Annotated in this window: 56 protein-coding genes (2 of these 56 cut by a window edge); 19 read left to right on the forward strand and 37 right to left on the reverse strand. The window is 74.6% G+C overall.

Annotation, left to right across the window (positions count from 1 at the left end):
* The 4 genes from IG63_RS23755 to IG63_RS0100795 all read right to left on the reverse strand — a co-directional run.
* Window positions 1-18 carry the beginning of a CPBP family intramembrane glutamic endopeptidase gene (locus IG63_RS23755; RefSeq protein WP_051706001.1) on the reverse strand. It extends 1,137 nt beyond the left edge of the window, so the window shows 18 of its 1,155 coding nt (coding positions 1-18); it begins with the start codon at window positions 16-18; its stop codon lies off the left edge, out of view.
* Window positions 15-1,514, reverse strand: a complete 1,500-nt coding sequence (gene gltX, locus IG63_RS0100785; RefSeq protein ID WP_036194115.1) for a glutamate--tRNA ligase — start codon at window positions 1,512-1,514, stop codon at window positions 15-17. The genes IG63_RS23755 and gltX overlap by 4 nt, the downstream gene beginning before the upstream one ends.
* Window positions 1,507-2,307: a fumarylacetoacetate hydrolase family protein gene (locus IG63_RS0100790; RefSeq protein ID WP_030482476.1), complete on the reverse strand. Its 801-nt coding sequence runs from the start codon at window positions 2,305-2,307 to the stop codon at window positions 1,507-1,509. The genes gltX and IG63_RS0100790 overlap by 8 nt, the downstream gene beginning before the upstream one ends.
* Window positions 2,308-2,389: 82 nt before the next feature.
* Window positions 2,390-3,100 (reverse strand): lysophospholipid acyltransferase family protein, encoded by a 711-nt coding sequence (locus tag IG63_RS0100795; RefSeq protein WP_030482477.1) that lies wholly within the window; start codon window positions 3,098-3,100, stop codon window positions 2,390-2,392.
* A 94-nt stretch (window positions 3,101-3,194) separates the two neighbouring features.
* On the opposite strand from IG63_RS0100795, the gene IG63_RS0100800 reads away from it, so the two are divergent.
* Both IG63_RS0100800 and IG63_RS0100805 read left to right on the forward strand, forming a co-directional pair.
* The gene (locus IG63_RS0100800; RefSeq protein ID WP_211249157.1) at window positions 3,195-3,596 is read left to right on the forward strand and encodes an MmcQ/YjbR family DNA-binding protein; all 402 of its coding nucleotides are present in this window, start codon (window positions 3,195-3,197) and stop codon (window positions 3,594-3,596) included.
* Between the two features lie 11 nt (window positions 3,597-3,607).
* Window positions 3,608-4,480 carry a glycosyltransferase family protein gene (locus IG63_RS0100805; RefSeq protein ID WP_030482479.1) on the forward strand — a complete coding sequence of 291 codons (873 nt, stop codon included), beginning with the start codon at window positions 3,608-3,610 and terminating at the stop codon, window positions 4,478-4,480.
* On the opposite strand, the gene IG63_RS0100810 is transcribed toward IG63_RS0100805, so the two are convergent.
* Entirely contained in the window at window positions 4,443-4,856 is a 414-nt protein-coding gene (locus IG63_RS0100810; protein WP_051706002.1) for a pyridoxamine 5'-phosphate oxidase family protein, read from the reverse strand. The two genes, IG63_RS0100805 and IG63_RS0100810, sit on opposite strands and share 38 nt — an antisense overlap.
* 45 nt (window positions 4,857-4,901) lie before the next feature.
* Window positions 4,902-5,321, reverse strand: coding sequence for a hypothetical protein (locus IG63_RS0100815; protein WP_157209962.1), 420 nt, complete (start codon window positions 5,319-5,321; stop codon window positions 4,902-4,904).
* A 110-nt stretch (window positions 5,322-5,431) separates the two neighbouring features.
* On the opposite strand from IG63_RS0100815, the gene IG63_RS0100820 reads away from it, so the two are divergent.
* Complete coding sequence (locus IG63_RS0100820) at window positions 5,432-6,640, forward strand: YibE/F family protein (RefSeq protein WP_084596453.1); 1,209 nt, start codon at window positions 5,432-5,434, stop codon at window positions 6,638-6,640.
* On the opposite strand, the gene IG63_RS0100825 is transcribed toward IG63_RS0100820, so the two are convergent.
* From IG63_RS0100825 to IG63_RS22470, 10 genes are all read right to left on the reverse strand, one after another.
* Entirely contained in the window at window positions 6,607-6,876 is a 270-nt protein-coding gene (locus IG63_RS0100825) for a DUF2087 domain-containing protein (protein WP_030482483.1), read from the reverse strand. The two genes, IG63_RS0100820 and IG63_RS0100825, sit on opposite strands and share 34 nt — an antisense overlap.
* Window positions 6,877-6,900: 24 nt before the next feature.
* Entirely contained in the window at window positions 6,901-8,292 is a 1,392-nt protein-coding gene (locus IG63_RS0100830; protein ID WP_030482484.1) for an amidase, read from the reverse strand.
* Window positions 8,289-9,668: a TrpB-like pyridoxal phosphate-dependent enzyme gene (locus IG63_RS0100835; RefSeq protein ID WP_030482485.1), complete on the reverse strand. Its 1,380-nt coding sequence runs from the start codon at window positions 9,666-9,668 to the stop codon at window positions 8,289-8,291. The genes IG63_RS0100830 and IG63_RS0100835 overlap by 4 nt, the downstream gene beginning before the upstream one ends.
* A gap of 51 nt (window positions 9,669-9,719) precedes the next feature.
* Window positions 9,720-11,300 (reverse strand): citramalate synthase, encoded by a 1,581-nt coding sequence (cimA, locus tag IG63_RS0100840; RefSeq protein WP_030482486.1) that lies wholly within the window; start codon window positions 11,298-11,300, stop codon window positions 9,720-9,722.
* 176 nt (window positions 11,301-11,476) lie between these two features.
* Complete coding sequence (locus IG63_RS23155; RefSeq protein WP_211249158.1) at window positions 11,477-12,340, reverse strand: matrixin family metalloprotease; 864 nt, start codon at window positions 12,338-12,340, stop codon at window positions 11,477-11,479.
* A 156-nt stretch (window positions 12,341-12,496) separates the two neighbouring features.
* On the reverse strand, window positions 12,497-14,218 hold the full coding sequence (locus IG63_RS21200) for a serine/threonine-protein kinase (protein WP_051706004.1): 1,722 nt from the start codon (window positions 14,216-14,218) through the stop codon (window positions 12,497-12,499).
* 19 nt (window positions 14,219-14,237) lie between these two features.
* Window positions 14,238-14,648, reverse strand: a complete 411-nt coding sequence (locus IG63_RS0100855) for an MmcQ/YjbR family DNA-binding protein (RefSeq protein WP_030482489.1) — start codon at window positions 14,646-14,648, stop codon at window positions 14,238-14,240.
* A gap of 12 nt (window positions 14,649-14,660) precedes the next feature.
* Window positions 14,661-15,749: a branched-chain amino acid aminotransferase gene (locus tag IG63_RS0100860; protein ID WP_030482490.1), complete on the reverse strand. Its 1,089-nt coding sequence runs from the start codon at window positions 15,747-15,749 to the stop codon at window positions 14,661-14,663.
* Between the two features lie 151 nt (window positions 15,750-15,900).
* Window positions 15,901-16,995, reverse strand: coding sequence for a 3-isopropylmalate dehydrogenase (locus IG63_RS0100865; RefSeq protein ID WP_051706005.1), 1,095 nt, complete (start codon window positions 16,993-16,995; stop codon window positions 15,901-15,903).
* Window positions 16,996-17,005: 10 nt separating this feature from the next.
* Window positions 17,006-17,143 carry a hypothetical protein gene (locus tag IG63_RS22470; RefSeq protein ID WP_157209963.1) on the reverse strand — a complete coding sequence of 46 codons (138 nt, stop codon included), beginning with the start codon at window positions 17,141-17,143 and terminating at the stop codon, window positions 17,006-17,008.
* Between the two features lie 357 nt (window positions 17,144-17,500).
* Between IG63_RS22470 and IG63_RS0100875 the strand changes: the two genes are divergently transcribed.
* Window positions 17,501-18,067 carry an O-methyltransferase gene (locus IG63_RS0100875; RefSeq protein ID WP_030482492.1) on the forward strand — a complete coding sequence of 189 codons (567 nt, stop codon included), beginning with the start codon at window positions 17,501-17,503 and terminating at the stop codon, window positions 18,065-18,067.
* A 14-nt stretch (window positions 18,068-18,081) separates the two neighbouring features.
* Here the strand turns inward: IG63_RS0100875 and yczE are convergent, their stop codons facing one another.
* Complete coding sequence (yczE, locus tag IG63_RS0100880; protein WP_245604217.1) at window positions 18,082-18,759, reverse strand: membrane protein YczE; 678 nt, start codon at window positions 18,757-18,759, stop codon at window positions 18,082-18,084.
* Window positions 18,760-18,821: 62 nt separating this feature from the next.
* Between yczE and yczR the strand changes: the two genes are divergently transcribed.
* Both yczR and IG63_RS0100890 read left to right on the forward strand, forming a co-directional pair.
* Window positions 18,822-20,246, forward strand: coding sequence for a MocR-like transcription factor YczR (yczR, locus tag IG63_RS0100885; RefSeq protein WP_030482494.1), 1,425 nt, complete (start codon window positions 18,822-18,824; stop codon window positions 20,244-20,246).
* 66 nt (window positions 20,247-20,312) lie between these two features.
* Window positions 20,313-21,986, forward strand: coding sequence for an alkaline phosphatase D family protein (locus tag IG63_RS0100890; RefSeq protein WP_030482495.1), 1,674 nt, complete (start codon window positions 20,313-20,315; stop codon window positions 21,984-21,986).
* Window position 21,987: 1 nt separating this feature from the next.
* On the opposite strand, the gene IG63_RS0100895 is transcribed toward IG63_RS0100890, so the two are convergent.
* The 3 genes from IG63_RS0100895 to IG63_RS0100905 all read right to left on the reverse strand — a co-directional run bounded on the left by IG63_RS0100895 (window position 21,988) and on the right by IG63_RS0100905 (window position 25,093).
* On the reverse strand, window positions 21,988-22,509 hold the full coding sequence (locus IG63_RS0100895; protein ID WP_030482496.1) for a hypothetical protein: 522 nt from the start codon (window positions 22,507-22,509) through the stop codon (window positions 21,988-21,990).
* A 183-nt stretch (window positions 22,510-22,692) separates the two neighbouring features.
* Window positions 22,693-24,303 carry a phosphoglycerate dehydrogenase gene (serA, locus tag IG63_RS0100900; protein ID WP_030482497.1) on the reverse strand — a complete coding sequence of 537 codons (1,611 nt, stop codon included), beginning with the start codon at window positions 24,301-24,303 and terminating at the stop codon, window positions 22,693-22,695.
* Window positions 24,304-24,388: 85 nt separating this feature from the next.
* On the reverse strand, window positions 24,389-25,093 hold the full coding sequence (locus IG63_RS0100905) for a DsbA family oxidoreductase (protein ID WP_030482498.1): 705 nt from the start codon (window positions 25,091-25,093) through the stop codon (window positions 24,389-24,391).
* 60 nt (window positions 25,094-25,153) lie between these two features.
* On the opposite strand from IG63_RS0100905, the gene IG63_RS0100910 reads away from it, so the two are divergent.
* The 3 genes from IG63_RS0100910 (at window position 25,154) to IG63_RS0100920 (ending at window position 27,472) form a co-directional block, all read left to right on the forward strand.
* Window positions 25,154-25,666: a GNAT family N-acetyltransferase gene (locus tag IG63_RS0100910; RefSeq protein WP_030482499.1), complete on the forward strand. Its 513-nt coding sequence runs from the start codon at window positions 25,154-25,156 to the stop codon at window positions 25,664-25,666.
* A gap of 94 nt (window positions 25,667-25,760) precedes the next feature.
* Window positions 25,761-26,660 (forward strand): ABC transporter ATP-binding protein, encoded by a 900-nt coding sequence (locus IG63_RS0100915; RefSeq protein ID WP_030482500.1) that lies wholly within the window; start codon window positions 25,761-25,763, stop codon window positions 26,658-26,660.
* The gene (locus tag IG63_RS0100920) at window positions 26,657-27,472 is read left to right on the forward strand and encodes an ABC transporter permease subunit (protein WP_030482501.1); all 816 of its coding nucleotides are present in this window, start codon (window positions 26,657-26,659) and stop codon (window positions 27,470-27,472) included. Before IG63_RS0100915 ends, IG63_RS0100920 begins: the two co-directional genes overlap by 4 nt.
* Before the next feature lie 6 nt (window positions 27,473-27,478).
* Here the strand turns inward: IG63_RS0100920 and IG63_RS0100925 are convergent, their stop codons facing one another.
* From IG63_RS0100925 to IG63_RS0100990, 14 genes are all read right to left on the reverse strand, one after another.
* Window positions 27,479-27,850 (reverse strand): DNA polymerase ligase N-terminal domain-containing protein, encoded by a 372-nt coding sequence (locus IG63_RS0100925; protein ID WP_030482502.1) that lies wholly within the window; start codon window positions 27,848-27,850, stop codon window positions 27,479-27,481.
* Window positions 27,851-27,857: 7 nt separating this feature from the next.
* A complete protein-coding gene (locus IG63_RS0100930) occupies window positions 27,858-28,394 on the reverse strand; it encodes a rhomboid family intramembrane serine protease (protein WP_030482503.1) in 537 nt (178 codons plus the stop codon).
* 126 nt (window positions 28,395-28,520) lie between these two features.
* Window positions 28,521-29,549, reverse strand: coding sequence for a ketol-acid reductoisomerase (gene ilvC, locus IG63_RS0100935; protein WP_030482504.1), 1,029 nt, complete (start codon window positions 29,547-29,549; stop codon window positions 28,521-28,523).
* Between the two features lie 78 nt (window positions 29,550-29,627).
* Window positions 29,628-30,155, reverse strand: coding sequence for an acetolactate synthase small subunit (gene ilvN / locus IG63_RS0100940; RefSeq protein ID WP_030482505.1), 528 nt, complete (start codon window positions 30,153-30,155; stop codon window positions 29,628-29,630).
* Window positions 30,155-31,978: an acetolactate synthase large subunit gene (locus IG63_RS0100945; protein ID WP_084596455.1), complete on the reverse strand. Its 1,824-nt coding sequence runs from the start codon at window positions 31,976-31,978 to the stop codon at window positions 30,155-30,157. The genes ilvN and IG63_RS0100945 overlap by 1 nt, the downstream gene beginning before the upstream one ends.
* A 234-nt stretch (window positions 31,979-32,212) precedes the next feature.
* On the reverse strand, window positions 32,213-32,875 hold the full coding sequence (locus tag IG63_RS0100950; protein ID WP_030482507.1) for a VOC family protein: 663 nt from the start codon (window positions 32,873-32,875) through the stop codon (window positions 32,213-32,215).
* Window positions 32,872-33,648, reverse strand: a complete 777-nt coding sequence (locus tag IG63_RS0100955; RefSeq protein ID WP_051706006.1) for a GNAT family N-acetyltransferase — start codon at window positions 33,646-33,648, stop codon at window positions 32,872-32,874. The genes IG63_RS0100950 and IG63_RS0100955 overlap by 4 nt, the downstream gene beginning before the upstream one ends.
* On the reverse strand, window positions 33,645-34,817 hold the full coding sequence (locus IG63_RS0100960) for an MFS transporter (protein WP_030482509.1): 1,173 nt from the start codon (window positions 34,815-34,817) through the stop codon (window positions 33,645-33,647). The genes IG63_RS0100955 and IG63_RS0100960 overlap by 4 nt, the downstream gene beginning before the upstream one ends.
* On the reverse strand, window positions 34,814-35,224 hold the full coding sequence (locus IG63_RS0100965) for a VOC family protein (protein ID WP_030482510.1): 411 nt from the start codon (window positions 35,222-35,224) through the stop codon (window positions 34,814-34,816). The genes IG63_RS0100960 and IG63_RS0100965 overlap by 4 nt, the downstream gene beginning before the upstream one ends.
* Before the next feature lie 105 nt (window positions 35,225-35,329).
* The gene (locus IG63_RS0100970) at window positions 35,330-37,153 is read right to left on the reverse strand and encodes a hypothetical protein (protein WP_030482511.1); all 1,824 of its coding nucleotides are present in this window, start codon (window positions 37,151-37,153) and stop codon (window positions 35,330-35,332) included.
* Window positions 37,154-37,191: 38 nt separating this feature from the next.
* On the reverse strand, window positions 37,192-37,428 hold the full coding sequence (locus IG63_RS0100975; RefSeq protein WP_030482512.1) for a hypothetical protein: 237 nt from the start codon (window positions 37,426-37,428) through the stop codon (window positions 37,192-37,194).
* A 58-nt stretch (window positions 37,429-37,486) separates the two neighbouring features.
* The gene (locus tag IG63_RS0100980; RefSeq protein ID WP_030482513.1) at window positions 37,487-38,332 is read right to left on the reverse strand and encodes a sigma-70 family RNA polymerase sigma factor; all 846 of its coding nucleotides are present in this window, start codon (window positions 38,330-38,332) and stop codon (window positions 37,487-37,489) included.
* Window positions 38,333-38,523: 191 nt separating this feature from the next.
* Window positions 38,524-40,233, reverse strand: a complete 1,710-nt coding sequence (gene ilvD, locus IG63_RS0100985; RefSeq protein WP_030482514.1) for a dihydroxy-acid dehydratase — start codon at window positions 40,231-40,233, stop codon at window positions 38,524-38,526.
* Window positions 40,230-41,324: a protein kinase family protein gene (locus tag IG63_RS0100990; RefSeq protein WP_030482515.1), complete on the reverse strand. Its 1,095-nt coding sequence runs from the start codon at window positions 41,322-41,324 to the stop codon at window positions 40,230-40,232. The genes ilvD and IG63_RS0100990 overlap by 4 nt, the downstream gene beginning before the upstream one ends.
* Before the next feature lie 37 nt (window positions 41,325-41,361).
* On the opposite strand from IG63_RS0100990, the gene IG63_RS0100995 reads away from it, so the two are divergent.
* From IG63_RS0100995 to IG63_RS0101030, 8 genes are all read left to right on the forward strand, one after another.
* Entirely contained in the window at window positions 41,362-41,916 is a 555-nt protein-coding gene (locus IG63_RS0100995; RefSeq protein WP_030482516.1) for a nucleoside/nucleotide kinase family protein, read from the forward strand.
* Window positions 41,917-42,014: 98 nt separating this feature from the next.
* On the forward strand, window positions 42,015-43,220 hold the full coding sequence (locus tag IG63_RS0101000; RefSeq protein WP_157209964.1) for a glycosyltransferase family protein: 1,206 nt from the start codon (window positions 42,015-42,017) through the stop codon (window positions 43,218-43,220).
* Window positions 43,207-44,478 carry a glycosyltransferase gene (locus IG63_RS0101005; protein WP_051706008.1) on the forward strand — a complete coding sequence of 424 codons (1,272 nt, stop codon included), beginning with the start codon at window positions 43,207-43,209 and terminating at the stop codon, window positions 44,476-44,478. Before IG63_RS0101000 ends, IG63_RS0101005 begins: the two co-directional genes overlap by 14 nt.
* On the forward strand, window positions 44,475-45,641 hold the full coding sequence (locus tag IG63_RS0101010; protein ID WP_030482519.1) for a glycosyltransferase family 4 protein: 1,167 nt from the start codon (window positions 44,475-44,477) through the stop codon (window positions 45,639-45,641). The genes IG63_RS0101005 and IG63_RS0101010 overlap by 4 nt, the downstream gene beginning before the upstream one ends.
* Window positions 45,628-47,427: an ABC transporter ATP-binding protein gene (locus tag IG63_RS0101015; RefSeq protein WP_036194119.1), complete on the forward strand. Its 1,800-nt coding sequence runs from the start codon at window positions 45,628-45,630 to the stop codon at window positions 47,425-47,427. Before IG63_RS0101010 ends, IG63_RS0101015 begins: the two co-directional genes overlap by 14 nt.
* Complete coding sequence (locus IG63_RS0101020; RefSeq protein WP_030482521.1) at window positions 47,417-48,670, forward strand: phosphotransferase enzyme family protein; 1,254 nt, start codon at window positions 47,417-47,419, stop codon at window positions 48,668-48,670. Before IG63_RS0101015 ends, IG63_RS0101020 begins: the two co-directional genes overlap by 11 nt.
* Window positions 48,667-49,758, forward strand: coding sequence for a phosphotransferase family protein (locus IG63_RS0101025; RefSeq protein ID WP_030482522.1), 1,092 nt, complete (start codon window positions 48,667-48,669; stop codon window positions 49,756-49,758). The genes IG63_RS0101020 and IG63_RS0101025 overlap by 4 nt, the downstream gene beginning before the upstream one ends.
* A complete protein-coding gene (locus IG63_RS0101030; RefSeq protein ID WP_030482523.1) occupies window positions 49,755-51,089 on the forward strand; it encodes a UDP-glucose dehydrogenase family protein in 1,335 nt (444 codons plus the stop codon). The genes IG63_RS0101025 and IG63_RS0101030 overlap by 4 nt, the downstream gene beginning before the upstream one ends.
* Before the next feature lie 13 nt (window positions 51,090-51,102).
* Here IG63_RS0101030 and IG63_RS0101035 read toward each other — a convergent pair whose 3' ends face one another.
* Window positions 51,103-52,188, reverse strand: a complete 1,086-nt coding sequence (locus IG63_RS0101035) for a WD40/YVTN/BNR-like repeat-containing protein (RefSeq protein WP_211249159.1) — start codon at window positions 52,186-52,188, stop codon at window positions 51,103-51,105.
* A 158-nt stretch (window positions 52,189-52,346) separates the two neighbouring features.
* Here IG63_RS0101035 and IG63_RS0101040 point away from each other — a divergent pair, with 158 nt between their 5' ends.
* Window positions 52,347-52,580 carry a hypothetical protein gene (locus IG63_RS0101040; RefSeq protein WP_030482525.1) on the forward strand — a complete coding sequence of 78 codons (234 nt, stop codon included), beginning with the start codon at window positions 52,347-52,349 and terminating at the stop codon, window positions 52,578-52,580.
* A gap of 36 nt (window positions 52,581-52,616) precedes the next feature.
* Window positions 52,617-53,519: an alpha/beta fold hydrolase gene (locus tag IG63_RS0101045; RefSeq protein ID WP_030482526.1), complete on the forward strand. Its 903-nt coding sequence runs from the start codon at window positions 52,617-52,619 to the stop codon at window positions 53,517-53,519.
* A 40-nt stretch (window positions 53,520-53,559) separates the two neighbouring features.
* On the opposite strand, the gene IG63_RS0101050 is transcribed toward IG63_RS0101045, so the two are convergent.
* Together IG63_RS0101050 and IG63_RS0101055 are read right to left on the reverse strand one after the other, a co-directional pair.
* Window positions 53,560-54,702: a PQQ-dependent sugar dehydrogenase gene (locus IG63_RS0101050; RefSeq protein WP_030482527.1), complete on the reverse strand. Its 1,143-nt coding sequence runs from the start codon at window positions 54,700-54,702 to the stop codon at window positions 53,560-53,562.
* Window positions 54,703-54,726: 24 nt separating this feature from the next.
* Window positions 54,727-55,261, reverse strand: partial view of an ECF transporter S component gene (locus IG63_RS0101055; RefSeq protein WP_245604219.1) — the 3' portion only. Its footprint extends 317 nt past the window's final position; the window shows 535 of its 852 coding nt (coding positions 318-852); its start codon lies off the right edge, out of view; its stop codon occupies window positions 54,727-54,729.

Below are 55,261 nucleotides of genomic sequence, written 5' to 3' on the forward strand. Positions count from 1 at the left end.
GTACGGCGGCTGGCTCACGGGGTCACCGCGGGACGCGGGGCGCCGTCGAGGCGGCGCAGCGACTCCTCCCGACCGAGCAGCTCGAGGGACTCAAAAAGCGGTGGCGAGACCTGGCGGCCGGTGACGGCCACCCGCACCGGGCCGAAGGCGAGCCGCGGCTTGAGCCCGCGCTCCTCCACGAGCGCGGTGCGCAGCGCCTCCTCGATCGAGGCGGTGGTCCAGGTGTCGAGCGCGGCCAGCGCCTCGCGCGCGGCGTCGACGACCTCGCGCCCCTCACCGCCGAGCTGCTTGGCGACCGCGGCCTCGTCGTAGTCCACCTCGTCGGCGAAGAGGAAGCCGAGCATCGGCGCGGCCTCGGTGAGCTTGTTCATCCGCTCGTGCACCAGCGGCATGGCGGCGGCGAGCAGCTCGGCCTGCTGCGGGGTCACGGGGTCGTCGAGCACCCCCGCGGCCTGGAGGTACGGCGTCGCCCGGGCGGTCATCTCCTCCAGCGTGAGCATCCGCATGTGAGAGGCGTTGATGGCCTCGGCCTTCTTGAGGTCGAAGCGGGCGGGGTTGGGGTTGACCCGGCGCACGTCGAAGGCCTCGACCATCTCGCCGAGGGTGAAGACGTCGCGGTCCTCGGCGATGGCCCAGCCCAGCAGGGCGAGGTAGTTGAGCAGCCCCTCGGGCAGGAAGCCGTCGTCGCGGTAGCCGAAGAGGTGGGCCTGCGGGTCGCGCTTGGAGAGCTTCTTGCTCCCCTCCCCCAGGACGAAGGGCAGGTGGCCGAACTCGGGCACCGCCTCGGAGATGCCCAGGTCGACCAGGGCGCGGTGCAGCGGGATCTGGCGGGGGGTGCTGGAGAGCAGGTCCTCGCCGCGCAGCACGTGGGTGATGCGCATCAGGGCGTCGTCGACCGGGTTGACCAGCGTGTAGAGCGGGTCGCCGTTGGCACGGCAGAGCGCGAAGTCGGGCACGTGCTCGGTCTCGAAGGTGACCTCGCCTCGCACCAGGTCCTGCCAGGTGACGCTGCCGTCGGGCATCCGGAAGCGCACGACCGGCAGCCGGCCCTCGCTCTCGAAGGCCGCCCGCTGCTCGGCCGAGAGCTCGCGGCAGAAGCCGTCGTAGCCCATCACCTTCGAGCCGCTGGCCTTGCGTCGCGCGTCGACCTCGTCGGTGGTGCAGAAGCAGTCGTAGGTGTACGACGAGTCGGCCAGCCGGCCGAGCACGTCGCGGTAGAGGTCGCTGCGCTCGGACTGCAGGTAGGGACCGTGCTCGCCGCCGACCTCGGGTCCCTCGTCCCAGTCGAGGCCGAGCCAGCGCATCGCGCCGAGCATCGACTCGTAGGACTCCTGGGTGCTGCGCGCCTTGTCGGTGTCCTCGATGCGGAAGACGAAGGTGCCGCCGTGGTGCCGCGCGAAGGCCCAGTTGTAGAGCGCGGTGCGGGCGAAGCCGACGTGGGGCGACCCGGTCGGCGAGGGGCAGAAGCGCACGCGCACGTCGCTGCCGGTGGGGCTCGTCGCGACGTCAGTCACGGGCCACCACCGTGTTGGTCAGGTTGCCGATGCCCTCGACGAAGACCTCGACCTCGTCGCCGACCGCCATCGGGCCGACCCCCTCGGGGGTGCCGGTGAGGATCACGTCGCCCGGCAGCAGCGTCATCACGCTGCTGACGTGGGCGATCAGCGTGGGCACGTCGAAGATCAGCTGCGAGGTGCGGCCGTCCTGCACCGTCTCGCCGTTGAGGAAGGTGCGCACCGCCAGGTCGCTGATGTCGAGCTCGGTCTCGATCCACGGCCCGAGCGGGCAGAAGGTGTCGAAGCCCTTGGCGCGGGTGAACTGGCCGTCCTTCTTCTGCAGGTCGCGCGCCGTCACGTCGTTGCCCACGGTGTAGCCGTAGACCACGTCGGCCCAGCGCTCCTTGGGCACGTCGCGGCAGATCCGGCCGATCACGACGGCGAGCTCGCCCTCGAAGTCGACCCGCTCGCTCTGCTCGGGGTGCACGACGCGGTCGCCGGGCCCGACCACCGAGGTGTTGGGCTTGAGGAACATCAGCGGCTCCGTCGGCACCTCGTTGCCGAGCTCCGCGGCGTGGGCCGCGTAGTTGCGCCCGATGCCGACCACCTTGCTCCGTGGCAGCACCGGCGCCAGCAGGCGCACCGCGCTCAGCGGCACCTGCTGGTCGGTCGGCGAGATGCCGACGTGCAGCGGGTCGCCCGCGAGCACCGTCACCACCGCGTCGTCGTCCGGCTGCCCGAATTCGTCGAGCTCGCCGCTGACCACTCCGTAGACGGGGTCGTCGCCCGTCGTGAACCTCGCGATTCTCACCAGGTGAGCCTAACGACCGTGCTCCGACCACCCACCCCCTGTGCGGGTGGTCGGAGCACGGGGGCTCTCGCGGGGCGGCCGCTCAGGCGGCCGCCCGCTCCTCGTCGTGGGGTTCCTCGTCCCGGGGTCGGGGGCCGCGCAGCTCGACCAGCAGGTCGGTGACGGCGGCCATGATCTGGTCGGTCGCGCGGCGTACGTCGTCGCGGTCGTCGGGGTCGCCGACGAGGTGCAGCGGCTCACCGACCAGCACCTCGACACGGGGCCGGGTCAGCAGAGCCGGCAGCAGCCGGCGCCAGCCCCGCGGCGTCCAGGCCGGGTAGAGCTCCTGGGCACCCCACTGGGCCACGGGCACCACCGGCACGCCGGCCTGCAGCGCCAGCCTGGCCGCGCCCGTCTTGCCGGGCATCGGCCACTGCGCGCCGCGCGAGACCCCGCCCTCGGGGTAGACCATCAGCAGCCGCCCGCGGCGCAGCGCGTCGGCGGCCGGCGCCAGGGCCTCCCGCGCGGAGGCCGTGCCACGGGCGACGGGGATGAAGCCGAGCCGGCGCAGCACCGCGCCGAGCAGCGGTGCACGGAAGAGACCGGCCGTCGCCATCCCCCGAGGGCGACGGCCGGTCCTCCAGAGCGACTCCCCCAGCACCAGGGGGTCCACCACCGAGATGTGGTTGCAGACCACCAGCGCGCCGCCCGTGCTCGGCACGTGCTCCAGCCCACGGACCCGTCGCCGGGAGACGAGACCGAGGAGGACGCCGACCGCCGAGACCAGCGCCCAGAAGAGGAGTCGTGCTCGCATGGGTAGACCCTGGCGGGACGGCGCGGTCGGCGTGATCCGTGCAGGTACTCAGTCGCGTACTCAGCTGTCGGACCCCGTGCCTAGGTTGAGCGACGTGGTGCGAGGCCGTCCCGAGCCCGACCCGGCGTACGTCGCCCGGGTCGGCTCGCTCGCGCTGCGGCTGCCCGCGGCCGTCGAGGAGGACGCGTGGACCGGCGTGCGCTGGCGGGTGCGCGGGCGCACCTTCGCCCACGTCGTGGCGCTGCACCACGCTGACGCCGCCGAGCGGCTCGGCGTCACCGACGGCGCCACGGTGAGCGTGGTGAGCCTGCGCAGCGTCGGCGACGAGCGGGCGGCCCTCGCCGCGATCGGCGCGCCGTACCTCACCTCGTGGAGCGAGGAGATGGTCAGCGTGGTGCTCGACGGTGCCACCGACTGGGAGGAGGTCGCGGAGCTGGTGACCGAGAGCTACCGGCTGCTGGCGCCGGCGTCGCTGGTGCGGCGGCTCGAGACGTAGATTGGTCGGCCGTGGAGTGGCTGACGCAGGAGGAGTGGCAGGCGCGTGCCGACGCGCACGCCGTCCGCGTCGACCGCTGGGTGCAGCCGCACCTCGAGCGCCGGCGGCGCGGCGAGCGGCACCCGGTGCACGACTTCCTCTTCACCTACTACAGCCAGCGGCCGGCGGCACTGCGCCGCTGGCACCCGGGCCTCGGGGTCGCCCTCGAGGGCGCGCCGGTGGCCAAGGACTACGTCGCCGTGGCGGGCGGCGCCACGCCCGACCCCGGCCTGCTCGAGGCCCGCGCGGTCCTGCTCACGGCGACCCACCGGTTGCTGGTCGCCACCGCCGGCCGGCCGCCGACGCTGGGCTGCTTCGGCCTGCACGAGTGGGCGATGGTCCACCGGCTCGGCGAGGAGGAGCTGCGGCACCGCTGGCCGCTGCGGCTGGGAGCGGGCGGCACCGACGCCGTCGTGGAGCGCCACCGCATCGGCTGCTCGCACTTCGACGCCTTCCGCTTCTTCACCGACGCCGCGCGCCCCCTCAACGTCCTGACGCCCGGGCGCGACGACCGGGCGGCGTTCGAGCAGCCGGGGTGCCTCCACGCCGGCATGGACCTCTACAAGCACGCCTTCCGGCTGAGCCCGCTGGTGCCGAGCGAGCTGGTGGCCGACTGCTTCGAGCTGGCCTGGGAGATCCGTGAGCTCGACATGCGCGCGTCGCCCTACGACTTCGCCGACCTCGGCTTCGCGCCGGTGCGCATCGAGACCCCCGAGGGGAAGCAGCAGTACGCCGCGGCGCAGCGCGACTTCGCCGAGCGCGGGGCGCCGTTGCGGCAGCGGCTGGTGGAGCAGTGCGAGCGGCTGCTCAGTGCCTCCCCCGCAGGTGAAACCACCGTCCGCTGACCTCGCTCGGCACGAGCTCGACGACCTCCTCGAGGTCCCGGCCGAGCCAGCCCGCCGCGGCGCCGTCGAGGCGGTGGCGCTCCAGCTCCTCCAGCCGGTGGAGCCGCCCCCGCACGACCACCGACCACGCCGTCGCGACGTCGATCCAGTCGATCTCGAAGGCCACCTCGGACTCCAGCGCCGCGGCGAGCAGCTTGCCGCCCGCGGTCGTGCGGAAGAGCAGCGCGTCGTCGACGACCACGACGTTGATGGGCACGAGGTGCACCTCGTCGACCAGGCGGTAGGCCAGCCGCCCGACCTCGGCCTCCCGCAGCCGCTCCCAGCACTCCTCGTCGGTCATCGGACCGCTGGGGTGGTCGAGGTGCAGGGTGTCCATGCCCTGACGCTAGGCCGCGAGCGACCAGGCGTCGGCGGCCGCGGGTCATCCCGAGGTGGGACCTTCGACCCTGACGCGCAGCGGCTCGCTGCTCGGGGCGTCGGTCACGAGCCGCGCCGGGCCGGGACGGACGTCGTCGGGCAGCACCACGCTCCAGCGGACGTCGTGGTCCGGCCCGGCGTCCGCGGCACCGAGGGGCCACGACCGTCCCGACTGCTCCAGCACGAGCTCGACGTCGCGCAGCGGCACCACCTGCTCGCGCTCCTCGCAGCCGAAGGTGTCGACGCCCCCGGTGTCGTCGCACCCCTCGCGGAAGGCGCGCCCCTCCACGGTCACCTCGGCCCCTCGGAGCACCGTGGGACGCGCCTCGGGAGCCCCGTCCCCGTAGCGGTCGCCGGCCAGGCGCAGCTGCGGGGCGATGCACCCGGCGGTGGCCGGGCCGGGCAGACCCAGGGGCAGGCTCACCGTCGCCACCGCGAGGGCGACCGCAGCGAGCCGTGTCGGAGTGCGCACACCCGTGGGACGCGCCGGACGCCGCACCGGTTCCGGCCGGCCGGGCGGCTAGCGTGCCAGCGATGAGCCACAGCCACCTCACCGACGCCGACGCCCGCGACGTGCCCGTGAAGCCCCTGGCCGTCGTGGTGCTGCTCGCCGGCCTGGCGCTCGGGGCCGTCGCGACGCTGGTGGGGCTGGTGCAGCTGTGGCCCTCCGGCGACCCGCTGCCCCGGGACGCCGCGGCGGCGTACGCCGCGCCGGGGGTGACCTTCCACGACGCGGAGGTGGACGAGGTCGGGCCCGCCTGCGAGAGCGTGGAGGCGAGCGGTGGCGCCTGCGGCGGCGTCACCGCGACCGTGCTCGACGGCGCCGACGAGGGCGACGCGGTGGAGCTGCAGGTGCCACCACAGGTCAGCGAGTCGGGGCTGCGGGCCGGCGACCGGGTCGAGGTGATGCGGCTGCCGACGCCCGAGGGCGACGCCTCGCGGTACACCTTCTTCAGCGTCCAGCGCGACGCCCCCCTGGCGCTGCTGGCCGGCATCTTCGTGGTGCTGGTGGCGGCCGTGGCGCGGCTGCGCGGCGTGCTCGCGCTGGTGGGCCTCGGCGTCGGCGCCTTCGTGCTGATCCGCTTCATGCTCCCGGCGCTGCTGGAGGGCAGCGACGGCCTGCTCGTGGGCGCGGTCGGCTCGGCGGCGATCATGTACGTCGTCCTCTACCTGGCCCACGGCCCCTCCGTGCGCACCAGCTCGGCCCTCGCCGGCACGCTCCTCGGCGTCGCCGTGACGGCCGCGATCGGAGTGGTCGCGATCGACCGGACCCGGATGACCGGCATCTCCGACGACACCGGCGGCATCCTCGCGGCCTTCGCCACCGAGCTCGACTTCCAGGGCCTGCTGATGTGCGCGGTCATCGTCGCCGGCCTCGGCGTGCTCAACGACGTCACCATCACCCAGGCCTCGGCGGTGTGGGAGCTGCGCGCCGCCGGCCCGAGGCTCCCCCGGCGCGAGCTCTACCGCAGCGCGATGCGCATCGGGCGCGACCACATCGCCTCGACCATCTACACCATCGTCTTCGCCTACGCCGGCGCCGCGCTGCTGACGCTGATGCTGCTCTACTTCTACGGCCGCCCGATGCTCTCGGTGCTCTCCACCGAGGACATCGCGACCGAGGTGCTGCGCATCCTGACCTCCGGCATCGGGCTGGTGCTCGCCGTGCCGATCACCACCGCGATCGCGGCGCTCACGGTCGCCGGGCCTCAGGTCTCGACCGAGCCGCCCGACCTCCAGTAGACGCCGCCCTCGCGGGTCAGGAAGCCCTCGTCGACCAGGCTGCGCCGCAGCAGCGCGTGGTCCTCGTGGTAGCCCGAGAGCACCTCGACGACCTGCGGCTCGGGGTAGCGGACGCCGGGCTCGAACTCCTGGGCCAGGTGGTCGAGCACCACCAGCAGCTTGCTGCGCTTGGTCGGCACCACGACCAGGCGCCCGTCGCGGACGAAGCGGGCGAGGACGTCGGCGCCGTCGGTCATCGCCTCAGGGTAGGCCGCCGGGCGTCAGCAGCCGGGCGGCACGCGGTCGCGCCAGGGGGTGGGGGCGGCGGCCTCGAGCTGGGCGGAGAGCGAGAGCAGCAGGGCCTCCTCGCCGGGGCGCGCGGCGAGCATGACACCGACGGGCAGGCCGTCGGGCGTCTGGTGCACCGGCAACGAGACGGCGGGGCTGCCCGTGACGTTCCACGTCGAGGTGTACGGCGTGAAGCGCTTCTGCGCCTCGAAGTCGGCCTCCGGGTCGGCGTCGTCGCGGATCGCGCCGACCGGCAGCGGCGGGGAGGCGAGGGTCGGCGTCAGGACCGCGTCGTACGCCGCCACGGCCGCGAGCGCGCGGGCGGCGACCCGGCGCAGCTCGCCGACGGCGAGGGCGAAGTCGGGGGCGCCGACGGCCGCACCCCGATCGGCGAGCCACCGCGTGAGCGGGCGCAGCAGCGGCAGCGCCTCCGCCGGCAGCGGGGCGACCGACTGGGCGGTCAGCACCGCCCAGCAGGTCTCGAAGACGGGCACGGCCGAGCGCTCGAGCGGCGGGGCGACGTCGACGACCTCGTGGCCGAGCTCCTCGAGCTGCCGGCTGGTGTGCTCGTAGGCGGCCAGGCACTCGGGGTCCACCTCGGTGTCGGCGATCACCGGGGTGCTGAAGCGGGCGATCCGGAGCCGTCCGGGCTCGCGGTCGCAGGCCGCCAGGAAGGGCGCCGCCTCCTCGGGCGCCCAGAAGGGGTCGCCGACCGCGCGGCCGGCCATCGCGTCGAGCAGCGCCGCGGCGTCGCGGACGGTCCGCGCGAGCGGGCCCTGCACCCCGAGGCCGACGACGTCGCCGTACATCGGGGCGCCGGAGACGCGGCCGCGGGTGGGCTTGAGCCCGACCAGCCCGCAGCAGCTCGCCGGGATCCTGATGGAGCCGCCGCCGTCGGAGCCGTGGGCGAGCGGCACCAGCCGGGCCGCGACGGCCGCGGCCGCGCCGCCGCTCGAGCCGCCCGCCATCCGGGTGGTGTCGTAGGGCGTCACCGCCGGGGGCAGTCCCTCGGGCTCGGTGTAGCAGGGCGAGCCGAGCTCGGGCGTGCTGGTCTTGCCGAGGCTGACGAGCCCGGCACGCTCGAGGCGCAGCACCACCTCGTCGCTGACCTCCGGCACGTGGCCGGCGAAGACGGGCGAGCCGAAGCCCGTGGGCACCCCCGCGGTCTGCGCGAGGTCCTTCAGCGCGGTCGGCACGCCCGCCAGGGGTCCGTCGCCGCCGGGCCGGGCGGCGCGCGCCCGGTCGGCGGTGACGGTGACGAAGGCGCCGTACGGCTCGCCCTCGATGCGGGCGAGGTGGTGCTCGACCAGCTCGGCGGTGGAGGTCTCCCCCGCCCGGATCGCCGCGCCCTGCTCGAGCCCGGTCAGCTCGTGGAGCTCCGTCATGCCAGCTGCGGCAGCCTGGTGAGGGCCTGGGCCACGGCGGCCTGCAGCTCGGAGTCGTCCCACGAGGTGTCGGTGACCGAGCCCTCGAGGTAGGCGGCGTACGCCGGCAGGTCGAGGTGCCCGTGGCCGCACAGCGCGGTGAGGATGACCTTGTCCTCGCCGGTCTCGCGGCAGCGGATCGCCTCCTCGACCGCGGCGGCCAGCGCGTGGGTGGGCTCGGGGGCCGGCACGATGCCCTCGGTGCGGGCGAAGAGCACCCCGGCGGCGAAGCACTCCGTCTGCTGCTTGGCCACGGCCTCGATCTCGTCGGTCTCGTAGAGGTGGCTGATCAGCGGGCTCATGCCGTGGTAGCGCAGCCCCCCGGAGTGGATCGGGTCGGGCACGAAGTCGTGGCCGAGCGTGTGCATCTTCATCAGCGGCGTCATGCCGGCGGTGTCGCCGAAGTCGTAGGCGTAGGTGCCCTGCGTCAGGGAGGGGCAGGCTGACGGCTCGACGGCGCGGACCACGGGGTCCATCCGGCCGGCCCACCGCTCCCGGAGGAAGGGGAACATCAGCCCGCCGAAGTTGGAGCCGCCCCCGGTGCAGCCGACGAGCAGGTCGGGTGTCTCGCCGACCTTGGCCAGCTGCAGCAGCGCCTCCTCGCCGATGATGGTCTGGTGCAGCAGCACGTGGTTGAGCACGCTGCCCAGCGCGTAGTTGACCGTCGGGTCCTGGGCCGCGACCTCGACCGCCTCGCTGATCGCGATGCCGAGGGAGCCGGTGGAGTCCGGGTCGGCGGCCAGGATCGCGCGGCCGGCCTCGGTGAGGTCCGAGGGGCTCGGGTGCACCGTGCCGCCGAAGGTCTCGATCATCATCTTGCGGTAGGGCTTCTGGTCGTAGGACGCCCGCACCTGCCAGATCTCGCACTCCATGTCGTACTGCGCGCAGGCGAAGGCCAGCGACGTGCCCCACTGCCCCGCCCCGGTCTCGGTGGTGAGCTTCGAGATGCCGGCCTGCTTGTTGTAGTAGGCCTGCGGCACCGCGGTGTTGGGCTTGTGCGAGCCGGCCGGCGAGACGCCCTCGTACTTGTAGTAGATCCGCGCGGGCGTCTGCAGCGCGGCCTCGAGGCGGTGGGCCCGGAAGAGCGGGCTGGGCCGCCAGAGCCGGTAGACGTCGAGCACCTCGGGCGGGATGTCGACGTACTGCGCGGTCGAGACCTCCTGCTCGATCAGCGCCATCGGGAAGAGCGGCGCCAGGTCCTCCGGGCCGACGGGCTGGCCGGTGCCGGGGTGCAGCACGGGCGGCGGCGGGGTCGGCAGGTCGTGCAGCACGTTGTACCAGCGCGTCGGCAGCTCGCTCTCCTCGAGCAGGATCTTGTGCTGCTTCACCTCGGGCATGGGCGCTCCTCGCGGGGTCGGGTCAGGAGGTGAGGCTAGCGCCGCCCGGGACTACGCGTCGTGGCGTCGCAGCCCGAAGGTGAGACCGTCGATCAGCGCCATCCAGGAGGCCTCGATGACGTTGGCGCCGACGCCGACGGTGACCCAGGAGCCCTCCCCGTCGCTGGTCTCGATCAGCACCCGGGTGATGGCGTCGGTGCCGTGCCCCTGGTCGAGGATGCGGACCTTGTAGTCGATCAGCTCGAACTTCACGATCTCGGGGTAGAGCTGGCTGATCGCCTGGCGCAGCGCGCCGTCGAGCGCGTTGACCGGGCCGTTGCCCTCGGCGGTCAGCACGATCCGGGCGCCGCCGGCGCGCAGCTTGACCGTCGCCTCCGAGACGGCCTCGGCGCCCGGGAGCGTCTCGGTGATGACCCGCCAGCTCTCCACGTCGACGTACGAGGGGCGCGCGCCCTCCACCTCCTCGACGAGCAGCAGCTCGAACGACGCGTCGGCGGCCTCGAAGGTCCAGCCCCGCGACTCCAGGTCCTTGACCCGCGCGGTGACGCGCGAGACCAGCTCGCCGTCGAGCTCGAAGCCGAGCTCGCGGCCCTTGAGCTCGATGGAGGCGCGACCGGCCATGTCGGAGACGAGCAGCCTCATGTCGTTGCCGACGCCCTCGGGGTCCATGTGCTGGTAGAGGTCGGGGTCGACCTTGATCGCGCTGGCGTGCAGGCCGGCCTTGTGGGCGAAGGCCGAGGTGCCGACGTAGGGCTGGCGCGAGGCCGGCGGGACGTTCGTGACCTCGGCGACCGCGTGCGCGACCCGGGTGGCCTCGCGGAGCAGTCCGCTGGGCAGCACCCGGCGGTCGAGCTTGAGCTCGAGGTTGGCCACGACGCTGACGAGGTCGGCGTTGCCGGTGCGCTCGCCGTAGCCGTTGAGGGTGCCCTGCACGTGGCTGGCGCCGGCGTCGACGGCGGCCAGGGTGTTGGCGACCGCGCAGCCGGTGTCGTTGTGGCAGTGGATGCCGACGCGCACCCCGGTCGTGGCCACCACGTCGTGGACCACCTCGGAGACCCAGCCCGGCAGCATCCCGCCGTTGGTGTCGCAGAGCGCGGCGACCTCGGCCCCGGCCTCGAAGGCGGTGCGCAGCACCTCCAGGGCGTAGTCGCGGTTGTCGCGGTAGCCGTCGAAGAAGTGCTCCGCGTCGAGGAAGACCCGCTGTCCCTCGGCGGTGAGGTGGGCGACGGTGTCGCGCACCATCGCCAGGTTCTCCTCCAGGGTGGTGCGCAGCGCCAGCGCCACGTGGCGGTCGTGCGACTTGGCCACCAGCGTCACGACGCCCGCGCCGGAGTCGCGCAGCGCGGCCACCAGGGGGTCGTCGGCGGCGGGTACGCCGGCGCGACGCGTCGCCCCGAAGGCCGCGAGCTGCGCGTGCTGCAGCTGCAGCTCCTCGCGGGCCCGGCGGAAGAACTCGGTGTCCTTGGGGTTCGACCCCGGCCACCCGCCCTCGATGAAGCCGACGCCCAGCCCGTCGATGTGACGGGCGATGGCGAGCTTGTCGGCGACGGTGAGGTTGAGGCCCTCCTGCTGGGCGCCGTCGCGCAGCGTCGTGTCGTAGACGTGGAACTGGTCCGCGGGCGTGGCGGTCATCTCCGGTCCTCCGGTCGGTGCGGGCGTCGTGCGTGCAACAAAAAAGCCTCCCGTGGGGACGAGAGGCGGCGCGACGGGCGGGTGCTCGTCGCGCTAGGGAATGGTGGGCTCCTGCGGCACGGCGTCGAGTCTGCCACGAATGTCCGCATGGTGGTACGCGTGTCTCACGCCGCCGCTCAGGCGCCGACGGTGCAGCGGCCCTCCCGGGCCGCGCTGGCCGTGCCGCCGTACGCCCGCACGGCCAGCGCGGCCGCGTCGGGCGTGATCACGTCGCAGCGGTAGTGCTCGGGGTCGGCCATGTCGTAGATGCCGCACCCGACGATGTCCATCATCGTGCTCATCAGGCCGCAGGAGGCGCTGATGTGGTCGAGGCCGAGCACGTGGCCGAGCTCGTGGGTCAGCACGCCCATCACCTCGACCCGGTAGTACGGGTCCTGGGCGTCGAGGCCGGCGTACCGGTCGCTGAGCCGGACGAAGGCACCGCTGGTGCGCCCGACGGTCGCGAGGCCGGACGAGGGGCCGATGTCGTCGAGCGAGACGGTCAGCTGCGCCTGGTCCCGCCGGCTCACCTCGACCAGCGTGAGGTCGGCACCCGAGGCGTTCCACTGCGAGACCGCGGTGCGCAGGCTCCAGTCCCACGCCTCGGGCAGGCCGTCGTAGTAGCGGATCGTGCCGCCGGTCCACGTGGGGTCGGCCGCGAGCGCGGCGGGCTGCTTGCGGGCCGCGGCGCGCTTCTTGGCCGCCGCGCGCTTCTTCGCGGCAGCGCGCTTCTTGGCGACGGCGCGCTTCTTGGCCAGCACCCGCTTCTTCATCGCCGCCCGCTTGGCCTTCGGAGAGGTCCGCGCCGAGGTCTGCACGGCGGACGCGCCCGCGCCACCGACCGCAGCGACCGGGGCCGCGGGGGCGACCGGGGCCGACGCGGGTGCCGCCGGAGCCGGGACCGGCGCCTCGGCCAGGGGCCCCAGCAGCATCGCCGCGACGGCCGCGAGGGCGACGACGGCGAGGCGCCGCGAGGACGCGGCGGGGCGGGCGGTGGGCACGTCCAGATCGTCCACGCCCGGGTGATTCCGTGCGACCTGATGGGGTGCGACCGGGTTGTCCGCACTAGACCGGTGGGGCGACTTTCGCGGCCGCAGGCCCCCGGGGCTTGCCGAACCGCGGGACCGGTCCCCGCGACCTGTCCGTTTGGTCCTAGTTCAGCGCCACGGTGGCCCGGCGTCGGGCGACCAGGTGGGTCCGGGACCGAGCAGCGCGCTGACCAGCACGGCGGCGGCGAGCACGGCCAGCACGGCGACCAGCCAGCCGCCCCACGCGGTGCGGGCGGTCGCGTCGACCATCGTGTGGGTGGTCTCGCGCAGCCGCCGCGAGCCCGGCCCCCACCACAGCGTGGGAGCGAAGCCGACGCCCGCCAGCAGCAGCGAGGTCGCGACCGGCCGGTCGGCCAGGTGGCCGACCGAGAAGGCCGCGAGCCCGACCAGCCCGGCCATCATCACGCCGACCACGGTGCCCCCGCTGGCGCGCAGCAGGTGCACCGGTGAGGCGAGCACGGACGCGGGGACGTCGTACCACGCGGTGCGGCCCCGCAGCCGCCGGCGGCGGTCGTGACGCTGGCGCGTCACCGAGGCGGTGCGCAGCAGCAGCACGACGACGGCCACCAGGGCGGTGCCGAGGTACGGCGCGTAGGCGACGAGCCCGGCGGTGAGCGCCCCCAGCCCCGCGACCTGCAGCACCCGCTGCACCCGGCTGGGCGGCGTCTCCGGGACCCGCTCCCAGGGCACCCCGGCGGCGGGCCTGCTCTCGCCGGCCCGGTCACCGCCCGGGGACGCGGGCGAGACCCCCGACGGCGCCGGCCCGGTGGCCGGCAGCACCGTGGTCGCGGGCGGCTCGGAGCGGAAGGGCGGCGGCTCCTCGCGGGGCGTGGTCTCGCGGTAGGCCGGCTGCGCGGCGGTGGGCGGCTCGACCGGCGCCGGGGTCGGCGTCTGGTCAGGCGTCGGGGTCGGGGCGTCGTCGGCCTCGGCGGCCTGGAACGGCATCGTCCACAGCGCGGCGGGGGCGCCGGCGCCGTTCGTGCCGCGGGAGCCGTCGCCACCGTGTGCGCCACCGTGGGGGCCGCCGGGCTCGTGCTCGGCCAGCCAGCCGGTGATCTCCGTGAGCGTGGGGCGGTCGGCGGGCTCGGGCGCGAGGCAGGCGGTCAGCAGCCCGCGCTCGGGCTCCGGCACGCCGCTCAGGTCGTGCTCGCCGCGCCGGACGCGGTCGAGCACGGCCATCGTGGGGCCGGTGCCGTAGGGCGGGCGTCCGGTGGCGCCGTAGACCAGCGTGGCGGCCCAGGCGTGCACGTCGGACGCGGGCAGCGCGGGGTCGCCGTACAGGATCTCGGGGGCCAGGTAGCCGGGCGTGCCCATCAGCCAGCCGGCCTGCGTCAGCCGGGTGTCGTCGGCGAGGCGGGCGAGACCGAAGTCGATCAGCACCGGCGCGCGACCCTCCATCAGCACGTTGGTGGGCTTGATGTCGCGGTGCAGCACCCCCACGGCGTGCACGGCGCGCAGGGCGTCGGCCAGGCAGGCCATCGCGTGGTGGAGGTCGCGCCCGGTGAGGACGCCCTCCTCCTCGACGTGGTGGTAGAGCGAGAGGCCCGGCACGTAGCGCGTGACGACGTAGGGCATCGGCCCCTCGGGGTCGGCGTCGACGATCTCGGCGACGCGGGGGCTGCTGACGCGGCGCAGCGTCTCGACCTCGCGGGCCAGGCGGGCGCGGGCCTCGGCGTCGCCGACGACGTGCGGGCGGAGCACCTTCAGCGCCACCCGGTGGCCGTCGGGACCCTGCGCGAGGTGCACCACGCCCATGCCGCCCTCGCCCAGCGGCGCGAGCAGCCGGTAGGGACCGACGGTCGCCGTGGCCGGCCTCGGGGTCGTGGTCACCCGGCAACGGTAGCCCGCGCTACGGCGCCTCCCCGTCGAGCCGCGCGAGGAGTGTGCGGGACGCCACGAGGCGGTAGGACGCGTCGAGCAGCTCGGCGACCTCGTCCCAGTCGAGGTCGGGGGCGTCGAGGTCGAGACCGAGCCAGCCCGACGGTCCGAGGTACGCCGGCACCCAGGTGCGCGGGTCGTCCTCCAGCGCCACCCGGTCGGCCGGGTCGGGCAGGAAGAGCAGCCCCGCGTCGTGCCGCAGGTGGCCGCCCGGGTGCTTCACCCCGCCGCCGAAGTAGGCGAAGACCTTGCCCTTCTCCCCGGCCCGGAAGGTGGGCCGCCCGTGCGCGACCTTCTCGAAGCTCTCGGGCAGCCGGTCGCAGAGCCGGCGCAGCCGCGCCAGCCACGGGTCGTGCTCGTCGTACATCACGGGGTGCGGCACGGGCGGCAGCTCTCAGAGCACGCGGTGCATCCAGCCGAAGCCGTCGTCGGCCCGGCCGTACTGGATGTCGACCAGGTCCTGGCGGATCTCCTTGGTCAGCGGGCCGGCCTCCTCGGTGGCGGCCCCGGAGACCTCGCCGCCGTCCCACTGCAGCGTGCCGACGGGGGTCACGACCGCGGCCGTGCCGCACGCGAAGACCTCGGTGATCTCGCCGGAGGCGACGCCCTCGCGCCACTCGTCGACGCCGAAGCGGCGCTCCTCGACCTTGTGGCCCTTCTTGTGGGCCAGGTCGATGATCGCCGAGCGGGTGATGCCCTCGAGGATGGTGCCGGTCTCGGGGGTGACGATGCTGCCGTCGGCGTAGACGAAGTACATGTTCATGCCGCCGAGCTCCTCGACGTACCTGCCCTCGGCGACGTCGAGGAAGACCACCTGGTCGCAGCCGTGCGCCATCGCCTCCTGCTGGGCGACCAGCGAGCTGGCGTAGTTGCCGCCCGTCTTGGCCGCGCCCATGCCGCCGCGGCCCGCGCGGGTGTAGTCCTCGGTCAGCCACAGGCGCAGCGGCGTGAGGCCACCCTTGAAGTAGGAGCCGGCCGGGCTCGCGATCACCATGAAGGTCACGTGCTGCGACGGCCGGACCCCGAGGAAGGCCTCGGAGGCGAACATGAAGGGTCGCAGGTAGAGGCTCTTCTCCCCCGCCGCGTCGGGCACCCAGCGCTGGTCGACCTCGACGAGCGCGTCGACGCAGCGCACGAAGTCGTCGGGCTCGAGCACCGGGAGGGCGAGCCGGTGCGAGGAGCGCACCATGCGCGCGGCGTTCTCCTCCGGCCGGAAGGTCCACACCGAGCCGTCGGCGTGGCGGTAGGCCTTCATGCCCTCGAAGGTCTCCTGCGCGTAGTGCAGCACGGCGGTCGCCGGGTCCAGGCTCAGCGGCCCGTACGCCGTGATGCGGGCGTCGTGCCACCCGTCGTCCGGCGTCCAGGTCACCTGGAGCATGTGGTCGGTGAAGGTGGTGCCGAACCCGGGGTCCTCCAGGACCCGGGCGACGTCCTCGTCGCTGCGCGGCGACGCCGACGGCGTGGTGGTGATCTCGAGGCTCATGGGCGCACGCTATCTCTCGGGGTGCGGTGGCGGCGTCGACGGTTTCACCGGCCGGCCGGTGACTTTGCCGCTGGCACGCCGGTATTTCGCCGCGCTAGTGCCGGTTTCGCCGGCCGGCCGGTGAAACCGGTCGACTCGTGGGACGGACGGGTCAGGCGAGGCGGGCGGCGACGGCGTCGCCGACGGCGGGGGTGCGTACGACGTGGCCGGCGGGGCGCGAGGCGAGCTCGTCGACGACAGCGCGCTCGACGGCCTCGGCGGCGGTGGTCAGGCCGAGGTGGTCGAGCAGCAGCGCGGTGGACAGGATCGTCGCGGTGGGGTCGGCGACGGCCTGCCCGGCGATGTCGGGCGCCGAGCCGTGCACGGGCTCGAACATGCTGGGGGTGGTGCGGTCGGGGTTGACGTTGCCGCTCGCGGCCAGGCCGATGCCACCGGTGACGGCGGCGGCGAGGTCGGTGACGATGTCGCCGAAGAGGTTGTCGGTGACGATCACGTCGAAGCGGCTCGGGTTCGTGACCAGGTGGATCATGGTCGCGTCGACGTGCATGTAGTCGACCTCGACGTCGGGGAACTCCGGCGCCACCTCCTGCACCACCCGCCACCACACCGCGCCGGCGTGCACGAGCACGTTGGTCTTGTGGACCAGCGTCAGCTTGCGACGCCGGCCGGCGGCACGGCGGAAGGCGTCGCGCACGACGCGCTCCACGCCGAAGGCGGTGTTGACCGAGACCTCGGTGGCCACCTCGTGGGGGGTGCCCACGCGCAGCGCGCCGCCGTTGCCCGTGTAGGGGCCCTCGGTGCCCTCGCGCACGACCACGAAGTCGACCTCGCCGGGGTCGGCGAGCGGCGAGGTGGCCCCGGGGTAGATCCGCGAGGGTCGCAGGTTGACGTGGTGGTCGAGCTCGAAGCGCAGCTTCAGCAGCAGGCCGCGCTCGAGCAGCCCCGGCGGCAGGTCCGGGTCGCCCGGCTTGCCGCCGACGGCCCCCAGCAGGATGGCGTCGTGCTCCCGGATCTCGGTGAGCACGGCCTCCGGCAGCACCTCGCCGGTCGCGAGGTAGTGCTCGGCGCCGAGGGAGTAGTGGCTGGTCTCGAGCTTGGCGTCGGTCGCGTGGGTGGCGACCGCCTGCTCGAGCACCTTGAGCCCCTCGACGGTGACCTCGGGCCCGATGCCGTCGCCGGGGATGACGGCGAGGCGGATCGGGCGGTCGAGGGCGGGGGTCTGGGCGTCTGTCGTCACGTCGGGCATGCCCCGGAGGCTAGTTGTCGTCGGGGCGCTCGCCGCCGTTGTCCCGCAGGTCGAGCGAGACCTGCACGGCGGCGCTCAGCGGGTGGTCGGGGTCGTTCTTGGCGGGGCCCCACTCGGGATACATCTCGTACATCGGGTTCATCTCCATGGCAAGGGAAGGTTGCGGCTGGTGGTGGGAGGACCACGAGGAGATGAACGTGCTCTACGACCACGGATCGCGTGGAAGGACCAGGTTCGCCAGAGCGGAGGGTGGTGCGCTGAAGTCTCGCTCGCGGAGGGGTCGATAGGCCTGGTCGGCGTTGCGTACGCCGCTGCACCGCGGCGAGACGGCCTATCTGATCAGGCCTCGCCGCGGCAGCGAATAAGTACGCAGAGCTTCCGCATGATGCGTCGATGGTAGCCCCACCCCCGGCCGGTGTCTGCAGCATGCGGACGGCGTGTCCCAGGATCCGAGACGAATTCTTCCGGGCGCCGCAGCGGCCGAGGAGTTGAGAGGGTGGTGCCCGTGAGTGCCCCACCCGAGCTGCCGGCGATCGTCGCGCGCGCCTTCGAGGTCTCCCGTCGCGCGGGCTACGTCTCCTTCTGCCGCAACGAGACCGGCCGGCTGCTGGCCGCGCTGGCCGCGACCCGCTCGGGGATCCTCGCGGAGTTCGGCACCGGCTGCGGCGTGGGCACGGCCTGGCTGCGCAGCGGCGTACGCCGGGGCAGCCACATCCTGACCGCCGAGCTCGACGCCACGCTCGCGAGCGCGGCGCAGGAGATCTTCGAGGAGGACCCCCAGGTCGAGGTGCTCGCCGCCGACTGGTCGACGCTGCGCAACAAGGGCCCCTACTCGCTGCTCTTCCTCGACCCCTCGGTCCCGCAGGACGCCGGCGTCGACGCCGTGGCCGACCTGGTCGAGCCCGGAGGCATCGTGGTGCTCGACGACTTCGCGCCCTGCGAGCAGTGGCCGCCGATCACGGCGGGCCGGGTCGACGTGCTGCGCGAGGGCTGGCTCACCGACGAGCGCTTCGTCGCCGCCGAGGTGATGATCGCGCCCGACGCCGCGGTCATCATCGCCACCCGTCGCTGAGCCGGCACCCTCGGTCAGCCGCGGGACCCGGGCTCGTCGAGCTCGACGACGAAGGGCGGCAGCAGCCACTGCACCAGAGGTCCGATCGCGAGCGCGTAGAGCAGCGTGCCGAGCCCGGCGACGCCCCCCAGCAGGAAGCCGAGGGCGACCACGCCGACCTCCAGCCCGGTGCGCACCACGCCCAGCGGCAGTCCGGTGCGGCCGTGCAGGCCGGTCATCAGGCCGTCGCGGGGGCCGGGCCCCAGCTGTGCCCCGATGTAGGCCGCCGTGGCCACGGCGTTGCCGACGACGCCGAGGAGGAGCAGCGCCACCCGGGCCTCGAGCGACTCCGGCGCCATTAGCACCGCGAGCGTCGCGTCGGCCGCCAGGCCGACGAGCACGGCGTTGGCGATCGTGCCCAGCCCGGGTCGCTGCCGCAGCGGCACCCACAGCAGCAGCACGACGGCACTGGCGAGGATCACCGCGCCGCCCAGGGTGAGCGGCAGGTGCTGCGCCATCCCCTGGTGCAGCACGTCCCACGGCGCGTTGCCGAGCGTCGCGCGCACCACGGCGGCGAGCGTCGCGCCGTACAGCGCCAGCCCGAGGGTCAGCTGCACCAGCCGGCGGCTCAGCCGCCCGGCCCGCAACTGCTCGAGCGGACCCAGGTCGGCGAGCCGGCGTCGGCCGGGCGCGGTCAGCAGGTGGCTCCTCACGGGCTCCATGCTGCGTCAGATTGGCCTTGTCCTCCATAGCCAATTCTGGTGCACTGGCCCGCATGGCACGCACCGTGGGAGCCACCCGCCTGGCCACCCTGCTCGGCGACTTCGACCGCGAGCCGGCGTACGCCGGTCTCGCCGACGGGCTGCGGGCGCTGGTCGACGACGGCCGACTGCCGGTCGGCGTGCGGCTGCCGAGCGAGCGCGAGCTCACCGGCGCCGTGGGCGTCAGCCGGACCACCGTGGCCCGGGCGTACGCCGCGCTGCGCGAGGAGGGCCTGCTGCGCTCGCGGCAGGGGTCCGGCAGCGTCGTGGCCCTCCCCGAGGGACGCACCCGCGTCAGCGACCACCTGCTGACCCCGCGCCACGGGCTGCCCGGCGCCATCGACCTCACCTGCGCCGCGCCCTCGCCGCGGCCCGGCGTGCTCGCGGCCTACCGCCGCGCCTCGGAGGCCCTGCCGGCGCACCTCGCGGGCACCGGCTACTACCCCTCGGGGCTGGTCGTGCTGCGCGAGGCGGTGGCCGCGTGGTACGCCGCCCGCGGCCTGCCGACCGACCCGGACCAGGTCGTGATCACGCCCGGGGCCCTGGCGGGCGTCGCCGTCGCCGCCCGGGCGCTGCTCACCGCGGGCGACCGGGTGCTCACCGAGAGCCCGACCTACCCCAACGCCATCGCCACGCTGCGCCGCAGCGGCGGCCGCGTGATGGGAGCCGAGCCCGACGCCGAGAGCCTCGTCGCCGCCCTGCGCGAGGTGCTGCCGCGCGTGGCCTACCTCATCCCCGACTTCCAGAACCCGACCGGCACGCTGCTCGGCGACGACGACCGGGCCGCGCTCGCGGCGACGCTGCGGCGTACGCGCACCACGGCCGTGGTCGACGAGTCGATGGCGCCGCTGCCGCTGGAGGGGCAGGCGATGCCGGCGCCCCTCGCCGCGCACGCGCCCGACTCGATCAGCGTGGGCAGCACCAGCAAGCAGTTCTGGGGCGGGCTGCGCATCGGCTGGATGCGGGTGCCCGAGCGGCACCTCGACGCGGTCGTGGCCGCGCGGCTCAGCCTCGACCTGGGCGCACCGGTGCTCGAGCAACTCGTCGCGGCCGACCTGCTCACCACCGGCGCGCCGCTGCTCGACGAGCGCCGTGCGGCCGTGCGCGCCACCCGCGACGCCACGGTGGCCGCGCTCGCCGAGCACCTGCCCGACTGGCGGCTCCGGGTGCCCCGCGGCGGGCTGATGCTCTGGTGCGAGCTGCCCGCACCCCTCTCGACGGCGCTCGCCGCGAGGGCTCCCGAGCACGGCGTCGTGCTCGCCCCCGGCCCCGCCTTCGCGCCGGAGGGCGGGCTCGACCGCTTCGTCCGGCTGCCGCTGACGCTCCAGGCCGACACCGTCGTGGAGGCCGTACGCCGCCTCGGCGACGCCTGGCGCGCGACCCTGGCCGCGCCACGGCGGCGTACGGCCGCGACCCCGTCGCCCACGCTCGTCGCGTAGGGACGCCTCGCCGAGAGTTCACCCCGGCGTCGCCGGGACGCTGCCGACGCGCGGTGGGCTCTGGCCATGACTCTCTCTCGGGACCTCCTCACGGGCGCGCCCTCGCGCCGCACGCTGCTGCGCACCACCGCCGGGGCGGGCGTGCTCGCCCTGCCGCTCGCCGGCGTCCGCCCCTCCGCCGCCGCGCCACCGCCGCGCACCTCCCCCTTCACGCTCGGTGTGGCCAGCGGGGAGCCGGTCGCCGACGGGGTGGTGCTCTGGACGCGGCTGGCGCTCGACCCGCTCGCCGACGACGGCCTCGGCGGCATGCCGGCCCAGACCTACGACGTGGCCTGGGAGGTCGCGGAGAGCCCTCGCTTCTCCCGGCCGGTGCGCCGCGGCGTCGTCCGCGCCGCGCCACGCACCGCGCACGCGGTGCACGTCGAGGTGGAGGGACTGCGGCCGGGCCGGGAGTACTGGTACCGCTTCCGCCTCGGGAGACACCTCTCCCCCACCGGCCGCACCCGGACGGCTTCCGCCGCGGGCACCCGGACCGGCGCCCTGGCGATGTCCTTCGCCTCGTGCAGCCAGCTCGAGCACGGCTGGTTCTCGGCCTACCGCGCGCTGGCCGACGACGAGCCCGACCTGGTGCTGCACCTGGGCGACTACCAGTACGAGTACGTCGCCGGCGACTACGTCGCCCCCGGCGGCAACGTGCGCGACCACGACGGGCCGGAGACCACGACGCTCGCCGGCTACCGCCAGCGCCTGGCGCAGTACCGCACCGACGCCGACCTGCAGGCCGCGCACGCGGTCGCGCCCTGGCTGGTCGTCTTCGACGACCACGAGGTCGACAACAACTGGGCCGACGACGTGGCGGAGTACCCCGAGGAGAGCCCGGCGCTGCCCGCCCGACGGGCGGCCGCCTTCCGGGCCTACTACGAGAACATGCCGCTGCGCCGCAGCGCGCTTCCCAGCGGCCCGGACATGCAGCTCTACCGCCGGCTGCACTGGGGACGGCTGGCGAGCTTCCACATGCTCGACACCCGCCAGTACCGCGACGACCAGGCCTGCGGCGACGGCTACCGCGACTGCCCCGACGCCGCCGACCCGGCGCGCTCGCTGCCCGGGTGGCAGCAGGAGCGCTGGCTGGCGGCGGGCTTCCAGCGGTCGCGGGCGACCTGGGACGTGCTCGGGCAGCAGGTCTTCCTCGGCCGCCGCGACCGGTCGGCGACCCCCGACCTGACCGTGTCGATGGACGCCTGGGACGGCTACCCGGCCTCGCGCGACCGGGTGGTCTCGTCGTGGGCGGGAGTGCGCAACCCGGTCGTGCTGACCGGCGACGTGCACGCCCACTGGGCCTCCGAGGTGCTCGCCGACTTCGACGACCCCGACTCACAGGTGGTGGGGTCGGAGCTGGTGTGCTCCTCCATCACCTCCGGTGGCAGCGGCTACGACGAGCCCACGGGCCAGCACCCCTGGGCGGCGTACAACCCCAACCTGCGCTTCTGGACCAACCTGCGGGGCTACGTCAGGACCAGGATCACGCCCGAGACCTTCGAGGCCGACTTCCGCTGCGTGCCGCAGGTGACCCAGCCGGGCGCCGCGGCCTTCACCCGCGCGACCTTCCGGCTCACCGACGGCCGTCGCGGGCTCGAGCAGGTGGCTGACAACCCCGCTCCGTTGGTGACGACCCTGCGCGCCCCGCGCACCGACGCGGAGAAGATCGCCGACACGCTCGAGGCGGAGGGCGCGGGCTAGGTCAGGCCTCGGGGCCCCGCTCGCGCACGTCGGCGACGCTGCGCATCGCTTCGCGCAGCTCGGCCAGCCAGTCACCCTCGTGCTGGCCCACGAGGCGCACGCACCAGCCCAGCGCGTCGGAGCGCGAGCGGGCCACCCCCGCCTCGACCAGGGTGTCGAGCACGCGTCGCTCGGGCTGGCGCAGCCGCGTCATCATTGGCGCGGCGACGTGGGTCCAGAGCTCGGTGTGGTCGCCGACGCGGACGCCCCAGCTGACCTTGCGGCCGTAGCGGTGCTCGGCCTCGCGGGCCAGCTCGATGCGGCGCGCGCGGGTGTCCTCGCGGAAGGCCTTGGCCCGGCCCGCCCGGGCCTCGGCACGCGCGATCTCGCCCGCGTCGTCGGCGAACTCGACGTCGGGCACCGTGAGACGGACCGTGATCTCCTCGCGGTCCGTCGTGATCTCGGCAGGTTGGGCCTGCCACTCCGCGGGGAGGCGGCCGGCGAACCAGCCCTCGACCCGCTCCCGTGCTTCGTGCGTTGTCATGATTACAAGATTACGCCGCAAGGCCAGACTCAGACGCGCCGATCCGCCTGAGATGCACGCCGACCCGCCCGAAATGCACGGCGACCCGCCCGAGATGTGCGCAGATGCGACGGGTCGGCGTGCAGATGAGGCGGGTCGGCGTGCAGATGAGTCGGGTCGGCGTGCAGATGAGGCGGGTCGGCGTCAGAGGTCGATGGTGTGGACGGCCTCGGCGTCGATGGCGGTGCGGATCTGCTCCACGGTGGCGTGGGGGATGGCGCTGTCGACGCTGAGGGCGACCAGGGCGTGCCCGCCGCGGCGGTCGCGGGAGACCTGCATGCCCGCGATGTTGACGCCGGCGTCGCCGAGGATGCCGCCGACGACGCCGACCACGCCCGGGCGGTCGGCGTAGCGGTAGAAGGCGAGGTGGTCGCTGGGCTCGAGGTCGACCTGGAAGCCGTCGAGCTCGACCAGGCGCTCGCGCTGCGCGATGCCGACCAGCGTGCCGGAGACCGAGACCTGGGCACCGGAGGCCAGGGTGCCGCGCAGCGTGATCAGGTTGCGGTGGTCGGGGCTCTCGGGGTCGGTGAGGAGCCGCACCTCCAGGCCGCGCTCGGCGGCGAGCAGCGGGGCGTTGACGTAGGAGACCTGGTCGCCGGCGACGTCGGCGAAGACACCCTTGAGGGCCGCCAGCTCGAGCACCTTGACGTCGTGGTCGACGATCTCGCCGCGCACCTCGACGTCGAGCGCCTGCGCGACGCCGCCGGCCAGGGCGGTGAAGATCCGGCCCAGCTTCTCCACCAGCGGGATGCCGGGGCGGATGTCCTCGGCGATGGAGCCGCCCTGGACGTTGACGGCGTCGGGCACGAGCTCGCCGGCCAGGGCGAGCCGCACCGACCGCGCCGCCGCGGCGCCGGCCTTGTCCTGCGCCTCGACGGTGTTGGCGCCGAGGTGCGGGGTGGCCACGACGTTGTCGAGCTCGAGCAGCGGCGACGCGGTGGCGGGCTCCTCGGCGAAGACGTCGAGACCGGCGGCGGCGACCCGGCCGTCCTTGAGCGCGTCGTGCAGCGCCACCTCGTCGACGATGCCGCCGCGGGCGGCGTTGACGAGCAGCAGCCCCGGCCGCGCCAGGGCGAGCTCCGCCTCGCCGATCATCCCGAGCGTCTCGGCGGTGCGTGGCAGGTGGACGGTGACGACGTCGGACTGAGCCATCAGCTCGGCGAGCCCGGTCATCCGGACGCCCATCTGGGAGGCACGGCCCGCCTGCACGTAGGGGTCGTGGGCGAGCACCTGCATACCGAAGGCCGCGAGCCGCTGCGCGACCAGCACGCCCACGCGCCCGAGGCCGAGCACCCCCACGGTCTTGCCGTGCAGCTCGACGCCGGTGAAGTCGGAGCGGTGCCACTCCCCCCGCTGCAGCGAGGCGTGCGCGGCCGGGATCCGGCGGGCGGCGGCCAGCAGCAGCCCGACCGTCAGCTCCGCGGCGCTCACGACGTTGGCCGAGGGCGCGTTGACCACCATCACGCCCGCCTGGGTGGCGGCGCGCACGTCGATGTTGTCGAGCCCGACGCCGGCCCGGGCCACCACCCGCAGCCGCGGCGCGGCGGCGAGCGTCGCGGCGTCGACGCGCGTCTCCGAGCGCACCAGCAGGGCCCGCGCCTCGGGGATCAGCGCGAGCAGCGCCTCGTGGTCGGCGCCCTCGAAGCGGCGTACCTCGACCCCGTCGCCCAGCTCGGCGACGGTGGCGGGGCTGAGCTCCTCGGCGACGAGCACGAGGGGGCGTGCCCGTGTGGTGACTCCGGTGCGGTCGGTCACGGTGCTCCAGGTGGCAGGAGGTGAGGTGAGCCCGCACGACGCTGTGCGCGCCTGCCAGGGTAGCCCAGCGGCCGGGCCGGCCGGGTCAGACGGGACAGCCGTCGGGGCCGCAGACCTCGCCGTCGCCGCCCACCGGCTGAAGCGTCGGGTGCGTGTCCGCCCAGGCCCGGTCGAGCACCTGGCGGAAGGTCTGCGCCGGCTGTGCGCCGGAGACGCCGTACGTGCCGTCGACGACGAAGAAGGGCACGCCCGAGGCGCCGTACGCCGCGGCCTGCCGGATGTCGGTCTCGACGGCGTCGGCGTACTCGTCGCCGGCCAGCACCGCCTCGACGCGCGTGGCGTCGAGGCCGACCGAGGCGGCGGCCGCGCGCAGGACGTCGTGGTCGGCGACGTTGGCCGCGCGGGTGAAGTACGCCGCCAGCAGCTCCTCCTTGAGCGCGCGCTGGGTCGCGGGACCCTCCTCGAGCGCCAGGTGCAGCAGCCGGTGGGCGTCGACCGTGCCGACGCGCTGCGCCTGCCCGAGCCGGAAGACCAGGCCCTCCTCGGCCGCCACGGCCTCGACCCGGTCGATCATCTGCTGACCGGCGGCGGGGCCCCCGCCGTACTTGCGGCCCAGCGACTCGGCCACGGTCTCGGTGGGCTCGGTCGGCGCACCCGGGTCGAGCTGGAAGGAGCGGTAGACCACCTCCACCTCGTCGGCGTGCGGGAAGTCGGCCAGGGCGGTCTGCAGCCGCCGCGTGCCGATGTAGCACCACGGGCACACGACGTCGGACCAGATCTCGATCTGCATGCCGGCGCAACGCCGGACGGGCGCGGTTGCTTCCCGGGCGTGGCGTGCGACGCTGCCCACATGAGCGGCACCCTGCTGCGCACCGCCCGACTCGACGTACGCCGCTGGCGGGACGCCGACGCCCCGCGGGTGCTCGACCTGCACTCGCGGCCCGAGGTGGTGCGCTGGCTCGGCGACGACGTCGCCCCGATGCGCACCCTGCAGCAGGCCTGTGAGCGGATCGCGGGCGACAACGGGGTCGCCGACCGCCCAGGTCGTGGGCACTGGGCGGTCGAGGTGCGCGAGAGCGGCGTCGTGGCCGGGTCGGTCATGCTGGTCGGGCTCCCCGGCGAGGCCGAGCTGGTGCAGATCGGCTGGCACCTCCACCCCGACTGCACGGGTCGCGGCTACGCCCGCGAGGCGGCCGCCGCTGTGCTCGAGCACGGCCTGCGGCAGCTGCCCGAGGTGCTCGCCCTGACCCACCTCGACAACTACCCCTCCCAGCGGGTGGCCCTGGCGATCGGGATGGTCGACGCCGGCCTCACCGAGCGGTGGTACGCCGGCCCGTCGCGCCTCTTCCGCGCGGCTCCATGAGACCGCGACCCTGAGGGACCCCCGGGTCGACTCAGGGTCGATCCCCAGGGTCCACCCGATGCCGGCGCGCGTCGCGGCGCACGACGCTGGGCCCATGATCACGATCGAGTCGCTCAGCAAGAGCTACGGCCGCTTCACCGCGGTCGACCACGTCAGCTTCACGGCCGAGTCGGGGCGCGTGACCGGCTTCCTCGGCCCCAACGGGGCGGGCAAGTCCACGACCCTGCGCATCCTCACCGGCCTGACTCCCCCGAGCTCGGGCACCGCGCTGGTCGACGGCGTGCGCTTCGCCGACCTGCCCAACCCCGGCCGCGAGGTGGGCGTGCTGCTCGACGCCTCCGCGCAGCACGCCGGGCGCACCGGCCGCGAGATCCTCACCGTCGCGGCGGCCACGATGGGACTCCCCCGGGTGCAGGTCGACGCGATGCTCGAGCGCGTCGGGCTCTCCGAGGACGAGTCGTGCCGCCGGGTGCGCAACTACTCCCTCGGCATGCGCCAGCGCCTCGGGATCGCCACCGCCCTCATCGGCGACCCCCGGGTGCTCGTGCTCGACGAGCCCGCCAACGGCCTCGACCCCGCCGGCATCCGGTGGATGCGCGACCTGCTGCGCGGCTACGCCGACCAGGGCGGCACGGTGCTGCTCTCCTCGCACCTGCTGCACGAGATCGAGGTGATCGCCGACGACCTCGTCGTCATCGGCAACGGCCGGATCGTGGCGCAGGGCACGAAGGCCGAGCTGCTCGCGGGTGCCGGCACCGTCGTCCGGGCCCGCGACCGTGACGGCCTGACCGCCGCGCTCGCCGCCGCCGGCGTCGAGCACACCGTGACGCCCGACGGCGCCGTGCTCGTGCAGGGCGAGGCGGCCCACGTGGGCGAGCTGGCGCAGCGCGCCGGCGTACCCCTGACCGAGCTCAGGTCGGCCGACAGCGCCGGCCTGGAGGAGATGTTCCTCGAGCTCACCGCCACCTCGCAGCGAGAAGGAGCAGCAGCATGAGCACGACCACCACCAGTCCCACCACCACCGCACCCACCCCGGCCCGGCCGCGGGTCGAGGTGCCGCCCATCCCGGCGACCCGCCTGGTCGCCGTCGAGCTGCGCAAGATGTTCGACACCCGGGCCGGCGCCTGGCTGCTCGCGAGCATCGGCCTCACCGCGGCGCTGGCCTCGGCCGCGGTGGTGCTCTGGGCTCCCGACGAAGCCATCACCTTCTCCACCTTCGGCACCGCGCTGGGCGTGCCGATGACCGTGGTGCTGCCGATCATCGCGATCCTCTCGGTGACCAGCGAGTGGAGCCAGCGCAGCGGGCTGACCACCTTCACCCTCGCGCCCCGCCGCGGCCGGGTGCTGCTGGCCAAGGGCGTCGGCGTGGCGATCGTCGGGGTCCTCGGCACGCTCGTGGCCTTCGGCGTCGGCGCGCTCGGCAACCTGCTCGGCGCTGCCGTCGCGGGCGTCGACCCCGTCTGGGACCTGTCGCTCGCGGAGTTCCTGCGCATCCTGCTGGCGATGAACCTCAGCGTCGCGGTCGGCTTCATGCTCGGCCTGGTCTTCCGCAGCTCCGCCGCGGCCATCGTGGGGTACTTCGTCTACTCCTTCGTGCTGCCGACGCTCTCCGGGCTGCTCGCGGCCTTCCAGGAGTGGTTCCGCGACCTGCAGCCCTGGGTCGACTTCAACCTCGCCGCGACCCGGCTCTACGACGTCTCCCCCACCGGGGAGCAGTGGTCGCAGCTCGGCGTGACGGCGCTGATCTGGCTCGTCGTGCCCCTCGCCGTCGGCACGGTGCTGACGCTGCGCTCGGAGGTGAAGTAGCCGGGCTCAGGCCGGCTGGTCCTTGGTCAGGTGGAGCAGCCAGTCGCGGCCCTGGTCCTCGGTCCGACCCCGACCGGTGTCGATCAGCGCGTAGCGGCGTACGCCGTCGCGGCCGTGCAGCCGGAAGACGAAGCGTCGCGCGGAGCGGTCCTCCAGCTCCCACCACCCGGTGTCGGCGATCGACTTGTGCTCGTCGGTGTACGTCGCGTGCTCCAGGTCGTGGTCGGAGACCGCGACGGCGAGCCGGTCGTGGGCGGTGTCGGTGGGGAGACCCTTCGGCACCGCCCACGACCGCAGCACGCCCGCCTCCTCGAGGCGGAGGTCGAAGTGGGGCGAGGGCCGCAGGTGCTCGTGGAGCACGAAGACGGGTCGCGTCACGGGTGGGTCACCAGCTGCTGGCCGAGGCCCGCGACGGCCGGGCGAGGCTCGCGGCCACCACCCCGCCGACGGCCCCGCCGAGGTGGGCCTGCCAGGAGATCCCGGGAGCGCTGGGCAGCACGCCCCAGAGCATGCCGCCGTAGAAGAGGAAGAGCACGACGCCCGTCGCGATCTGGCCCGGGCTGCGGGTCCAGAAGCCGCGGAGCATCACGTAGGTCATCCACCCGAAGACGACGCCGCTGGCGCCGAGCGTGATCGAGCCGGGCGGGGAGAGGAACCACACCGCCGCCCCGGAGGCCACCACGACGACGAGCGTCGTGACCAGCCAGCGCCGCCAGCCGTCCATCACCACCAGGGCGCCGAGCACCAGGAAGGGCAGCGAGTTGGACGCCAGGTGCGCGAAGCTGCCGTGCAGCCACGGCGCCCACAGGACGTTGTCGAGACTCTCGGTGCTCAGCGGCTCGATGCCGAGCGGGTCGAGGGAGTTGCGGGTGGCCTGGTCGACCAGCTCCAGGACCCACATCACCACCAGCAGCCCGATCATCGCCACCAGCCCCCGGCCGAGGCCGGGGCGGGTGCGACGCGGGGCGTCGTACGACGTGGTCATGCGCACCAGTCTCGCCGGGCCGGTCAAGCCGGCCCGGCGAGAGCGGTCTTGGTCAGGGGCGGGTCAGCGGGCGGAGCTGCCCTCGACGTAGTCGGAGTCGTGCGACTTCACCCAGGCCATGAGCTTGCGCAGCTCGCGGCCGGTGGTCTCGATCGGGTGCTGCTCGGCCTCGGCGCGGAACTTGGTGAACTCCGGGGAGCCGTTGTCCTGGTCGCTGATGAAGCGCTCGGCGAAGGCGCCGTTCTTGATGTCGTCGAGCACCTCGACCATGTTGGCCTTCACCTGCGGGGTGATGACGCGGGGGCCGGAGACGTAGTCGCCGAACTCCGCGGTGTCGGAGACCGACCAGCGCTGCTTGGCGATGCCGCCCTCGTACATCAGGTCGACGATCAGCTTGAGCTCGTGGAGGCACTCGAAGTAGGCGACCTCCGGCTGGTAGCCGGCCTCCGTCAGGACCTCGAAGCCGTACTGCACCAGCTGCGAGGCGCCGCCGCAGAGCACCGCCTGCTCGCCGAAGAGGTCGGTCTCGGTCTCCTCGGTGAAGGTCGTCTTGATGCCGCCGGCCCGCAGCCCGCCGATGGCCTTGGCGTAGGAGAGCGCGAGCGGCCAGGTGGTGCCCGACTCGTCCTTCTCCACCGCGACCAGCACGGGCACGCCGCGGCCGTCGACGTACTCACGACGCACCAGGTGGCCGGGGCCCTTGGGGGCGACCATGAAGACGTCGACGCCCTCGGGCGGGGTGATGTAGCCGAAGCGGATGTTGAAGCCGTGGCCGAAGACCAGCGTGTCGCCGGGGGCGAGCTGCGGCTCGATCTCCTCGGCGTACAGCTTCCGCTGGTGCTGGTCGGGGGCCAGGATGACGATGACGTCGGACTCCTCGGCCGCCTCGGCGGGCGTCACGACGCGCAGGCCCTCGGCCTCGGCCTTGGCGCGGCTCTTGGAGCCGGGCTGCAGGCCGACGCGCACGTCGACGCCGCTGTCGCGCAGCGAGAGCGCGTGGGCGTGGCCCTGCGAGCCGTAGCCGATCACGGCCACGTTCTTGCCCTGGATCAGGGACAGGTCGGCGTCGTCGTCGTAGAACATCTCAGCCACGGGGGCTATCTCCTTCGGATGGGTTTCATGGGGACGTCGCTCGCGGCAGGCACGAGCGGCGGTGAGGTCGTACGTCGCTCAGGCGACCGGCACGGGGACCGGGCGCAGCGTCTTCTCGGTGATGGAGCGCGAGCCGCGGCCGATGCCGATCACGCCCGACTGCACCAGCTCGCGGATGCCGAAGGGCTCGACGACCGCGAGGAAGTCGTTGACCTTGCCGGTGTTGCCGGCCAGCTGGATGGTCACGGCGTCGGGGGCGACGTCGACGACCTTGGCGCGGAAGAGCTGCACCGCGTCGAGCACCTGGCTGCGCGAGGAGGCGTCGGCCCGCACCTTGACGAGCAGCAGCTGCCGCTCGACGGCGTCGCCCGTCTCGAGCTCGACGATCTTGACCACCTCGACGAGCTTGTTGAGCTGCTTGGTGACCTGCTCCAGCGGCAGGCCCTCGACGCTCACCACGATGGTCATCCGCGAGATGCCGGGGTGCTCGGTGCGACCGACCGCGAGCGAGTCGATGTTGAAGCCGCGGCGGCTGAAGAGGCCGGCGATGCGGGCCAGGACGCCGGGCTTGTCCTCCACCAGGACCGAGAGCGTGTGGGTGCTCATCAGAGGTCGTCCTCCTCGAACTCGGGGGCCAGGTCGCGGGCGTGCTTGATGTCGTCGTTGCTGGTGCCGGCGGCCACCATCGGCCACACCATCGCGTCGCGCTCGACCCGGAAGTCGACCACGACGGGCACGTCGTTGATCTCCATCGCCTTCGCGATGGTGGCGTCGACGTCGGCGGGGTCGTCGCAGGAGAGCCCCACGGCGCCGTACGCCTCGGCGAGCTTGACGAAGTCGGGGACCCGCTTGGACTGCAGGTCGGTGTTGGAGTAGCGGCCCTCGTAGAAGAGCGTCTGCCACTGCCGCACCATGCCGAGCGACTCGTTGTTGATGACGGCGATCTTGACCGGGATGCCCTCGATGGTGCAGGTGGCGAGCTCCTGGTTGGTCATCTGGAAGCAGCCGTCGCCGTCGACCGCCCACACGGTGGCCTCGGGCCGGCCGACCTTGGCGCCCATGGCCGCCGGCACCGCGAAGCCCATCGTGCCGAGGCCGCCGGAGTTGATCCAGGTGCGGGGGTTCTCGTACTGCACGAAGTGCGCGGCCCACATCTGGTGCTGGCCCACGCCGGAGACGTAGACCGCCTCGGGGCCGGCGATCGCGGAGAGCCGCTCGATGACGTACTGCGGGGCGAGGCCCTCGGCCGGGGCGTCGTAGCCCAGCGGGTACTTCTGCTTGATCCCGGCGAGGAAGGCCACCCAGCCCTCGTAGTCGCCGGTGCGGCCGGCGTCGGCCTCGGCCTGCAGCGAGACCACGAGGTCGGCGATGATCTCGCGGGCGTCGCCCACGATGGGCACGTCGACGGCGCGGTTCTTGCCGATCTCGGCGGGGTCGATGTCGGCGTGGATGACCTTGGCGCCGGGCGCGAAGGAGTCGAGGTTACCGGTGACCCGGTCGTCGAAGCGCGCCCCGAGGGTGACGAGCAGGTCGCTCTTCTGCAGCGCCGCGACCGCCGCGACGGTGCCGTGCATGCCGGGCATCCCGAGGTGCTGCGGGTGGCTGTCGGGGAAGGCCCCCAGCGCCATCAGGGTCGTCACCACGGGCATGCCGGTGAGCTCGGCGAGCGTGCGCAGCTCCTTCGCCGCGCCGGAGCGGATGACACCGCCGCCGACGTACAGCACCGGCTTGCGGGCCTCGAGCATCGCTCGCGTCGCCTCGCGGATCTGCTTGGCGTGCGGCCGGGTGACGGGGCGGTAGCCCGGCAGCGTCAGCTCGGTCGGCCAGGTGAAGGTGGTCTGCGCCTGCAGCGCCGACTTGGCCACGTCGACCAGCACGGGGCCGGGGCGGCCGGTGCGGGCGAGGTAGAAGGCCTCGGCGACCACGCGCGGGATGTCGGCGGCATCGGTGACCAGGAAGTTGTGCTTGGTGATCGGCATCGTGATGCCGCGGATGTCGGCCTCCTGGAAGGCGTCGGTGCCGATCATGCTGGCGCCGACCTGTCCCGTGATGGCGACGACCGGCACGGAGTCCATGTAGGCGTCGGCCAGCGGCGTCACCAGGTTGGTCGCGCCGGGCCCGCTCGTGGCCATGCAGACGCCGACCTTGCCGGTGGCGGCGGCGTACCCCTGGGCGGCGTGACCGGCACCCTGCTCGTGGCGCACCAGGATGTGCCGGATCGAGCTGTCGAAGAGGGGGTCGTACGCCGGCAGGATGGCGCCGCCGGGGATGCCGAAGATCTCCTCCACGCCGGCGTGCTCGAGGGACCGGATCAGGCTCTGCGCGCCCGTGATCGTCTCGGGGGCCGGTGCCGGGGGGCGGCCGACGCCCTGCGCCGCCAGCTGGCTCGGGTTCGGCCGCGTGGTCTGACCGGCCGTCTGCTCGCTCATCTGCTCATCTTCCGTAGTCGCTTGCCCAACAAAAAACCCCTCGAGCCGGGTCGGCTGACGAGGGGTCGACGCGTGTCGCTCTCCGTGGTGACGGCTCAGCTCACGCGTCGCGTGCGTACGAGGAGGTGGGGACGCATGCGCTCATCATCCACCCGGCTCCGGGCGGGCTCAACTCAGTGTGACAGCCGTCCCATGGAGCGAGACGGCGGTACCGGGATGTGGGACCGGCGGCCCTCAGTCGCGCGCCTGCCAGGTGCAGATGCACGAGCGGTTGCCCTCGGCGTCCTCGAGCACCCAGAAGGCCGGGGCGGCGGAGTCGTCGACCAGGCGGCCGCCGGCGTCGAGCACGGCCTGCAGCCGGGCCTCGGCGTCGTCGTGGGGCACGCTCACGTCGAGGTGCCAGCGCTGCCGGTCGGGCGCGGTGGAGTCGGACCCCTGGAACCACACCTGCGGACCGCTGGAGGCCGGGTCGACCAGCGCGTCGTCGCCCGCGCTGTCGTAGCCGAGCAGCGCGGCGTAGAACGGCGCGACCCGGCCGAGGTCGCCGGTGTCGAGCGCGATCTCGGTCTTGTCGGGCGCGGTGCCCACCGCGATGCCGAGCTCGGCTGCCGCGGCGTGGATCTCGCCGGCCAGGCGGGTGTCGCGCGCCGTGATGGCTCCGACGTCGTGGCTGACGAGCCCGACCGTCACGTGGGGGTAGCGCAGGTCGACGTCGGGGTGGTGGTCGGCCGCGTCGGCCAGCTCGGCGATGCGCTGCACGAAGCGGGCGCCGGCGTTGAAGTCGCCGGTCTCGTAGCGCGCCAGCGCCTGGTCGAGCACCAGCCGCCAGCCCTCCGGCAGGGCGTCGGTGGTCTCCTGGCGCGAGAGTGCGCGCCGGTCGTCGTCGGTGGGGGTCATCGGGGTTCCTCTCCTGGAGCCTGCGGTGTCTGCGTGGCGCGGTCGGTGGTGGGTGGCGGCACCCGCAGCGGCGCTCGCTGCCGGCCCGCGTCGTCGAAGCCGGCCGGGCTGAGCCACCGCTCGTGCGCGGCACGCACGCGCGGCCAGTCGTCGTCGGTCATGGCGTACCACGCGGTGTCGCGACTGCGGCCCTTGTAGACCACGGCCTTGCGGAAGACGCCCTCCGGACGGAAGCCGAGCCGCTCGGCGGCGCGGCGGGACGGCGCGTTGAGGGAGTCACACTTCCATTCGTACCTGCGGCCACCGACAGCCTCGAAGAAGTGCCGCGCCATGAGGTGCATCGCCTCGGTGGCGGCGGTCGTGCGCTGCAGCCGCGGCCCGAGCGAGATGTTGCCGACCTCGGCCGTGCCGTTGGCGTGTTCGACCCGCAGCCAGGTGGCGATGCCGAGCGGCTCGTCGTCGACGAGCACGGCGAGCGGCACCGTGCCCGGGTCGTCGACCAGCGAGGCGGCGTACGCCGTGAAGCCGGCGGGGTCGGCGGGGTCGGCGAGGTCGGCGGAGGAGCCGGTGGAGTCAGGGAAGGGGCCGGCGCGCAGGTAGGTCCACAGCGGGTCGGTGCCGGGCCCGCAGAGCTCGGCGTGCAGCGCCGGCAGGTGCCGCTCCCCCAGCGGCTCCAGGCGGCACCAGCGCCCGACCAGCTCCACCGGGCCGAGCCGGGCGCCGGGCACCCAGTCGGTCTGGGGCCCGACGGGCTGCTCGTCGCGGGGGGTCATGCGGCCACGCTGCCACGGACCGGACGCAGCCACACCGCCATAGCGACCAGGCCCAGCACCGGGCCGGGCAGGAGCAGCCACGCCACGGCCGGTCCGATGCCGGCGTCGCCGGTGGCGAGCGCGATGGCCACGGTCGTGATGGCGAAGCCGATGCTGTTCTGGATCGCCAGGGCGCTGCCGACGAGGTGCTGCGGGCACGCCGCGGCGGAGAGCGCGGAGAACTGCGGGGAGTCGGCGACCACGGCGACGCCCCACACCAGGAGCACGGCCAGGACGGCGGGGCCGGGCAGTCGCGCCAGCAGCGGGTACGCCGCGCACAGCAGGCCAGAGGCCGCCAGCGCCGTCGCCGCCACGCGGGCGCTGCCGACCCGGCGGCTCCAGCGGCCGCCGAGGACGCAGCCGACGGCGCCGACGCCGATCACCGCGAAGGCCGCGGCCGAGGTCGTGGCGCCGGCACCGCCGAGCACCGGCACCAGCAGCAGCGGCACCAGGGTCCAGAAGGCGTAGAGCTCCCACATGTGCCCGAAGTAGCCCAGCGCAGCGCCGCGGTAGCGGCGTACGCGGAAGGCCGCGAGCACCTCCCCCAGCCGCACGCCGCCCTTCGACGCCGCGGGCAGGTGCGGGCCGTCGCCGAGCCTGCCCACGAGCACCGCGGCCACCAGCGCCAGACCCGAGGAGACCAGCACCACGGCCTGCCAGTCCCAGCCGACGCCGAGCGCGCGCACGGCGTGCGGGAGGGCGGTGCCGAGCGTGAGCATCCCGACGAGCCAGGCCAGCGTCTCCCCGGCCCGGTCGGGGTCCCACGAGACCACCAGCTTCATGCCGAGCGGGTAGACGCCCGCGAGGGCGAGGCCGACACAGAAGCGCAGCGCCAGGCCCGCGCCCAGCCCGTCGGCGAGCAGCGCGAAGGCGGCGTTGGCCACGGCGCCGACGACGGCGGCGACCACGAAGACCCGGCTCGCGGCGTAGCGGTCGGCGAGACCCGTCATGGCCAGCACCAGCGTGCCGACGACGAAGCCCAGCTGCACCGCGATGGTGAGCCGGCCGATGTCGGCCGCGTCGAGCTCCCACACCCGGCGCAGGTCGTCGGCGGCGCTGTTGGCCGAGAACCACAGCGACGTGCCGAGCAGCTGCGCCACCACCACGGTGGTGACCGGTCGCGACCTCACGGCACCAGGAAGCCGAAGTCGTCACCCGGGTTGACCGCGATCTCCCACGGCACGCCGTCGGGGTCGAAGACGTAGCCGGAGTAGCCGCCCCACTCGCGTCGGGTCGGCTCGCGCACCTCCGCGCCGGCGGCCCGGGCACTCGCCACCACCGCGTCGACCTCCGCCTCCGTGGCCAGGTTGTGCGCCAGCGTGACCGGCGGGTGCCCCTCGCCCCTGCGTACCGGGCCGACCTCGGCCTCGAAGCCCGCCTCGTCCCACAGCGAGAGCACCAGCCGCTCGCCGACCCGGAACATCAGCACGTCGATCCCGTCGAAGAGCGGCTCCCACCCGAGCCCGTCGACGTAGAAGGCTCGACTGCGCGCACGGTCGGCCACGGGCAGGGTCACGAAGGAGACGCGCTGGTCCATGCTCCGCATCGAAGCAGGTGCCGACGACATCGCGACACCGGCGGGCCGCCTTAGCCTCGGCACGGCGCTCACCGGCGTGGTGCCGGGGCGTCCGGTGCTGTGCGCTCATCTCGGCGTGGCGTCCGCGCCCACCTCCTCCCGGAGGCGCAGGACCCTGCCATCGGCCAGCCCCACCCACAGCGAGCCGTCCGTCGCGAAGCACAGGGCCGTGGGGCAGCACTCGACGGGGAGCAGCGGCTCGGTGCCCGTCACCGCCCCGGTCTGCGCGTCGAGCATCGTCAGGGTGCCCAACTCGCCTGCGACGGCGACCGTGCCGGCGTGCACGTCGAGACCGGCGACCCGCTCCGCGAGGGACACCAGCCAGACCACCCTGCCGGCTCGGTCACGGCGCGCGAGCAGGCCAGGTGGCGGCGGCTGGTCCGGGTGCACCGCACCGACGCGGTCCTCGCACCAGGACTGCAGCAGGTGGTGCTCGCCGAGCCGGTCGCTCAGCTCGACCGCGGGTCCGGTCGACACCGACCTCTCCGAGGGGCCCGTCGCCGGGTGGTCGACGTTCTCGAGAGGCATCGCGTGCCGCTCCGGCTGCGGGTCGAGGTCGAAGAGCGGGGCCGAGAGGTACGGGCCGCCGGAGCCCCTGTGGACCTCTACCACCCGGGACAGCGGCGCCCGGGCCTCCCAGGGCCACGGTGCGGCTCCCTCGACCGCGAGCAGCCGGGCTGCACGGGCCGGTCGGAGGTCGTCCTGGGAGGTCCAGTCGGGGAGCCGTACCGTGCCGACGACGCGGCCGCGACCGTCCAGCACCGTGGCAGGGACGCGGTCGACCTCGTCCAGGTCGACGACCGGCAACGGCTCCTGCGGCTGGTCCGACCCGCCGTCGTGCCATTCATCCTGCTCGTCCTCGTCGTACTCCTCCCACTCGTCCTCGTAGTCCTCGTACGAGTCCTCGTCTTCCTCGTCGTCGCGCACCGGGTCGGTGGCGCGGAGCAGCGCGCCGCCCGCACCCCCACCCGTCGCCGTCAGGCGACGACCTTCGGCGACCACGTCGAGCTCGGTCCCGTCGACGGCGTACAGCACCGTCACCCGGGAGCCGCGATCGTCGCCACGGTCCGTCTCGACCACGCTCAGCACACGCCTGTCCTCGAGCGGCAGGAGCTGAGCGCCGGTGCCCTCGGCGGTCCGGCGCCACACCGCCTCGGCGTTGCTGCTCCAGCGCTCGGCGAGGATGCCCGCTCCGCACGCCAGCACGTCTCCGCCCAGAAGCGGTAGCAGGGCGCGCACCGGTCCCCTCTCCCGCCGTACCAGCCCCCGACCGGCGGCCAGGTCGTCGAGCAGCTCGGCGACGGGACGACCCGGCGCGGGGGGTTCGTAGAGCGTGTCGTCGTCGACGTCGACCTCGGCGGTCGCGGAGACGTGCCTGGCAGCGTCCAGCGAGTGCGCGCCCGCGCCGTCCCAGGCCTCGCGCGGCACTCGCAGGGTCTGTGTCGCGAACGGGTCGGAGTCCTCGTCCTGCGGCATCAGGACTGCCTCGAGCGAGTCGTCGTCCAGCCATCGCAACGCGCGGACCTCCCGGGGTGTCGCCAGCAGCGAAGTGAGGTCGAGACTGCCGACGTCGAGGACGACGAGCGAACCCGTCCACGCCCAGCCGCCGTCGTAGCCCCCGCCGCCGGCAGCGACGAGACGCCCACTCTGGTGCACCGCCAGCGTGTGCAGGAGGAAGCCTGTAGGCACCGCACGTCGGCACTCCATCGTGGCGAGGTCGTAGACCGCGAGCACGTGGTCGGGCGCCGGTACGTGCCCCGAGTCCTGGAGGTCGAGCGGCAGCCTCCCCGTCACCACGACCGCGTCGCCCGCGACCGCGGCGGCGACCGGACGACCCACCTCGGCGAAGGCACCGTCACCCAGCACGTCGCGGAGCACGAACGTCGCCATGCCGCAGCATCGCACGTGAGCGCGACCTTGCCGCCGCCTCAGTCGTCGGGGAGGTCGGCGAAGGCGCGCTTGACGCCGAAGTACCAGTCGAGCGACTTCTTCGGTCGCCGCCAGCGGCCCTTCATCGCGTCCCGGGCCTCCTGGTGCGTCGCGTCACCGGCGGCCTCGGCCTCCTTGAGGTGGGCGTCCTGCGCGACGATCACCTCGTCGGCGGTCTCGCCCCGGTGGGGCTGGTCGCAGGGGCCGCCCAGGTCGCGGCAGGTCATGGTCCTCATCTCGTCTCCTCCTCGTGGTCCTGCTCCCCTGACGCGCGGGCGGCCCCGGGTGTGACGCTCATGCCCGCCGCTCCGCGCCCCGGCGGCGTACGACGTGCGCGAGCGTCTCGGGGTCGGCGCGGAAGGTGATGCGGCGCACGACACCGGCCTCGAGGGTGAAGTCGAAGACCACCTTGGCCTTGCCGCGGTCGTACCACGCGGCGGCGGGGCGCTCGGCGACGTAGACGGCCAGCGCCGCGTGGGCGGCACCGTCGAAGAACTCCGCCACCTGCTGCCGCCCGACGATCTGCGACGGCGTGCCCACGAGCACCGCGGCGGCGTCGGCGGTGACCTCGGCGTCGGGGGCGAGCAGCCGCAGCAGCCGCGCGAAGTCGCCCTCACGCGCCGCGGCCATGAAGGCGTCGACGAGCTCCCAGTCGTCGAGCGGGTCCTGCGGAGCCGGCTGCCGCACCTTCGCGCGGGCACGCGACGCGAGCTTGCGCGCCGCCACGGGCGTGGTGTCGAGCACCGCCGCGATGGTGCCGAACTCGACGCCGAAGCTGTCGTGCAGCACGAAGGCGACCCGCTCCGACGGCGAGAGCCGGTCGAGGACCACCTGCAGCGCCTGTCCGACGGTGTCGGCCAGCGCCACCTCGTCGGCCGGGTCGGGGGTGGCGGCCACCTCCTCCTCGCTCGGCTCCGCCACGGGCACCCGGGCGCGGAGCCGGTCGAGGCACAGCCGGGTCGTCACCGTGGTGAGCCAGGCGGGCAGGCTCTCGATGCCCGCCCCGGCTCCGTCGGTGCCGTGCAGCCGCAGCCACGCCTGCTGCACGACGTCCTCGGCCTCGACCCGGTCGCCGAGCACCCGCGTCGCGATGCCCACCAGCCGCGGCCGCTCCTGCTCGAAGCGCTCGGTCACGTCCATGCCCACGTCCTCACCCTCGCCGTACCCGACCGGCCACGGCTCGCAGACGCGCGGGCAGAAGTCCCGCCATGCGCCCGATCCGCCCGGGTTCGTCCCGGTGCCGGGACGACTTGTGCCCGCGCGTCTGCGACCGTCGCCACCCGTACGACGCACGGGAGGCGCGAGGTGTGACCGGCGTACGACGAAGGCGGTCAGCCGCAGACGGCGCCGTGGGCGGCGGACTGCACGACCTTGGCGTACTTGCCGAGGACGCCGCGGGTGTACTTCGGGGGCAGCGGCTCCCAGCCCTCCCGGCGCGACTCGAGCTCCTCGGCCGGGACGTCGACGTCGAGGCGGCGGTTGGCCACGTCGAGGGTGATCCGGTCGCCGTCGCGCACGAAGGCGATGGGGCCGGCGTCGACCGCCTCGGGCGCGATGTGGCCCACGCAGAGCCCGGTCGTGCCACCGCTGAAGCGGCCGTCGGTGATGAGCAGGACGTCCTTGCCGAGGCCGGCGCCCTTGATGGCGGCGGTGATGGCGAGCATCTCGCGCATGCCGGGACCGCCCTTGGGCCCCTCGTAGCGGATCACCACGACGTCGCCGGCGGTGATGCCGCCCTGCTCGAGGGCGTCCATGGCGGCGCGCTCGCCGTCGAAGACGCGGGCGGTGCCGGTGAAGGTCGAATCGTCGAAGCCGGCCGACTTCACGACCGCGCCCTCCGGCGCCAGCGAGCCCTGGAGGATGGTCAGGCCGCCGGTGGCGTGGATGGGGTCCTGCAGCGCGCGCACGATGGTGCCGTCGAGCGGCTTGGGCGCCAGCGCCTCGAGGTTCTCGGCCACCGTGCGGCCGGTCACGGTGGGCACGTCGCCGTGGATCAGGCCGGCCTGCAGCAGCGCGTTCATGACCACGGGGATGCCGCCGACGCGGTCGAAGTCGGTCCAGACGTAGCGGCCGAAGGGCTTCATGTCGGCCAGGTGCGGGACCTTGTCGCCGATGCGCACGAAGTCGTCGAGGGTGAGGTCGACGTCGGCCTCGCGGGCGATGGCGAGCAGGTGGAGCACGGCGTTGGTGGAGCCGCCGAGCGCCATGGCCACGGCGATGGCGTTCTCGAAGGCCTCGCGCGTCATGATCTGCCGCGCGGTCAGGCCCTGGCGCAGCATCTCGACGACGGCCTCGCCGGACTTGTGGGCGATGCCGTCGCGGCGGCGGTCGACCGCGGGCGGGGCCGAGGAGCCGGGCAGCGCCATGCCGAGCGCCTCGGCGACGCTGGCCATGGTGTTGGCGGTGTAGGCACCGCCGCAGGCGCCCTCGCCCGGACAGATCGCGCGCTCGACCTTGTCGACCTGCTCGCGGCTGATCTTGCCGGCGAGGCACGCGCCGACGGCCTCGAAGGCGTCGATGATCGTGACGTCGCGGCCGTCGACCTGGCCCGGCATGATCGTGCCGGCGTAGACGAAGACGTTGGCGAGGTCGAGCCGCGCCGCGGCCATCAGCATGCCCGGCAGCGACTTGTCGCAGCCGGCCAGCAGCACCGAGCCGTCGAGGCGCTCGGCCATCATCACGGTCTCGACGGAGTCGGCGATGACCTCGCGCGAGACCAGCGAGAAGTGCATCCCCTCGTGACCCATGGAGATGCCGTCGGAGACCGAGATGGTGCCGAACTCCAGCGGGTAGCCGCCGGCCGCGTGCACGCCGCTCTTGACCGCCTTGGCCAGCCGGTCGAGGGAGAGGTTGCACGGGGTGATCTCGTTCCAGCTCGACCCCACGCCGATCTGCGGCTTGGCCCAGTCGTCGTCGCCCATGCCGACGGCACGGAGCATCCCCCGCGCCGCCGTGGCCTCCAGGCCGTCGGTGACGGCACGGGAGCGGGGCTTGATGTCGGGCGCGGGACGGTCGCCGGAGGGGCTGGACGTGCTGGTCATGGGGCGAGGGTAGTCCCGCGCCACACCGGTCCCAGCGGCAGCCGTACGTCGCCCCAGCGCCGCTCCAGCGCGGCGTGCAGCCGCCCTGCGAAGTCGGGCAGGACGGCGAGCGGTCGCGGCGGCGTCGCGGCGGCGGCCAGCGCCAGCCGGTGCATCACCATGGCGCGGCGGCCGGGGACCTCCGGTCGCGCGGACTCGTCGGGCGCGGGGTCGAGCGCCCGGGGCAGGAACCAGCCGGGGCTCACGACCGACCACACCAGCGTGGTGACGGCGAGCTCCTCCCCCAGGACGCGGCGCCGCTCCGTCCCGGCTCGGGTCGCGGCGGCGTAGCGCGCGACCGCGGCGTCGACCTCCGCCCCCGGCATCGCCCACGAGCACCAGCAGCTCGGCCAGGGCACCGTCAGGTAGGCGAGGTCCCAGGCCGGGTGGAGCAGCTGGGCGCCCTCCAGGTCGAGCAGCACCACCCGCTCGCCGACCTCGGCGTTGTTGTCGGGGCAGACGTCGCCCGGTGAGATCACGAGCTCGTCGGAGAACAGGTCCGGCACCTGCCGGAGCGCGGCGAGCACGGCGTCGAGACCGTCGACGCCGAGCTCCGGGAGCACCTCGGCGTAGCGCTCGGCGGCCGTGCCGGGCTGCTCCTCGATGTCGGCGACGGCGCTCGCCCCGCGTCGGGCGACCGCGTCGGCGAAGGCGCCGACCCGTGCCGGGGTCGCCGCCGCGTGCAGCGCCGCCAGCGCGTCGACCCAGCCGTGCAGCCGACGCCGCGCGACCGGGGCGGCATCGCCGAGCAGGGCGTGGGCCAGGTGCTCGCCCGCCCCCAGGTCCTCCATGACGATCGTCCGCGAGGCGTCGTCGTGGCCCACGAGCGCCGGCACGGTGCCGGTCCCGGTCAGCACCTCGAGCGCCGAGCACTCGCGCGCGTAGCCCGCCGCCTCCTCCTCGCGGTGCACCTTCACGACGTACGACGCCCCGCCCGCACGGACCCGCCACACCACGGTGCGGCTGCTGCCGCCCAGGTCGACGGGCTCCTCGACGGAGTGCCCGAGCAGGCGCTCGACGGTGGCGGCGTGCTGCTCCCACGTCAGGTCCACGCCGCGACCCTAGGACGGCCGTCCCTAGGGTGGGGGGATGCACAGGATCATCGGCGTCGCCGGCGCCCCCGGGTCGGGCAAGACGACCTACGCCACCGCGCTCGCCGCCGAGCTGGGGGCGGCGTACCTCCCGATGGACGGCTTCCACCTCGCCGACGTCGCGCTCGACGCCCTCGGGCTCCGGGCCAGCAAGGGCGCCCCCGAGACCTTCGACGCCCACGGGTACGCCGCCCTGCTGCGGCGCGTGCGGGAGGAGCGCGACCACGTGGTCTGGGCCCCCGGCTTCGAGCGCGACCTCGAGCAGCCGCTCGCCGGGGCGATCGCCGTGCCGCCCGAGGCCGACGTCGTCGTGACCGAGGGCAACTACCTGCTGCTCGACCAGCCCGCGTGGCGCGAGGTGCGCGCCGAGCTCGACGAGTGCCGCTACCTCGAGGTCGACGACACCGTGCGGCGGGCACGCCTCGTGGCCCGGCACGTGCGCTTCGGCAAGACCCCCGCCGAGGCCGAGGCCTGGGTCGCCCGCGTCGACGAGCCCAACGCCGCGCTCGTGCTGGCCTCCCGCGCCCGGGCGGACCTGGTGGTCACCGCCTGACCCACCTGGTGCCGTGTGACCGCGGCGTTTCAGGAGCATGAGAGTGCTCTCACCGACGGCTCATGGTCGGTTCACGCGGACGTCCCAGCCTGTTCACCATGAGCGCACTGCAGGCCGCACCCCCGGTCCCCCGCCGCCGCGTCGCGCTGTACTCGCACGACACGCAGGGCCTGGGCCACGTGCGGCGCAACATCGAGATCGCCCGGGCGCTCCTCGCCGAGCGGCCCGACACCGACGTGCTGCTGCTCTCCGGCGCTCCCGAGGCGGCCCGGCTGCCGCGCCCGGAGCAGGCGGGCCTCGTGGTGCTGCCGTCGGTGTCGAAGAGCCGCTCCGGAGAGTACGCCGCCACGCAGCCCGGTCTCGGCCTCGCCGAGGTGCTCCGGCTGCGCGGGGCGATGGTCGCCTCGGCGATCGAGCACTTCCGTCCCGACGTGCTCGTGGTCGACAAGGAGGCCCGCGGCCTGCGCGGCGAGCTCGACCCGGCGCTCGCCGTCGCCCGACGCACCACCGGGGCCGGAGGGCGGCGTACCCGGCTGGTGCTGGGGCTGCGCGACGTGCTCGACACCCCGCTCACCGCCCGCCGGGAGTGGGAGTCGGCTGGGACCACCCGGACGCTGCGCTCCTCGTACGACGCGGTGTGGGTCTACGGCGACCCGCGCGTGCACGACCTCGGCGACGCCTGCGGCCTGCCGCGCGACGTGCGCGCGATGATGCGCTTCACCGGCTACCTCGCCGAGGGCCGCCACCACGGGCCCCGCGCGACGTACGCCGACGGCGCGCCGTACGTGCTCTGCCTCGTCGGCGGCGGCCAGGACGGCGCCGACCTCGCGGACGCCTTCGTCCGGGCCCCGCTGCCCCGCGGCCACCGCGGCGTCGTGGTCACCGGTCCCTACATGCCCCGGGCGGCGCGGGACGCGCTCGACGTGCTCGCGGGGACCCGTGACGACCTCAGCGTGCTGGGCTTCGTCGATGACACCCCGGGCCTGATCGACGGCGCGGCGGCCGTGGTGACGATGGGCGGCTACAACACCGTCTGCGAGCTGCTCGCCTCCGGGCGCCCGGGCCTCGTCGTGCCGCGCGTGGTGCCCCGCCTCGAGCAGGCGGTCCGCGCCGACGAGCTCGCCCGCCGCACCCACCTCGACGCCCTCCACCCCGACGAGGCGTCCGCGGACGCCGTCGGCGCGTGGCTCGCCGACGCCGTCGGCCGCGACGGCGGCGCCCACGACCTCGACCTCGGCGGTCTCACCCGCCTGCCCGCCCTGCTCGACCAGCTCCTCGAGGAGATCGACGATGCCACCGCCTGACCAGCCGCTCACCCAGCCGCCCACCCAGCCGCCCACCCAGCCGCACCGGATCGGCTACGTGCTCAAGATGTACCCGCGCTTCTCCGAGACCTTCGTCGTCAACGAGGTGCTCGCGATGGAGGAGCTCGGGGCGTCGCTGCACCTCTTCTCCCTGCGCCTGCCGGTCGACGGCCGCTTCCACGAGCGCCTCGCGCAGGTGCAGGCCCCGGTCACCTACCTGCCGCACCGGCTCAAGCCCCGCGAGCTGTGGGAGCTGCTGCGGCAGCGCCGGGCCGGCCTCCCGCGCCTCGCCGCGGAGCTCGAGGAGCTGCTCGCGCTCCCCGTCGAGGACGCCGTCGCGGCGGTCGAGCTCGCCACGGAGGTGCAGCGCCTGGGGCTGACCCACCTGCACGCCCACTTCGGCTCGGTCGCCACCGACGTCGCCCGGATGGCGGCCCGGCTGACCGGCGTCGGCTACAGCTTCACCGCGCACGCCAAGGACATCTTCCACGCCGAGGTCGACCGCGAGGCGCTGCGCACCAAGCTGGCCGAGGCCCGCTTCTGCGTCACCGTCAGCGACTACAACCTCACCCACCTCCGGGAGCAGTACGGCGCCGCGGCCGACGGCGTCGTCCGGCTCTACAACGGCCTCGACCTCGACCTGCTCCCCTACCACCCGCCCCACGGTCGCGAGGGCGTCATGGCGGTCGGCCGGCTGGTGCCGAAGAAGGGCTTCACCCACCTGCTCGACGCGGTCGCGCTGCTGCGCGACCGCGGCCGCGTGGTGCCGCTCGACCTCGTCGGCTCCGGCCCCGAGGAGCAGCCGCTGCGGGACCAGGTGGCACGCCTCGGCCTGGCGGACCTCGTGACCTTCCACGGCCCCCTCCCGCAGGGCCGGATGCTCGAGGTGATGCGCCGGGCCGCGGTCATGGCCGCCCCCTGCGTCGTCGGCGACGACGGCAACCGCGACGGCCTGCCGACGGTGCTGCTGGAGAGCCTCGCCGTCGGCACCCCCGCCGTCAGCACCCCCGTCACCGGCATCCCCGAGGCCGTGGTCGACGACCGCACCGGGCTGCTGGTGCCGGAGGGCGACGCCCCCGCGCTCGCCGACGCGCTGCTCCGCGTGCTCGACGACCCCGCGCGGGCGAGGCGGCTCGCCGACCTGGGCCGCGCCCTGGTCGAGGAGCGCTTCGACGTGCACCGCAACGCCGCGACCCTGCTCGGCCTGATGACCGGCGCCGCGCCGGCGGTCCGGGAGCTGCAGGAGGTCGGGGCATGAGGATCGCCTACGTCTGCGCCGACCCCGGCATCCCGGTCTTCGGCACCAAGGGCGCCTCGCTGCACGTGCGCGCCGTCGTGCGCGAGCTGCGGGAGCGGGGGCACGACGTGCACCTGGTCTGCGCCCGCACCGGAGGCGTCGCCCCCGACGACCTCGCCGACCTGCCCGTCCACCCGCTGCCGCGGGTGCGCGGCGAGCTGACCGCCGAGCGCGAGCGCAGCGCCCAGCAGTGCGACGCGGCGGTCGAGGCGGTGCTCGACGACCTCGCGCCGCACCTGGTCTACGAGCGCTACTCGCTGTGGGGCCGCACCGCCACCGCGTGGGCGCGCCGCCACCACGTGCCCTCCGTGCTCGAGGTCAACGCCCCGCTGGTCGAGGAGCAGGCCCGCCACCGCGGCCTGGTCGACCGCGAGGGCGCCGAGACCGTGGCGCTCGACGCGCTGGCCGCGGCCGGCACCGTCGTCTGCGTCACCGACGAGGTGCGCGCCTGGGCCCGCGAGCGCACCCCCCGCCCGCACGTGGTGCACACCGTGTCCAACGGGGTCGACACCGACCGGGTCCGTCCGCGCCACACACCGCCCACCCGCTCCGACGCCGAGCGCTTCACCGTCGGCTTCGTCGGCACGCTCAAGCCCTGGCACGGGGTCGACGTGCTCGTCGACGCGATGGCGCTGCTGGTGCGCCGCGACCCGACCTACCGGCTGCTGCTCGTCGGCACCGGTCCGGAGCACCAGCGCCTGGCGGCCCGGGTGGAGCGCGCCGGCCTGGCGACGTACGTCGAGCTCACCGGCGCCGTCGCCGCCGAGGAGGTCCCGGCCCTGCTCCACCGCATGGACGTCGCGACCGCGCCGTACCCCGACCTGCCGGGCTGCTACTTCTCCCCGCTGAAGGTCTACGAGTACCTCGCGGCCGGCCTGCCCGTCGTCGCGAGCGAGGTGGGCGTGCTGCCCGAGCTGCTCGAGCACGGCCGGCTCGGCGAGCTGGCCGCCCCCGGCGACGCCCACGACCTCGCCGCGGCGATCGAGCGCCTCCGTGCCGACGACGTGCGCCGCGCGCAGCTGCGCGGGCGGACCCGTGCCGTGGCCGAGACCCACGACTGGGCCCACGTGGTGGAGCGGATCCTCGTCCTCTCCGAGCAGGAGGCGGTCCATGTCGTCGCGTGACAAGCCGAGCTCGCTGCGCCAGGCCCTCCCCGGCCTGCGTCGCACGGGGCGCCACGTGCGCCCGCACCTGCGCGCCGAGCGACCGCTGCTCGCCGGCGGGCTGCTGGCGCTGCTGCTCGAGGTCGCGATGCGGCTGCTGGAGCCGTGGCCGCTGAAGTTCGTGATCGACGCGGTCGTGGCGGCGGGCGGCAGCACCGCGGGCGCCCAGCCCGCCGGGCTGACCCTGGAGCAGGTCCTGCTGCTCGCCTCGGGCGGGCTCCTGGTCGTGGTGCTGCTGCGCGCGCTGGCGGCCTACCTGACCACGCTGAGCTTCGCGCTGGCCGGCAGCCGGCTGATGACGCGGGTGCGCGGCGACGCCTTCGCCCACCTGCAGGGGCTCTCGATGAGCTTCCACGACAAGGCCCGCACCGGCGACCTGGTCACCCGGATCACCAGCGACGTCGGCCGGCTCCGGGAGGTGGCGGTCACCGCCGCCCTGCCGCTGGTCGGCAACGTGCTGACCATGGTCGGCATGGTGGCCGTGGTCGCCCTGCTCGACTGGCAGCTGGCGCTGCTGATGCTCAGCGTGGTGCCGCTCTTCCTGCTCACCGGCACCCGCCACAGCAAGAAGATCAACGGCGTCTCCCGCAAGCAGCGCACCGCGGAGGGCGCCATCGCGAGCCTGGCCACCGAGAGCCTCGCCTCGATGCGCGTCGTCCAGTCCTACTCGCTCGAGGACCGGATGCAGCGGTCCTTCGCCTCCAGCAACACCAAGACGCTCAAGGACGGCGTCCAGGCCAAGAAGCTCTCCGCCGGGCTCGAGCGCAAGACCGACGTGCTCGTCGGCGTCGCGACCGCGCTGGTGCTCTACGTCGGCGCCCGTCGCGTCGTCGACGGCGCGCTCACCGCCGGCGAGCTGGTCGTCTTCCTCACCTACCTCAAGGCGACCTTCAAGCCGATGCGCGACCTCGCGAAGTACACCGGTCGCATCGCCCAGGCGGCCGCCTCCGGGGAGCGCCTGGTCGACCTGCTCGAGGAGCGCCCCACCGTCGTCGACACGCCGTACGCCGTCCCCGCCCCGCGGCTGCGCGGCGAGGTGCGACTGCGCGACGTCTGGCTCTCCTACGAGCCGGGCCACCCCGTGCTGCGCGGGCTCGACCTGCACGTGCCGGCCGGGCAGCGCGTGGCGCTCGTCGGCCCCTCGGGCGCCGGCAAGTCGAGCGTCGCGGGTCTGCTCTCGCGGCTCCGCGACCCCGACGAGGGTGCCGTCGCGCTCGACGGCCACGACCTGCGCCACCTCACCCTGGCCACGGTGCGACCCCAGGTGGCGGTGGTGCTGCAGGAGAGCGTGCTCTTCGCCACCACCGTGCGCGACAACATCGCCTGGGGCAGCCCGGGCGCGACCGACGACGACGTCGAGCGCGCCGCCCGGTTGGCCGGCGCCCACGACTTCATCAGCCGGCTCCCGCAGGGCTACGACACCGTGGTCGGCGAGCGCGGCGACACCCTCTCCGGTGGTCAGCGCCAGCGCATCGCGATCGCCCGCGCCGCGGTGCGCGACGCCCCGGTGGTGGTGCTCGACGAGGCCATGACCGGCCTCGACCAGGAGACCGAGCGCGAGGTCGTCGGCGCGCTCGAGCGGCTGACCGAGGGCCGCACCACCCTCGTCATCACCCACGACCTCGACGCGGCCCGCGGCTGCGAGCGGGTGGTCTGGCTGGAGCGCGGGGTGGTCGTCGACGACGGCGCCCCCGACGAGGTGCTGGCCCGCCGGGCCGACCTGCGCGAGGTGTCCCGTGCCGTCTGAGGTCCTGGCGCCCGACGTGCTGCCCACCGCCAGCGCCGAGCTGGCCGAGCGCGACCCGGCCCTGCCCATGCTGCCGATGCTGCTGTGCGACACCGTGCTCTCGGCCTGGCTGTCGGCCCGGCTCGGCGAGCCGGTCGTCGCGCGCCGGCGCTACCTGCGCTACAAGGCCGGGACCGCCTGCCTGGCCAGGGTCGACGTCCGCGCGGCGACCGGTGATCCCGGACCGCCGCGCACCATGATGCTCGCGCACTGGGCCGACCCGGGGGGCGGCAAGCTCGAGAAGGCCCGCGCCAAGGCTCCCGTAGGCACCGTGCTCCTGGCCGACCCCGCCAGCGGGGTGCTGGTCACCTCCCCCGCGGCCGACCGCCACCTGCCCGCGCTGCGGCGCCTGGAGGACCCCGCCCGCCGCGGCGACCTGCTGCGCGCGGTGCTCGACAGCGCGCGCTTCGCCGACTCCGGCGTGGTCTCCACGACGCTGGCCTACAAGCCGCACCGGCGCTGGGTCGGGCGGGTCACCACGGTCCGCGGGGAGCGCGCGCTGGTGCGCGTCTACCGGCCGGCCGACCTCGACCGGGTGGCCGAGGTCTGGGCCCACACCCGGGCGCTCGCCGAGGCGGGCGTGCCCGTCTCGCGGCTGCTCGGCACCCATCGGCGGCTCGGGGTGGCGGGGGTCGCGTGGGTCCCGGGCCACCAGCTGCGCCTCGACGCCGATGCCGCGCTGCTGCCCGAGCTGGGCGGTGTGCTCGCCCGCCTCCACGCCCAGCCGGCCCGGCTGCCGGCCCTGCCCACCTCCGAGCGCATCCGCGGCCTGCGCCGCACCGCGGCCGCCGGCTCGGTGCTGCTCCCCCACCTGGCCCCCCGGCTCGAGCAGGTCGTCGGGCGCGCCACCGCGGCCCTGCACGCGCTGCCGCCGACCCCGTGCGCGACCCTCCACGGCGACCTCTCCGCCGACCAGGTGGTCGTCGGCGACGACGGCCGCGTGCGGCTGATCGACCTCGACCGGGCGCGGACCGGCTCCAGCGCCGACGACCTGGCCAGCCTGGTCGCCACCTCCCCCGCCCCCGTGCTCGACGCCCTGCTCGCCGGGTACGCCGCGCACGCCGCGCCCCCCACCGCCGCCGAGCTCGCCGCCCACACCGCCGCCCAGCTGCTCGCCCGCGCCACCGACGGCTTCCGCGCCGCCGAGCCCGACTGGGCCGAGCGGCTCGAGCGCGCGGTCGACGACGCCGAGGAGCTGCTGTGAGCACGCTGGCCACCGCGGCGACCGACGTCGGCTCGGCGGGGCTCTCGCTGCTGCGGGCGACGCCCCGCGGCGAGGGCCGCCTGCTGCTGGCGCTGCGAGACGGCGCGGGCGAGGAGCTCGCCGGGCAGTGGTACGCCGACCCCGCCCGCTGCCGCGACGTCGCGCGGCGTACGCACGCGGTGGCGGCGGACGACGTCGCCGTGAGCGGCGAGCGGCTGCTGCTGCAGCGGCACGGCGCCGACCGGCGGCTGCCGCAGCTGTGCCGGCTGGTCGCCGCTGGCGGCACCCTGGTCGCGCACCGCCCCGAGCGCCGCGGCGTCGTACGCCGCCCGGACGGGCGCTACACCAAGGTGGTGCCGGCCGACCGGGTCGCGGGCCTCGCCGGCACCCTGGCCCGGGCCGCGGGCTGGACGGGGGTGCGCGTGCCCGCCGTGACCGGCACGGGTCGCGGCACGGTGACGCTGACGGCGCTCCCCGGGGCGCCCCTGCACGACCTCCTCGCCGACCCCTGCGCCGACCTCCCGGCCCTCGGCCGGGCCGTCGGTGAGGCGTTGGCCCGGCTCCACGCCGTGCCCGTGCCGGCCGACCTGCCCGCTCACGACCTGGCCGCGGAGGTCGAGGTCACCGAGCGCTGGCTCGCCCTCGCGGCCGAGCACGCCGACCTCCCGCTCGACCTCGAGGGTGCGCTGCGCGCCGTACGCCGCCGGGTCGCCGCCCACTCCCCGGGCCGGCGTGCGGTGCTCCACCGCGACCTGCACGACAAGCAGCTGCTCGTCGACGACCGGCACGGCGTCGGCGTGCTCGACCTCGACCTGCTCGCGGTGGGCGAGCCGGCCCTCGACCTGGCCAACCTGCTGGTCCACCTCGAGCTGCGCGCCCGCCAGGGCCGGATCACCGGCCTGGCGGCGCGCACCACCGCCGACGCGGTGCTCGCCGGCTACGCCCCCGACGCCGCGACCCGCGCCGCCCTGCCGCTGCACGCGCGGCTCGCCCGGCTGCGCCTCGCCGGCGTCTACGCCTTCCGCCCCGGCGCCGCCGCGGCGGCGTACCACCTCTCCACCGACCCCCTGCTCGAGGAGCTCTCATGAGGATCACCGTCATCGGCACCGGCTACCTCGGCGCCACCCACGCCGCCTGCCTGGCCGAGCTGGGCTACGAGGTCGTGGGCCTCGACAGCGACCCCGCGAAGGTCGAGAGCCTGGCGCGGAGCGAGCTGCCCTTCTACGAGGAGGGACTCCCCGAGCTGCTCCGCCGCCACGTCGACGCGGGCGGGCTGCACTTCACCGCCGACCCCGCCCAGGCGGCCGACGCCGAGGTCGTCTTCGTGTGCGTCGGGACGCCGCAGCGCAGCGACGGCCTCGCCGCCGACACCAGCCAGGTCGTGGGTGCCGTCGAGGCACTGGTGCCGCTGCTGACGGCCGACACGGTGGTCGTGGGCAAGTCGACCGTCCCGGTGGGCACCGCCGCCGTGCTCCAGGGACGCGCCGACGAGCTCGCCCGCGACGGCGTCCGCGTGCGGGTGGCGTGGAACCCCGAGTTCCTGCGCGAGGGCCACGCCGTCGACGACACGCTGCGTCCCGACCGGCTCGTGCTCGGCGTCGCCGACGAGGTGGCCGAGAAGGTCCTGCGCGAGCTGTACGCCGACCTCATCGACGCCGGCACCCCGCTCGTGGTCACCGACCTCGCCAGCGCCGAGCTGGTGAAGACCTCGGCCAACGCCTTCCTGGCCACCAAGATCTCCTTCATCAACGCCGTCGCCGAGCTCTGTGAGGCCACCGGGGCCGACGTGGTCGCGGTCGCCGAGGCGCTCGGGCACGACGTCCGGATCGGCCGCCACGCGCTCGGCGCGGGGCTCGGCTTCGGCGGCGGGTGCCTGCCGAAGGACATCCGCGCGCTGATGGCGCGCGCCGGCGAGCTCGGGGTCGACCAGGCGCTGACCTTCCTGCGCGAGGTCGACAGCATCAACATGCGCCGCCGGCAGCGGGTGGTCGACCTCGCCGTCGAGGAGCTCGGCGGCGACCTGCTCGGACGCCGCGTCGCGGTGCTCGGGGCAGCCTTCAAGCCCGGCACCGACGACGTCCGCGACTCACCCGCGCTCAACGTCGCGGCCCAGCTGCAGCTGCGCGGCGCCCACGTCGTGCTGTACGACCCCCAGGCCGGCGACAACGCCCGCCGGGCCTTCCCCACGCTGCGCCACGCGACGTCCGCGGCCGAGGCGGTGGCCGGCGCCGACCTGGTGCTGCACCTAACCGAGTGGCAGGAGTTCCTCGACCTCGACCCCGCCCCGCTCGCCGCGGCCGCGCGACGTCCGGTGGTCATCGACGGGCGCAACGCCCTCGACGCGCAGCGCTGGCGCGAGGCCGGCTGGACCGTCCGCGGCCTCGGCCGCCCCCGGCTCGGCCCGCTCGCCGTGGCCTGAGGCGGCCCGGGCCTCAGACGCGGGCGGCGCGGACGCAGAGCACGTCGGGCAGGTCGCTGACGGCGAGCGACCAGGTCTCCCCGGCGTCGGCGCTGGCCCAGACCGTGCCGTTGCGGGCGCCGACGTAGAGGCCGGCGGCGTCGTGGTCGTCGGCGCACATGGCGTCGCGCATCACGCCGACGTAGAACTGCGAGGGCAGCCCGTCGTCGAGCGGCTCCCAGGTGTCGCCGGCGTCGCGCGAGCGCCACACGCGCGCCCGGGCCTCGGGTGGGTAGCGCCCCTCACCGCTGCCGATCGGGAAGAGGAAGATCGTGTCGGGCTCGTGCGGGTGCACCACGACGGGGAAGCCGAAGTCGGCGGGCAGGCCCTCGGCGATGTAGGTCCAGTGACCACCCTCGTCGTCGGAGCGGTAGACGCCGCCGTGGTTCTGCAGGTAGAGCCGCTCGGGACGAGAGGGGTGGCGCGTGACCTTGTGCACGCACTGACCGAACTCCGGGTACTGCGCGCCCTCGGGCAGGAACTCCGCGCGGATGCCCTGGTTGCGCGGCTCCCACGACGCGCCACCGTCGCGGGTCTGGTAGACCCCGCCCGTCGAGATCGCCACCGTCACCGAGTCGGGGTCGGTCGGGTGCGGCAGGACCGTGTGGAAGGCCTGGCCGCCGAAGCCGGCGCCCCACTCGGAGCGGTGCGGGTGGTCCCACAGCGCCTGCTCGAGCGCGAAGGTGTGACCGCCGTCGGTCGAGCGCCACACCGCCCCCGGCTCGGTGCCCGCCCAGACGACGTCGTCGCCGGTGCCGCCGACCAGCTGCCAGACCCGCTCCACCGACGCGTCGGTGCCCTCGGGGAAGCGCAGCCCGCCGTCGGCGGACTCCTCCCAGCTGCCGCCGAGGTCGTACGACGTGCGCACGCGCGGCCCCAGCCACATCGAGCTCGCGCCGGCCAGGAGGCGCAGCCCGTCGCGGCGACGCACCGTGGCGACGGAGTAGACCTCCTCCATGTCGAAGTGCGGTCCGCTCCAGGTCCACTCCCGCCGGTCCTCGTCGGACCGGCCCACCCACAGGCCCTTGCGCGTGCCCGCCATCAGCACCGTGTCCGCCACGTCGTCCTCCTCCTCGAAGCATCCCGTCCCCGAGCAGACCACGCGGCGATCGGGAAGTCATCGGTGGCGCGTTCACACACTCGTCACCTCGGCGTGACCGTCGTGTCGTGACGTCCCCCTACGATCGAGGAGGGAGAAGCTGCACCTGGGAGGGTCCGATGCTCCAGCTCGTCGCACTGCACAGCCCGCTCACCACCCGAGTGGGCCGCTGGTCCGAGCGCGCGCAGCAGCGGGCGTGCCGCAACGCGATGGTCGCCTCGACGGCGCTGAGCCAGGCGCGCCGCGAGCGGGCCGAGGTCGAGGAGTACGTCGTGGGCACCCTCGCGCGCCGCAGCCCGCAGGTGCTGCCCCAGGCACTCGCTCCGGCAGCCGAGACGCCCACCGGGACCTGACCTCCCGGGGGGCCGGGGTGCGGCACAATCCCGCGCATGCCCCTCTCGCTGCCGGGTGTCTCCCTGGGCTACTTCCACGTCGAGGCCACCGACGGCACAGCCCTGCAGGCCTGGACCAACGACCCGCACGACACCCGGCCCGGCCCGACCGTGGTGCTGTGCAACGGGCTCGGCACCAACCCCTACGCCTGGCCCGCGCTGCTCGACCCCGCCTGCTCGGTGCGCGTGGTCTCGTGGAACCACCGCGGCACCGGCGGGTCGCAACGACCGCGTGATCCCGAGCGCGTCGGCATCGAGGACTTCGCCGACGACGCCGTCGCGCTGATGGACCACCTCGAGCTGAGCTCCGCGGTGCTGATGGGCTGGTCGATGGGCGTCAACACGATGTTCGAGGTGGCCCTGGCCCATCCCGACCGGGTGCGCGGGATGCTCGCCGTCGGCGGGGTGCCGGGCGGCACCTTCGCCTCCATGGGCGCCCCGATCCTGCTCCCCCGGCCCGTACGCCGCCCGGTCGCCACGGGCGTCGCCCACCTGGGGCGGGCCCTGGGGCCGGCCCTCTCGCCCGTCACCACGCACCTGCCCGTCGGTCGCACGCTGATGCAGCTGCTCAGCCACAGCGGCTTCATGCTCCCCCTCGCCGACCCGGAGCTCGGACGTCGCGCGGTCGAGGAGTTCCTCTCGACCCCGGTCGAGTGGTACATGCACCTCGCGCTGCACTCCTCGCGCCACCGCCGCGTCTCGCTGCGGCCGATCGACACCCCGACCGCCTTCGTCGCCGGCACCTGGGACGTGCTCGCCTCCGCCCACGACATGCGCACCGCAGCCGAGCGGATCCCGGGTGCCACCTACACCGCGCTCCGCGCCAGCCACTTCCTGCCCCTGGAGCGACCCGCCGAGGTGCACCAGGAGCTGCTCGGCCTGCTCGACCGGGTCGGCTGAGAAGTTGGCTGACGTGCCGGCTGACCGGCCGGCCCCCGCGTCACGGACGGAGCAGCAGGATCCGGTCGTCGTCGTCGGCCGGCTCGCCCCGGCCGTCGCGGTTGGAGGTCGCCACCCACAGGTTGCCGTCGGGGGCGGCGGCGGCCAGCCGGAGCCGGCCGTGCTCGCCCTCCAGGAAGGCCCGGTCGTCGGTGGCGCCGTCGGCGTCGACGCCGATCCGCCAGAGCCGCTCCCCGCGCAGCGCCGCCATCCACAGCCGCCCGCCGGCGAAGGCCAGGCCCGAGGGCGAGGCGTCGTCGGTGGCCCACTGGACCTCCGGGTCGATGGTGCCCTCGGGGCCACCGCGACCCTCGGCGAGCGGCCAGCCGTAGTTGCCGCCCCGCACGATCAGGTTGAGCTCGTCGAAGGTGTCCTGGCCGAACTCCGAGGCCCACAGCCGGCCGCGGTCGTCGAAGGCGAGGCCCTGCACGTTGCGGTGCCCGTAGGACCACACCGGGGAGCCGCCGGGATTGCCCCGCGACGGCTCGCCGTCCTGGTCGACGCGCAGCACCTTGCCCGCCAGCGACTCCCGGTCCTGGGCGAGGTCGGGGTCGCCCGCGTCGCCCGTGGCGACGTAGAGCTGCTCGTCCTCCGGGCCGAAGGCCAGCTGGCCGCCGTCGTGGTAGGTGTTCTTCGGGATGCCGGTCAGGATCGGCTCGAGCCCGCCGACCTCGCCGTCGCGGAAGGTGCCGCGCAGCACGCGGTTGTCGGTGTCGGTGGTGAGGTAGAAGAAGACCCGCGCGTCGTCCTCGAAGGAGGGTGACACCGCGAGCCCGAGCAGCCCGGCCTCCCCGCCGGGCGCCGCCTGGCCGATGGTGCCGACCTGCCGCACCTCGCCGTCACCCACCTGGAAGACGCGCTCGGTGTCGCGCTCGGTCACCAGCGCGCTGCCGTCGGGCAGGAAGGCGATGCCCCACGGCGCCTCGAGGCCCCGCGCCACGGTGCCGAGCACCTCCGGGGGGCCGCTGCGCGGCGCCTCGACAGACTCGCTCGCCGACGCGCTGGGCGACTCCTCGGGCGACTCCTCGGGCGATCCGCTGGTCTCGCCCGCGGTCGGCGTCTCCCCCGCCGAGGGCTGCGTGTCCTCCCCGCAGGCGCTCAACAGCAGGGTCGGGACGACGAGCAGGGCCGCGAGCCGCTTCATGCTGGCAGGCTAGTCAGCGGCTGGTCACGGGGTCGCTCCTCCGGTGGGGCGCGCGGGGCTCGGCGCCGGGCCCACCACCACCGCGCGGCGTACGGCGCGCCGCAGCGTGGTCAGCACGGCCGGGCCGAGCAGCACCACGGCCAGCGAGTTGGCCAGCGCACGGCCGGTGTCCCAGCCGCCGGTGGAGGTCAGCAGCGTGTAGAGCCCGAAGCGGTGCAGGTTCTCCAGCAGCGGCGCCCCGGGCACGAACGACAGCGTGCCCTCGTGGCCCGGCACCTCGATGCCGAGCGCGTAGGGCCAGCCGTTGAGGTTCATCAGCAGGCCGTAGGCGTAGGCCGCCACCACGCCGTAGACCACGAGCATCACGATCTCGCGCCGCCCGCGGACCCCCCGTGGCAGCAGCCCGGCGCACATCCCGACCCACGCCGAGGCCACCATCTGGAAGGGCAGCCACGGACCCACGCCACCGGTGAGCAGCGCGGAGGCGAAGAGCGAGGTGCAGCCGAGCACGAAGCCGAAGCCCGGGCCGAAGACGCGCCCGCCGAGGATCAGCAGGAAG

Origin of the sequence: Nocardioides aequoreus (assembly GCF_000720335.1) — a bacterium.
Taxonomy (GTDB): Bacteria; Actinomycetota; Actinomycetes; order Propionibacteriales; family Nocardioidaceae; genus Marmoricola; species Marmoricola aequoreus.

Bases quoted from the DNA above. Each gene is read 5' to 3' on its own strand.
- IG63_RS0100795 (WP_030482477.1), bottom strand. From the start codon at position 3,100: ATGCGAGCACGACTCCTCTTCTGGGCGCTGGTCTCGGCGGTCGGCGTC.
- IG63_RS0100810 (WP_051706002.1), bottom strand. From the start codon at position 4,856: ATGGACACCCTGCACCTCGACCACCCCAGCGGTCCGATGACCGACGAG.
- IG63_RS0100820 (WP_084596453.1), top strand. From the start codon at position 5,432: ATGAGCCACAGCCACCTCACCGACGCCGACGCCCGCGACGTGCCCGTG.
- IG63_RS0100825 (WP_030482483.1), bottom strand. From the start codon at position 6,876: ATGACCGACGGCGCCGACGTCCTCGCCCGCTTCGTCCGCGACGGGCGC.
- IG63_RS0100830 (WP_030482484.1), bottom strand. From the start codon at position 8,292: ATGACGGAGCTCCACGAGCTGACCGGGCTCGAGCAGGGCGCGGCGATC.
- IG63_RS0100835 (WP_030482485.1), bottom strand. From the start codon at position 9,668: ATGCCCGAGGTGAAGCAGCACAAGATCCTGCTCGAGGAGAGCGAGCTG.
- cimA (WP_030482486.1), bottom strand. From the start codon at position 11,300: ATGACCGCCACGCCCGCGGACCAGTTCCACGTCTACGACACGACGCTG.
- IG63_RS0100860 (WP_030482490.1), bottom strand. From the start codon at position 15,749: ATGAGCCTCGAGATCACCACCACGCCGTCGGCGTCGCCGCGCAGCGAC.
- IG63_RS0100865 (WP_051706005.1), bottom strand. From the start codon at position 16,995: ATGCCCGACGTGACGACAGACGCCCAGACCCCCGCCCTCGACCGCCCG.
- IG63_RS22470 (WP_157209963.1), bottom strand. From the start codon at position 17,143: ATGGAGATGAACCCGATGTACGAGATGTATCCCGAGTGGGGCCCCGCC.
- yczR (WP_030482494.1), top strand. From the start codon at position 18,822: ATGGCACGCACCGTGGGAGCCACCCGCCTGGCCACCCTGCTCGGCGAC.
- IG63_RS0100890 (WP_030482495.1), top strand. From the start codon at position 20,313: ATGACTCTCTCTCGGGACCTCCTCACGGGCGCGCCCTCGCGCCGCACG.
- IG63_RS0100895 (WP_030482496.1), bottom strand. From the start codon at position 22,509: ATGACAACGCACGAAGCACGGGAGCGGGTCGAGGGCTGGTTCGCCGGC.
- IG63_RS0100905 (WP_030482498.1), bottom strand. From the start codon at position 25,093: ATGCAGATCGAGATCTGGTCCGACGTCGTGTGCCCGTGGTGCTACATC.
- IG63_RS0100910 (WP_030482499.1), top strand. From the start codon at position 25,154: ATGAGCGGCACCCTGCTGCGCACCGCCCGACTCGACGTACGCCGCTGG.
- IG63_RS0100915 (WP_030482500.1), top strand. From the start codon at position 25,761: ATGATCACGATCGAGTCGCTCAGCAAGAGCTACGGCCGCTTCACCGCG.
- IG63_RS0100920 (WP_030482501.1), top strand. From the start codon at position 26,657: ATGAGCACGACCACCACCAGTCCCACCACCACCGCACCCACCCCGGCC.
- IG63_RS0100930 (WP_030482503.1), bottom strand. From the start codon at position 28,394: ATGATCGGGCTGCTGGTGGTGATGTGGGTCCTGGAGCTGGTCGACCAG.
- ilvN (WP_030482505.1), bottom strand. From the start codon at position 30,155: ATGAGCACCCACACGCTCTCGGTCCTGGTGGAGGACAAGCCCGGCGTC.
- IG63_RS0100945 (WP_084596455.1), bottom strand. From the start codon at position 31,978: ATGAGCGAGCAGACGGCCGGTCAGACCACGCGGCCGAACCCGAGCCAG.
- IG63_RS0100950 (WP_030482507.1), bottom strand. From the start codon at position 32,875: ATGACCCCCACCGACGACGACCGGCGCGCACTCTCGCGCCAGGAGACC.
- IG63_RS0100955 (WP_051706006.1), bottom strand. From the start codon at position 33,648: ATGACCCCCCGCGACGAGCAGCCCGTCGGGCCCCAGACCGACTGGGTG.
- IG63_RS0100965 (WP_030482510.1), bottom strand. From the start codon at position 35,224: ATGGACCAGCGCGTCTCCTTCGTGACCCTGCCCGTGGCCGACCGTGCG.
- IG63_RS0100970 (WP_030482511.1), bottom strand. From the start codon at position 37,153: ATGGCGACGTTCGTGCTCCGCGACGTGCTGGGTGACGGTGCCTTCGCC.
- IG63_RS0100975 (WP_030482512.1), bottom strand. From the start codon at position 37,428: ATGAGGACCATGACCTGCCGCGACCTGGGCGGCCCCTGCGACCAGCCC.
- IG63_RS0100980 (WP_030482513.1), bottom strand. From the start codon at position 38,332: ATGGACGTGACCGAGCGCTTCGAGCAGGAGCGGCCGCGGCTGGTGGGC.
- ilvD (WP_030482514.1), bottom strand. From the start codon at position 40,233: ATGACCAGCACGTCCAGCCCCTCCGGCGACCGTCCCGCGCCCGACATC.
- IG63_RS0100995 (WP_030482516.1), top strand. From the start codon at position 41,362: ATGCACAGGATCATCGGCGTCGCCGGCGCCCCCGGGTCGGGCAAGACG.
- IG63_RS0101000 (WP_157209964.1), top strand. From the start codon at position 42,015: ATGAGCGCACTGCAGGCCGCACCCCCGGTCCCCCGCCGCCGCGTCGCG.
- IG63_RS0101005 (WP_051706008.1), top strand. From the start codon at position 43,207: ATGCCACCGCCTGACCAGCCGCTCACCCAGCCGCCCACCCAGCCGCCC.
- IG63_RS0101010 (WP_030482519.1), top strand. From the start codon at position 44,475: ATGAGGATCGCCTACGTCTGCGCCGACCCCGGCATCCCGGTCTTCGGC.
- IG63_RS0101015 (WP_036194119.1), top strand. From the start codon at position 45,628: ATGTCGTCGCGTGACAAGCCGAGCTCGCTGCGCCAGGCCCTCCCCGGC.
- IG63_RS0101030 (WP_030482523.1), top strand. From the start codon at position 49,755: ATGAGGATCACCGTCATCGGCACCGGCTACCTCGGCGCCACCCACGCC.
- IG63_RS0101040 (WP_030482525.1), top strand. From the start codon at position 52,347: ATGCTCCAGCTCGTCGCACTGCACAGCCCGCTCACCACCCGAGTGGGC.
- IG63_RS0101045 (WP_030482526.1), top strand. From the start codon at position 52,617: ATGCCCCTCTCGCTGCCGGGTGTCTCCCTGGGCTACTTCCACGTCGAG.
- IG63_RS0101050 (WP_030482527.1), bottom strand. From the start codon at position 54,702: ATGAAGCGGCTCGCGGCCCTGCTCGTCGTCCCGACCCTGCTGTTGAGC.